General features: G+C 56.7%; 53 protein-coding genes and 4 pseudogenes (1 of these 57 only partly in view). 42 read left to right on the forward strand and 15 right to left on the reverse strand.

Annotation, left to right across the window (positions count from 1 at the left end):
* Nucleotides 1–114, forward strand: partial view of a hypothetical protein gene (locus tag EJ576_RS08745; protein WP_126570046.1) — the 3' end only. It extends 504 nt beyond the left edge of the window; 114 of the gene's 618 nt are visible here — the last part of the coding sequence; its start codon lies off the left edge, out of view; it ends in the stop codon at nucleotides 112–114.
* 27 nt (nucleotides 115–141) lie between these two features.
* Here the strand turns inward: EJ576_RS08745 and EJ576_RS08750 are convergent, their stop codons facing one another.
* Together EJ576_RS08750 and EJ576_RS08755 are read right to left on the reverse strand one after the other, a co-directional pair.
* A complete protein-coding gene (locus EJ576_RS08750) occupies nucleotides 142–411 on the reverse strand; it encodes a pyocin activator PrtN family protein (RefSeq protein WP_126570047.1) in 270 nt (89 codons plus the stop codon).
* Nucleotides 408–2,153: a DNA cytosine methyltransferase gene (locus tag EJ576_RS08755; RefSeq protein WP_126570048.1), complete on the reverse strand. Its 1,746-nt coding sequence runs from the start codon at nucleotides 2,151–2,153 to the stop codon at nucleotides 408–410. The genes EJ576_RS08750 and EJ576_RS08755 overlap by 4 nt, the downstream gene beginning before the upstream one ends.
* 71 nt (nucleotides 2,154–2,224) lie before the next feature.
* Here EJ576_RS08755 and EJ576_RS29660 point away from each other — a divergent pair, with 71 nt between their 5' ends.
* The gene (locus EJ576_RS29660) at nucleotides 2,225–2,845 is read left to right on the forward strand and encodes a hypothetical protein (RefSeq protein WP_158628945.1); all 621 of its coding nucleotides are present in this window, start codon (nucleotides 2,225–2,227) and stop codon (nucleotides 2,843–2,845) included.
* A 248-nt stretch (nucleotides 2,846–3,093) separates the two neighbouring features.
* Here the strand turns inward: EJ576_RS29660 and EJ576_RS08765 are convergent, their stop codons facing one another.
* The 8 genes from EJ576_RS08765 to EJ576_RS29755 are packed head-to-tail and all read right to left on the reverse strand — an operon-like array spanning nucleotide 3,094 to nucleotide 5,832.
* Nucleotides 3,094–3,636, reverse strand: a complete 543-nt coding sequence (locus tag EJ576_RS08765; protein WP_126570049.1) for a phosphohydrolase — start codon at nucleotides 3,634–3,636, stop codon at nucleotides 3,094–3,096.
* On the reverse strand, nucleotides 3,633–3,854 hold the full coding sequence (locus tag EJ576_RS08770; RefSeq protein WP_126570050.1) for a hypothetical protein: 222 nt from the start codon (nucleotides 3,852–3,854) through the stop codon (nucleotides 3,633–3,635). The genes EJ576_RS08765 and EJ576_RS08770 overlap by 4 nt, the downstream gene beginning before the upstream one ends.
* On the reverse strand, nucleotides 3,851–4,252 hold the full coding sequence (locus EJ576_RS08775) for a hypothetical protein (protein ID WP_126570051.1): 402 nt from the start codon (nucleotides 4,250–4,252) through the stop codon (nucleotides 3,851–3,853). Before EJ576_RS08775 ends, EJ576_RS08770 begins: the two co-directional genes overlap by 4 nt.
* A 49-nt stretch (nucleotides 4,253–4,301) precedes the next feature.
* Nucleotides 4,302–4,628, reverse strand: coding sequence for a pyocin activator PrtN family protein (locus EJ576_RS08780; protein ID WP_126570052.1), 327 nt, complete (start codon nucleotides 4,626–4,628; stop codon nucleotides 4,302–4,304).
* Complete coding sequence (locus EJ576_RS08785; protein WP_126570053.1) at nucleotides 4,579–4,797, reverse strand: hypothetical protein; 219 nt, start codon at nucleotides 4,795–4,797, stop codon at nucleotides 4,579–4,581. The genes EJ576_RS08780 and EJ576_RS08785 overlap by 50 nt, the downstream gene beginning before the upstream one ends.
* On the reverse strand, nucleotides 4,784–5,068 hold the full coding sequence (locus tag EJ576_RS08790) for a phage antirepressor KilAC domain-containing protein (protein ID WP_126570054.1): 285 nt from the start codon (nucleotides 5,066–5,068) through the stop codon (nucleotides 4,784–4,786). The genes EJ576_RS08785 and EJ576_RS08790 overlap by 14 nt, the downstream gene beginning before the upstream one ends.
* A 9-nt stretch (nucleotides 5,069–5,077) precedes the next feature.
* Nucleotides 5,078–5,659, reverse strand: a complete 582-nt coding sequence (locus EJ576_RS08795; protein ID WP_126570055.1) for a hypothetical protein — start codon at nucleotides 5,657–5,659, stop codon at nucleotides 5,078–5,080.
* A complete protein-coding gene (locus EJ576_RS29755; protein WP_178083526.1) occupies nucleotides 5,656–5,832 on the reverse strand; it encodes a hypothetical protein in 177 nt (58 codons plus the stop codon). The genes EJ576_RS08795 and EJ576_RS29755 overlap by 4 nt, the downstream gene beginning before the upstream one ends.
* A 159-nt stretch (nucleotides 5,833–5,991) precedes the next feature.
* Between EJ576_RS29755 and EJ576_RS08800 the strand changes: the two genes are divergently transcribed.
* Nucleotides 5,992–7,434, forward strand: coding sequence for a HEPN domain-containing protein (locus tag EJ576_RS08800; protein ID WP_126570056.1), 1,443 nt, complete (start codon nucleotides 5,992–5,994; stop codon nucleotides 7,432–7,434).
* 7 nt (nucleotides 7,435–7,441) lie between these two features.
* On the opposite strand, the gene EJ576_RS08805 is transcribed toward EJ576_RS08800, so the two are convergent.
* A complete protein-coding gene (locus EJ576_RS08805) occupies nucleotides 7,442–8,167 on the reverse strand; it encodes a LexA family transcriptional regulator (protein ID WP_126570057.1) in 726 nt (241 codons plus the stop codon).
* 78 nt (nucleotides 8,168–8,245) lie between these two features.
* On the opposite strand from EJ576_RS08805, the gene EJ576_RS08810 reads away from it, so the two are divergent.
* The 9 genes from EJ576_RS08810 (at nucleotide 8,246) to EJ576_RS08850 (ending at nucleotide 16,287) form a co-directional block, all read left to right on the forward strand.
* Nucleotides 8,246–8,506, forward strand: coding sequence for a hypothetical protein (locus tag EJ576_RS08810; RefSeq protein WP_068932952.1), 261 nt, complete (start codon nucleotides 8,246–8,248; stop codon nucleotides 8,504–8,506).
* A gap of 329 nt (nucleotides 8,507–8,835) precedes the next feature.
* Nucleotides 8,836–9,354: a phage regulatory CII family protein gene (locus tag EJ576_RS08815; protein WP_178083527.1), complete on the forward strand. Its 519-nt coding sequence runs from the start codon at nucleotides 8,836–8,838 to the stop codon at nucleotides 9,352–9,354.
* Nucleotides 9,347–9,574 (forward strand): TraR/DksA family transcriptional regulator, encoded by a 228-nt coding sequence (locus tag EJ576_RS08820; protein ID WP_126570059.1) that lies wholly within the window; start codon nucleotides 9,347–9,349, stop codon nucleotides 9,572–9,574. The genes EJ576_RS08815 and EJ576_RS08820 overlap by 8 nt, the downstream gene beginning before the upstream one ends.
* The gene (locus tag EJ576_RS08825; RefSeq protein WP_126570060.1) at nucleotides 9,564–11,783 is read left to right on the forward strand and encodes a VapE domain-containing protein; all 2,220 of its coding nucleotides are present in this window, start codon (nucleotides 9,564–9,566) and stop codon (nucleotides 11,781–11,783) included. The genes EJ576_RS08820 and EJ576_RS08825 overlap by 11 nt, the downstream gene beginning before the upstream one ends.
* A complete protein-coding gene (locus tag EJ576_RS08830; RefSeq protein ID WP_126570061.1) occupies nucleotides 11,776–12,141 on the forward strand; it encodes a hypothetical protein in 366 nt (121 codons plus the stop codon). The genes EJ576_RS08825 and EJ576_RS08830 overlap by 8 nt, the downstream gene beginning before the upstream one ends.
* Before the next feature lie 527 nt (nucleotides 12,142–12,668).
* The gene (locus EJ576_RS08835) at nucleotides 12,669–13,013 is read left to right on the forward strand and encodes a phage holin family protein (protein WP_069673282.1); all 345 of its coding nucleotides are present in this window, start codon (nucleotides 12,669–12,671) and stop codon (nucleotides 13,011–13,013) included.
* A 272-nt stretch (nucleotides 13,014–13,285) separates the two neighbouring features.
* Nucleotides 13,286–13,591 (forward strand): hypothetical protein, encoded by a 306-nt coding sequence (locus EJ576_RS08840; RefSeq protein WP_126570062.1) that lies wholly within the window; start codon nucleotides 13,286–13,288, stop codon nucleotides 13,589–13,591.
* Between the two features lie 74 nt (nucleotides 13,592–13,665).
* Nucleotides 13,666–14,259, forward strand: coding sequence for a terminase small subunit (locus EJ576_RS08845; RefSeq protein WP_126570063.1), 594 nt, complete (start codon nucleotides 13,666–13,668; stop codon nucleotides 14,257–14,259).
* A 3-nt stretch (nucleotides 14,260–14,262) separates the two neighbouring features.
* The gene (locus EJ576_RS08850) at nucleotides 14,263–16,287 is read left to right on the forward strand and encodes a phage terminase large subunit family protein (protein WP_126570064.1); all 2,025 of its coding nucleotides are present in this window, start codon (nucleotides 14,263–14,265) and stop codon (nucleotides 16,285–16,287) included.
* Between the two features lie 4 nt (nucleotides 16,288–16,291).
* Here EJ576_RS08850 and EJ576_RS08855 read toward each other — a convergent pair whose 3' ends face one another.
* On the reverse strand, nucleotides 16,292–16,729 hold the full coding sequence (locus EJ576_RS08855; RefSeq protein ID WP_126570065.1) for a hypothetical protein: 438 nt from the start codon (nucleotides 16,727–16,729) through the stop codon (nucleotides 16,292–16,294).
* A gap of 292 nt (nucleotides 16,730–17,021) precedes the next feature.
* Here EJ576_RS08855 and EJ576_RS08860 point away from each other — a divergent pair, with 292 nt between their 5' ends.
* The 29 genes and pseudogenes from EJ576_RS08860 to EJ576_RS08995 all read left to right on the forward strand — a co-directional run.
* Entirely contained in the window at nucleotides 17,022–17,228 is a 207-nt protein-coding gene (locus EJ576_RS08860) for a phage head-tail joining protein (RefSeq protein WP_126570066.1), read from the forward strand.
* On the forward strand, nucleotides 17,228–18,709 hold the full coding sequence (locus tag EJ576_RS08865; protein WP_126570067.1) for a phage portal protein: 1,482 nt from the start codon (nucleotides 17,228–17,230) through the stop codon (nucleotides 18,707–18,709). The genes EJ576_RS08860 and EJ576_RS08865 overlap by 1 nt, the downstream gene beginning before the upstream one ends.
* Nucleotides 18,706–19,848, forward strand: a complete 1,143-nt coding sequence (locus EJ576_RS08870; protein ID WP_126570068.1) for a head maturation protease, ClpP-related — start codon at nucleotides 18,706–18,708, stop codon at nucleotides 19,846–19,848. The genes EJ576_RS08865 and EJ576_RS08870 overlap by 4 nt, the downstream gene beginning before the upstream one ends.
* Nucleotides 19,845–20,183 (forward strand): head decoration protein, encoded by a 339-nt coding sequence (locus EJ576_RS08875; protein WP_126570069.1) that lies wholly within the window; start codon nucleotides 19,845–19,847, stop codon nucleotides 20,181–20,183. The genes EJ576_RS08870 and EJ576_RS08875 overlap by 4 nt, the downstream gene beginning before the upstream one ends.
* Nucleotides 20,184–20,245: 62 nt before the next feature.
* Nucleotides 20,246–21,241: a major capsid protein gene (locus EJ576_RS08880; protein WP_126570070.1), complete on the forward strand. Its 996-nt coding sequence runs from the start codon at nucleotides 20,246–20,248 to the stop codon at nucleotides 21,239–21,241.
* A 2-nt stretch (nucleotides 21,242–21,243) separates the two neighbouring features.
* Nucleotides 21,244–21,564 carry a hypothetical protein gene (locus tag EJ576_RS08885; protein ID WP_068932978.1) on the forward strand — a complete coding sequence of 107 codons (321 nt, stop codon included), beginning with the start codon at nucleotides 21,244–21,246 and terminating at the stop codon, nucleotides 21,562–21,564.
* Nucleotides 21,561–22,217: a hypothetical protein gene (locus EJ576_RS08890; protein ID WP_126570071.1), complete on the forward strand. Its 657-nt coding sequence runs from the start codon at nucleotides 21,561–21,563 to the stop codon at nucleotides 22,215–22,217. The genes EJ576_RS08885 and EJ576_RS08890 overlap by 4 nt, the downstream gene beginning before the upstream one ends.
* Nucleotides 22,210–22,728 carry a hypothetical protein gene (locus tag EJ576_RS08895; protein ID WP_126570072.1) on the forward strand — a complete coding sequence of 173 codons (519 nt, stop codon included), beginning with the start codon at nucleotides 22,210–22,212 and terminating at the stop codon, nucleotides 22,726–22,728. The genes EJ576_RS08890 and EJ576_RS08895 overlap by 8 nt, the downstream gene beginning before the upstream one ends.
* A complete protein-coding gene (locus EJ576_RS08900; protein ID WP_126570073.1) occupies nucleotides 22,725–23,300 on the forward strand; it encodes a phage baseplate assembly protein V in 576 nt (191 codons plus the stop codon). Before EJ576_RS08895 ends, EJ576_RS08900 begins: the two co-directional genes overlap by 4 nt.
* A 46-nt stretch (nucleotides 23,301–23,346) precedes the next feature.
* Nucleotides 23,347–23,538, forward strand: a complete 192-nt coding sequence (locus tag EJ576_RS08905; RefSeq protein WP_126570074.1) for a hypothetical protein — start codon at nucleotides 23,347–23,349, stop codon at nucleotides 23,536–23,538.
* A 5-nt stretch (nucleotides 23,539–23,543) separates the two neighbouring features.
* Nucleotides 23,544–23,870 carry a GPW/gp25 family protein gene (locus tag EJ576_RS08910; RefSeq protein ID WP_044286800.1) on the forward strand — a complete coding sequence of 109 codons (327 nt, stop codon included), beginning with the start codon at nucleotides 23,544–23,546 and terminating at the stop codon, nucleotides 23,868–23,870.
* The gene (locus EJ576_RS08915) at nucleotides 23,867–24,754 is read left to right on the forward strand and encodes a baseplate J/gp47 family protein (RefSeq protein WP_126570076.1); all 888 of its coding nucleotides are present in this window, start codon (nucleotides 23,867–23,869) and stop codon (nucleotides 24,752–24,754) included. Before EJ576_RS08910 ends, EJ576_RS08915 begins: the two co-directional genes overlap by 4 nt.
* Nucleotides 24,751–25,356, forward strand: a complete 606-nt coding sequence (locus EJ576_RS08920; protein ID WP_126570078.1) for a phage tail protein I — start codon at nucleotides 24,751–24,753, stop codon at nucleotides 25,354–25,356. Before EJ576_RS08915 ends, EJ576_RS08920 begins: the two co-directional genes overlap by 4 nt.
* Complete coding sequence (locus EJ576_RS29760) at nucleotides 25,353–27,215, forward strand: phage tail protein (RefSeq protein WP_178083528.1); 1,863 nt, start codon at nucleotides 25,353–25,355, stop codon at nucleotides 27,213–27,215. Before EJ576_RS08920 ends, EJ576_RS29760 begins: the two co-directional genes overlap by 4 nt.
* Nucleotides 27,216–27,218: 3 nt before the next feature.
* Entirely contained in the window at nucleotides 27,219–27,890 is a 672-nt protein-coding gene (locus EJ576_RS29935) for a phage tail assembly chaperone (protein ID WP_256656591.1), read from the forward strand.
* Between the two features lie 98 nt (nucleotides 27,891–27,988).
* Nucleotides 27,989–29,161, forward strand: coding sequence for a phage tail sheath family protein (locus tag EJ576_RS08935; protein ID WP_126570081.1), 1,173 nt, complete (start codon nucleotides 27,989–27,991; stop codon nucleotides 29,159–29,161).
* Nucleotides 29,162–29,174: 13 nt separating this feature from the next.
* The gene (locus EJ576_RS08940) at nucleotides 29,175–29,678 is read left to right on the forward strand and encodes a phage major tail tube protein (protein WP_068932994.1); all 504 of its coding nucleotides are present in this window, start codon (nucleotides 29,175–29,177) and stop codon (nucleotides 29,676–29,678) included.
* 14 nt (nucleotides 29,679–29,692) lie between these two features.
* Nucleotides 29,693–29,965 (forward strand): annotated as a pseudogene (locus EJ576_RS29940) (phage tail assembly protein); the annotation flags it as partial.
* 24 nt (nucleotides 29,966–29,989) lie between these two features.
* The gene (locus tag EJ576_RS29945) at nucleotides 29,990–30,295 is read left to right on the forward strand and encodes a phage tail assembly protein (RefSeq protein WP_256656592.1); all 306 of its coding nucleotides are present in this window, start codon (nucleotides 29,990–29,992) and stop codon (nucleotides 30,293–30,295) included.
* A 140-nt stretch (nucleotides 30,296–30,435) separates the two neighbouring features.
* Nucleotides 30,436–32,916 (forward strand): phage tail tape measure protein, encoded by a 2,481-nt coding sequence (locus tag EJ576_RS08950; protein ID WP_126570085.1) that lies wholly within the window; start codon nucleotides 30,436–30,438, stop codon nucleotides 32,914–32,916.
* 9 nt (nucleotides 32,917–32,925) lie between these two features.
* A pseudogene (locus EJ576_RS08955) lies at nucleotides 32,926–33,771 on the forward strand (phage tail protein).
* The gene (locus tag EJ576_RS08960) at nucleotides 33,746–33,952 is read left to right on the forward strand and encodes a tail protein X (RefSeq protein ID WP_069673263.1); all 207 of its coding nucleotides are present in this window, start codon (nucleotides 33,746–33,748) and stop codon (nucleotides 33,950–33,952) included. Before EJ576_RS08955 ends, EJ576_RS08960 begins: the two are co-directional and overlap by 26 nt.
* A 16-nt stretch (nucleotides 33,953–33,968) precedes the next feature.
* Nucleotides 33,969–35,012 carry a phage late control D family protein gene (locus EJ576_RS08965; protein ID WP_126570087.1) on the forward strand — a complete coding sequence of 348 codons (1,044 nt, stop codon included), beginning with the start codon at nucleotides 33,969–33,971 and terminating at the stop codon, nucleotides 35,010–35,012.
* A gap of 63 nt (nucleotides 35,013–35,075) precedes the next feature.
* Nucleotides 35,076–35,639: a glycoside hydrolase family 19 protein gene (locus EJ576_RS08970; RefSeq protein WP_069673320.1), complete on the forward strand. Its 564-nt coding sequence runs from the start codon at nucleotides 35,076–35,078 to the stop codon at nucleotides 35,637–35,639.
* Nucleotides 35,621–36,163: a lysis system i-spanin subunit Rz gene (locus tag EJ576_RS08975; RefSeq protein ID WP_126570089.1), complete on the forward strand. Its 543-nt coding sequence runs from the start codon at nucleotides 35,621–35,623 to the stop codon at nucleotides 36,161–36,163. The genes EJ576_RS08970 and EJ576_RS08975 overlap by 19 nt, the downstream gene beginning before the upstream one ends.
* 149 nt (nucleotides 36,164–36,312) lie before the next feature.
* Nucleotides 36,313–37,107, forward strand: coding sequence for a DNA adenine methylase (locus tag EJ576_RS08980; protein ID WP_126570091.1), 795 nt, complete (start codon nucleotides 36,313–36,315; stop codon nucleotides 37,105–37,107).
* A 170-nt stretch (nucleotides 37,108–37,277) separates the two neighbouring features.
* Nucleotides 37,278–38,291, forward strand: a complete 1,014-nt coding sequence (locus tag EJ576_RS08985; protein ID WP_126570094.1) for a ParA family protein — start codon at nucleotides 37,278–37,280, stop codon at nucleotides 38,289–38,291.
* Nucleotides 38,291–39,169, forward strand: coding sequence for an SIR2 family protein (locus EJ576_RS08990; RefSeq protein WP_126570096.1), 879 nt, complete (start codon nucleotides 38,291–38,293; stop codon nucleotides 39,167–39,169). Before EJ576_RS08985 ends, EJ576_RS08990 begins: the two co-directional genes overlap by 1 nt.
* 158 nt (nucleotides 39,170–39,327) lie before the next feature.
* Nucleotides 39,328–39,432, forward strand: a pseudogene (locus tag EJ576_RS08995) (DUF4113 domain-containing protein); the annotation flags it as partial.
* 66 nt (nucleotides 39,433–39,498) lie between these two features.
* On the opposite strand, the gene EJ576_RS09000 reads toward EJ576_RS08995, so the two are convergent.
* Nucleotides 39,499–41,052, reverse strand: a complete 1,554-nt coding sequence (locus tag EJ576_RS09000; RefSeq protein WP_126570100.1) for a hypothetical protein — start codon at nucleotides 41,050–41,052, stop codon at nucleotides 39,499–39,501.
* A 568-nt stretch (nucleotides 41,053–41,620) separates the two neighbouring features.
* Between EJ576_RS09000 and EJ576_RS09005 the strand changes: the two genes are divergently transcribed.
* Nucleotides 41,621–42,226, forward strand: a complete 606-nt coding sequence (locus EJ576_RS09005; protein ID WP_126570101.1) for a DUF4145 domain-containing protein — start codon at nucleotides 41,621–41,623, stop codon at nucleotides 42,224–42,226.
* Between the two features lie 105 nt (nucleotides 42,227–42,331).
* On the opposite strand, the pseudogene EJ576_RS09010 reads toward EJ576_RS09005, so the two are convergent.
* Nucleotides 42,332–42,472, reverse strand: a pseudogene (locus EJ576_RS09010) (transposase domain-containing protein); the annotation flags it as partial.
* Nucleotides 42,473–42,571: 99 nt separating this feature from the next.
* Nucleotides 42,572–42,784, reverse strand: a complete 213-nt coding sequence (locus tag EJ576_RS09015) for a hypothetical protein (protein WP_126570103.1) — start codon at nucleotides 42,782–42,784, stop codon at nucleotides 42,572–42,574.
* Between the last annotated feature and the right edge of the window lie 269 nt (nucleotides 42,785–43,053).

Below are 43,053 nucleotides of genomic sequence, written 5' to 3' on the forward strand. Positions count from 1 at the left end.
GCTAAGTTTTCTCAAATATATACGTTGGTGAAGGCTAATCTTTTGCTTGGTAAGTATGGGGATTTCATAGAGCAAAATAAGCCGCAGCGCCGTTGGTATGGTTGTGGAAGATAAACTAAGGGGCTTTCGCCCCTTGTTTTTCTACGCTGCACGCCCCATAAGTTGGTTTTGCTCTTTGGCAGCTTTTTCTCTTTGTCGGTCTATGTAGTCAGCAAGGTCTTTAAGGTGAATTCCTAGCGCTGCTTTTTGGGAGTTGGCCCCTAATCTAATAATTGGAATATCAATCTCGCCATCTAGGCGTTTTCGTTTAAATTTTTCAACAGTTAGATTCATGTAGTCTGCACAGACTATATCTATTGGGACAACAGCCCGACCATCATATTGCGCCATTAGGAGAAACAGGGTGTTCATGCTGCTTCTCCCGCATATGTGCTTTGTTCAGGGTCTTTATTGGCGCTGAGCAGCGCCATCATGGGCCATGGTGACACTGAGTTGCCCACCATAAGCACCTGTGTCTTGTTGCTGAACCTGCGGCCATCGTGCCCGCGGTCGATCACATAGTTGTCGGGGAAGCCCTGTGCACGATAAAGCTCACGAGGGGTGAGCATGCGCATTCCGATGTCGACGATCACGTATGGGGCGCCCTTGATAGTCACTTTGACGAGTGCAAGGCGGTCCCGTGTAGTGATGGTTGCAGCCGGGTCACGCAGGTCGTAGGTGTTGTCGCTTCCGTAATAGCCCATCAGGAATGCAGCGACACGCATGGCACTGGCCTCGACCTCTGGAGCGAGCTTGTACTCGACTAGTGCGTGGTGCTCCGCACCGGCAGTGATGGTCGGTACCAGTTCATCCATGCCCCGGCCGATGCAATTCCTCCGGAGCGTCGTTAGGTGTGCGGTGACTATCTGTTGCTGGCTGCCCGTAGTGGTAATCGCCGTCAGCGGTTTCTCGGGGTGGTGCCCGGGCGTTTCGTTGTACCCGCCGTTGTGCTGGGCGACGTAGGCCACGGCCAGTGCGAAGTGCCCGCCCTTGACGCCGCTGCAGATGGTTCGCAAAGGATCATCACCCGGCATATTGCGCTGGCTGCTGCCATTGGCATGTTCGGTGATGAAGGGCGCGAGCTGGGGCGTGACAAGTGCAAATCCCTGCGCGGCGGTGATTGTCTTCGCGGGATCTTCCACGGATTGGCAGCGCGCCAGGTCGTTGCCACTGTGATTAACACTGACAATGAATGGGTTCTTGTGCTCAAGGACGTAGCGCTTTGCGCCTTTGCGCAGGCGCTCCATGGTGTTGTTCACCAGCGGTCGTTTGACGCCTGCAGCGCGGCCTTCTTCCTTGGAGAGGAAAATGCTCGGGCATGGGATCGACCAATCGATGCAACTGGCGGCAGTCCGGTAGGCTGACTGTCCCTTGGCTGGGTTCTTGAAGTGTGTCGGTTCCGGCCAGTGCAGTGGCTGGCCGTCACGCCGTGCAATAAGGAACAAGCGCTCGCGGGTGGTTGCTGCGCCAAAGTCGCAGGCCTTGAGTTTGCCGTACATCAGGTCATAACCCATGGACCGCAAAATGCTTTCGAAGCGGCGCCAGGTTCGTCCTTTGCGCTTAGGGTCGGGCACCAGGTATTGATCTTGTACTGGCACTCGCTCGCCGGTAGCTGCGACGGTCATGTCGCGGCGGACCACTCGGCCAGTCTTGCGGCAGCGTTTCGCGATCAGTGGCCCCCACTGGAGGATCTGTACGACGTTTTCCATGGTGATCATGCGAGGGCTGGCCTGGCCGCCCCATTTAAGGATGACCCACGATTGCGAACGGCTGGTAGTGCTGCGCGCCTGGCCGCCGGCCGCGAGGCTGTGGTGGGTGCATTCAGGGCTGGCGTGCAGGTGGGCAACTGGACGGCCGCGAGTCGCCACACGCGGGCACACGTCGTAGACATCGGTGATGTAGTGCTCGGCGCTTGGGTGGTTGCGCTTGTGCATGCTGATGGCGTCAGGGTTGTGGTTGATGGCGATATCGACTGGCATGCCGGTGCCCATCTCCTGACCCATGGTTGCGCCACCACCGCCGGCGAAGAGGTCTACGCGGATTTCGCCGGCGAAATCCAAGCCGAACTGGGTTTTTACGGCCGATCTGATAGGGGAGGGATCGAAGGAAGTCACTTTCCACCCCCGTGGACTTGAAATGGGAAAGTGTTCAAGCTAAGTGATTGAAATATGGCAAGGAGCCATTGATGTTTCCTGATTTGGTCAGCTTTAAGATCAGCACGGTTTACAAAGCTGCGGTCTCTCCTCCTGGTGCACTGCTCATCGGTGCGGCCGCAGTCTTGGTTTTTAGGCAATGGCCTACCGATACAGCCGCTGCTTGGGTCCAAGCGATTGGATCGATTGGGGCTATTCTTGGTGCGTTTGCGGTCGCGAATCGTACCCATAAAATAGAACGCGAGGCGGAGCGTCAGAAGCAGCTTGAGCAAGAATGTAGTGCTGCTTATATCGCAGAAACAATTGCTTGGCAGTTTGGCGAGGTGGCTAAGGGGTTTTATGGGGCGGCATTGGAGTACGAGTCCGTTCATTCTCACTTGCGAAATTTGGAAACTATTCGAAGTGACTTTTCGACCTTCATCTCTGTATCTACGCCCTTGCAAGTAATTCGCGAGGTCCTCCAGCTCAAAGGGTATCTGGATAAGTTCTGCACCTCGTTCGAAGCGGCTCTTCGGTTCAAAAGCGGCGTACTTTGGTCGGACATTCAAGATTTTTCGGGATATCGAAAGAAGATCGAGCAACATCGGAGAAACATTGAAAATATTGCGTGTGGCCTCGCGGCAGACGCTGGTCTTGAGCAAACCAGACGTTAGCGCAATCTTACTCTTTCGCTTATACACCGCGACAGGCTGCGCGAGCGGGCGCTCCTGAGCGTTTAGCGTTGCATCAGCGAGCGCTGCCCCGCGCAGCTTTTCGTGGGGTATAAGTGCCTCGGCAGTGGCGCTGGAAGGAGCAATAATGCCTGCTGCTGCGCAGCAGAGGCTGTTTGTTTCTAGCGTGTCGACGCTACCTGCCGTGCTGAGCAAAGCGGGCAGGGCGCTGATGTTGTCCTGGTGGTTCTTCATGCCGCTTTCCTCCGGTGTTCGATTGCGAGTTGGTCCATCAGCCGCTGGTGGTAGGTGAGCCGGGCTTCGGCGGCAGGCCATGGGCGGATGGTTTCAACCATGGGTTCGATGCCGACCAAGCAATCCCAGATAGCCGGATCGGTTGGCATGAGGTCGCGGCGTTCGGTTGCCAGTGCAATCAAATCGGCCTGGTGTACGCAGGCGGGAAGATCAAGAGCCAGGTCAAAGCGTTCGCAAACACGCTCCCAGATAACATCCTCGAAGTGCCGGTAGGCAGAGATCCACTGCTTGAGCGGGCGGGTCATGTCACCCAGGTACGTCTCGGTCGCGTCGTGGAGCAATGCCGCAAGCTTGTGCTCTTCCGGCACCAGCTCGGCGACGATGCAACTGTGCTGGGCCACGCTGTAGAACTCGCGGGTGTGGCCGTTAAATCGGCACAGGTGGGCCAGCGCGTGCGAGATGTCCCGTGGGTCGATCATGTCGGCATCAGGCTCGAACAAGTCGAAGCGCTTGCCGGTGGAGGTAAGGATCCAGTTCATGCGGCTTCCCTCACCAGGTCGGCCAGCAGCAACGCGTTGTCGGTCGCCTTGTGCAATTGGCTCAGAGCTTCGTAACCGATCAGGGCTTTCAACTGGCGGTCAAACTCTTTGCTGTAGCGGGTCAGTGCGCGCAGTTCCTTGGTGGTGTTGGCGTATTGCTGCTGCAGCGTACCGGCGGCTTGGGGTGTCAGGCGCAGCATGGGGATGGCTTGGCTCATACGGCGTCCCCCTTCAGCTCGAAACGGTCCATCAGGGCGGCCATATTCCGTGCCTTGTCACATAGGGCAAGTGCCTGCACTGCTTGGCTTTCGGATCTGACGGCGCGGAAGGTGTCTGCGGCGAGCTTCAGCTTCTCGGCAATGGCGAGAAGGGTGTAACGGTCTTGCGGTTCCCGGCTCAATAGGAGTTCGGTGCGCATGCATTGATCTGACATCTTATTGAGAGAGGTTGCGTATGCGGCTGAAGCTTCTTCACGGCCCAATGCGTACCCGTCGGAATGGCCTTCGTCGTAGCCATCATTTTTGCCATCTGTGAGGCCGCCTCGATAGCCGATCCAGTAGAGGATGCCGGCGGCGATTACGATGCTGATCAATGCGCAGATTTGAATTGCAGTCATGTGGTGTGCTCCTGGTAGTTACGTTGGCTGGTGGTGGCAGCCGTTGGGGTTACTGGTCTAGCTCGGTTAAATCGTTTTGCGGGCGCGGCATTTCCTCGTCTGCTCTGTAGGCGCGGATATCGATCAGTGCCGCGACGTGCTTGATGTGCGCGTACCGCAACGCCTTCACACTGTGATCCAGCGTGGTCACCGGCAGCTGAATCCGGCCGCTGTTGATCGCCTCGGTAAAGGTCTTTTCGTTGAGGTTCTTGAAGTAATGCACGCGCAGCTTTTCCAGGGGGATAAGCACGTCGCCGAATAGTTGGTGCAGCATCTCGACGGTTGCGCTATCCGGTGCGGGTTGCAGTCGTAGCGGTGTTTGACCGGTGTTGCTCATGGGCGGCGGCCTCCTTGCGGTTCAGTCGTGAAGGGTGGTTCCAGGCATTCAGGCAATGGCGCTTGGTCAGCTCCCGCAGATGCTCCGGCACTTCGAGAAGCGCAGCGTTGCGCTCCTCGCGTGTGCCCATGGCGACGATCTGGCGGGCGTACTCCCTAGGCCACCTCACGGTTATCTTCCGGGACGGCTGGCAGTTCGAGGCCGAGCTGATTCGCCAGCCAGGGCATGCCGGCTTGTCGGACCTTGGTTGACTGGCTGTACTGCATGCCGGCTTTCTCGTGGTACCAGTTGCTGTCCTTGACCCGCAGGTATTCGCGATCACGGACGGGGAAGGCCGGTAAGTTGCTGTCGTTGAGCAAGCCCTTTTCACGCATGAGCGCGATCAGCTTGGGGCGGGTGAGACCGAAGTACTTGGCGGCTTTTTCCAGGCTACGTTCCATCGCGGCCTCCTAGGCTGCATGCGCGGCGGGTGTCGCCACGGCAGCCAGGTGGGTGATGGATTCGGCCACCATGGAGTAGATCTCCACGTCACTGCCATACACCGTGAAGCACTTGGTGCGAGGCTTCCTGACGCCGATGCTCATGATGGTGGTAATGCCGGCGCGGGTTTTGCTACGGTGGATTGCCAAGTTGATCGGTTGCTCGAAGCCCATATCGAGGCTAATGGCGCCGCCGGTTTGCACCAGGTCGAATACCTGCTGCTTGTGTTCGGTCTCGAACACGCCGTAGCGGCGCTCTGCGTGCGGCAGAGAGAATGGATCGGTTGGGTTGGTTGGCCCGTTGACGATCTCCTCAATGAAGTCCGCAAGCTTGAGGTGCATCTTCTTGGTATTGGTCAGGGTCAGCGTGTGGCGTTCGCTGCCCAGCTCAACGGTGAAGTGCGTGTCGACTTTGCGGCGCTCGACATTCAGGCGGAACGCCAAGGCCTCACGCTGCGTTTCGGCTCGTAGGAGGTGGTTGAAGGTTTGGGTCAGGCTGACCTGGGCCTTGAGCAGGGTCAGGGTACGGTTGTCGAGTGTGAACTTTTTCATGCCGCGTGCCCTCCGCCGTTTGGATCGAAGGGGGCGGGTGCGTAGCGCTGTTTCAACTTGGGTTTGGACGCGATGAAGGCGCAGCCGCAGTCTTGCGCCAGGCGGCGGACCTCGAAGATGCGGGAGGGATTGGCTGCGGCCGGATGGACGTGCAGGGTGGCTGTGGTGTGCATGGTGTTGCCTCGCTCTGTGGTGGAAGAGTGAGACAAATATCAACCAGTGGTTGTTTTGTGTCAACAACTACTGGTTGATATTTTTTTCGGACCCATTCCTCCGGGAAGACACCCACGGATGAGGCTGATAAGATTTATAAAATTAGGGAGTTTGAAATTATGGATAACGTTCAGGAAAATATAGCTTCTAAACCCGTTGTTAAATTTGCTAACTATGCGTTCAAGGTTCTTAGGAAAATTGAAGCTCAAATAGTTAGATTTAACAGGATGTCTTTCGAGGAGCTTAAGAAGTATCAGGCCGCTAACAGGTATAGTAGTTTTTATCATCTGACTTCTCCTAGCGGTAAGTATTTGCCCTATGGAGAGATTGGTAATGACTGCTTTAATGAGTTGTGCGAACTGATCTTGAAATATGATGCCGGATTGAAGGGGAAGTTTTCATTTGATTTGACTAAGAAAACATTGCAGTCAATATTTGTTGATTTTTTTGTCAAGGATTTGAAGGCGGTCGAAAGGGAAAGTTGTGAGCCATATTTTATAAAAGTAATATGTGCGATGGTTTCAACGGCGCGAGAGTTTGAGCATCATGTGCCTTGCAATTTTTTTGTGTTTGATAGTCCAGATACTTTTTGGATTGGTCCTGTAAAATTTACTAAGACTGAAGTTTTTCTGCAGGTATTTAAAAATTCGCTGAATGAAGATTCTCAGGGGGAAACACTTAGTACTTTGGATTATTACGAAGGGCGCTCTATGGAGTATTATAGAGAATTTCCTTGGGTTGCCAGTGTCAAAGTGGGTCAGTGTGATTTTGAGACGTCATATGAATGGGCTCTATTTCATTGCAATACAGCGTTAAATGTCACTCGGGTTTTGTTTGGTGCTAATAGCACAAAGTGGGTTCGGCTTGGCTATGATTTAGGAAGTCCTTTAAGCTCTGCAAAGATCTGGTCCGAAGATAGTAAAATAAAATGTTCTATCGCTTCTAGAGTTCGTGCCCCAACTGGACCCACGAATTGGTATGATTTCCTGAATAATGAAGCCCTTGAGATTAAGCATATCTTAGGTTCGGTCATAAGCCATACAAGCAAATTTGGACAATATTCAGAGCTTAGTAATCGTCTATTGGATGCTGTGAATTGGTTTGGCGACGCGGCTAAAGAGTCGTCTCCAGCCGCCTCAGTGTTGAAATATGTTACTGCAATCGAAAGGCTTTACTTCGGCTCATTTTCATCAAGTTTCAAGAAGAGATTTGTATCTCGAGTGTCAAAGGTGTTAGTAGATTTTGAATGTCATTGCGCTTCTGGATCCGATTCAGTCTTAAATGAAGTGTATGAGGCTCGTTCAACTTTGGTCCATGGCGCTGTATCGCCATCACTTGGTGATGTGATGTGGCCTAATTGGAAGGCAGAAGAAATAGCCAGCCAATGTATTTTTTGTGCTATACAGTTGTATGGTTTGTTTAGTGAGACGCTTTATCCGCAGTCGTCACAAGAGCTTGAAGAATGCTTCTTGCAATATGAAGAAAAAGGTATTGAATGGTTTATGTTGGAAGTGGAAAGAAAAAGACATGATGCGAAATTTAGTCGGGAGGCGGAATGCTAATTTCCGATTATTCCGGTATAAACGACCCGACTACTTTCCCGCAGATGTGGGTTTCTTCAGTAATATCTATTATAGGGTATTGCGGATTGATAGGTTTTAAAAACTGTCGACCTGCATCCTCAACCAAAACTTTAAAAGTCGCTTCATTTGTGCGTGGAACACGCGCTATAACCCGATCACCCGTCATAGCTTCGGCTTCAGGATCAACAAAGATTATACATCCAGTTGGATAGCTGCGCCCCGGCCCTGGGTTAGTCATAGAGTCTCCTTGCACCTTGAGGGCATATCCGGCTTCACTGATGGGAACAGGGCAGGATAACCAGCTTTCACCGTCGTGTTGCTCGAAGTTAGCCTCACACCACGCTCCCGCCTGAACCCAAGAAATGAGTGGTACTTTTCCGAAACGGCGTGTTACTTCCCTTACATTGCTTTCACTTCCTTTAGCAATCAAATGAACATTGCTGGCTCCGATTTGCTCTTTCGGTAGAACCCCGTATTCAAGCCATTCGCGGCGAACCCTCAGCCACGAACACAGCACAGCCATGCTGTCAGCCTCAGGAATAGATTCTCCATTCAGCCATTTACTAATAGCTTGAGTACTTTTTTCAGCCCCAACCTTGAGCAAATGCTTATGAATATCCACCCCACGTCCCCGGGTGCGTACACCGGCATCGTCGAGTGCTTCGTGAAGGCGCGCCGTGAAAGCTGCCCGTAGCTCGTTCTTATCAACCATGAGTTGATACTCTCACAGGGGTTGCGCAATAGTCAGTTGATGTTAATATCAACCGCGAGTTGATAAATGGAGGTTGCCATGTTGGACCCCGCAGATTTTCCGAACGCCATCGCGTTCGCATTTGAAGCAGTAGGCGGCATTGGTGCCGCCGCCAAGGTGTGTGAAAGGAGCTATCAGGCGCTCAACAAATGGCGCTTGGCTGCCAGTCTTCCCCGCACCGATTACACCGGTGAAACCCACTACGCAAAACTTTTGGCGACCGCTGCAGAGCAGAAGGGCAACGCGTTTGATGCTGCCTGGTTGCTCAATGCATCGGCTCCGCAGAAAGCTGCAGTGTAGATAGAAAAAAGGCGACCCAAGGGCCGCCCAGTTCCTCCCGGCACACACCACCACAGTGCTGTCGGGTCGCGACGAAGGTAGGAGGGCACACCACATGCAAACCACCTCCCTTTATCGCGCTGCCAAGACACGGATGTCTTGGGTTGCTGCCTTTTCCACCACAGATTAGGCAGCTGTTGCGCCAGAGGTGAGCAACGGATTGTTCGCCTCGGCACGGTGCCGGTTTCGATCCCTAAGATCTGGCCGGCGTTTGGGCCCTTTCAAGCCACGCGGCAAATGTATCACCACTGCATGTCGCGGGGCACTGGCAACTTCGTAGGATTAATGCCATGAGCCGAGTAGCTTTAAGCTGTGTTGACCGAGCGCAAAGGGAAGTTCTGACGCTCGAATTAGCCCTGTACCACGCCGCACGGGACTATCCCGGTGGTGCCGCTGCAATCGCAGCCACCACCGGTCGAAATGCCACCACGCTGCAGCACAAGTTGTCTCCCACTCATCCTTCACACACCGTCAACGTCCAAGAGTTCGGCGAGATCCTCGAACTGACCAAGGATCGCCGCATTCTCGATGCGGTGCATGCTTTGGTCGGTGATACGACTTGGCAGGAACTGGCAGAAACCTACACCAGCGACATGCCCGAAACGCTGACCACCGGGATGGCCTCGTACTTCCGGCAGGTGGCCGATCTGGCCGACACCTGGGCCAAGAGCATTGGCGACGGCGTTGTGAGTGATCAGGAACTGGCCGAGATTCGCCTGCAGGTGTTTCGCGGCATCCAGGGGCTGCTGGGGATGTTCAACCGAGCAAAATACGTCAACCAGACGACTCGGGGTACGGACCGTGGCTGATATCGCTGATTTTGCAAATGACCTGGTGCAGGAGCGGATTGATCAAGCCGTTGCCGCACGCTTGGCCCTCATGCCCAAAACCGTCCTGCATTCCCTGATGTTCTGTGATGAATGCGATAACGCAATCCCGGAAGCCCGCCGCTTGGCCCAGCCTGGTTGCACGCTCTGCGTTGTGTGCCAGGCCGCTGATGATATGAGGGCTGCTCGTTATGCTCGATGAAGTTCTCAACCAGTTCGCAGACTACGGCCTTGAACCCGCCCAACCCCTGGTCTTCGGCAAGCTCACCCGCTGCAAAACCACCCAGGACAAAGGCAAGGAAAAGAACGGCTGGTACGTCATCCATGAACACCGCACCGAAAAAGACGAGACGCTGATCTTCGGCAGCTTCGGTGACTGGCGCTCCGGCGAGACCCAGAAGATCAAGGTCAAAGCCGGACGCATGAGCCCCGAGGAGCGCGAAGTCATGCGCGCTCGCCAGGAGGACGCTAAGCGCAAGGCCGCCGAGATCGCGGCCAACGCGTCACGTCGAGCGGCCAACCGCGCTGCCGGACTGTTCAAGCGTATGCCGGAAAAGGGCAAGAGCGCCTACTTGGATCGAAAGCAGATCGTCGGCTTCAAGGTTCGCTATGCGCCACGTACCGGCGCTTTTTTGGTGCCCATGTGCAACGTGCGCGACCAGATCGTTGGCCTGCAGGTGATCTTCCCCGCGAAGCAAGAGGACACCGGGCGTGATAAAGCCTACTGGCCCTACGGTATGTCGAAGGAAGGCGCATTCCACCTGATCGGCCCACACCCTGAACCCGGCGAGCCGGTGCTGGTGTGTGAGGGCTACGCCACGGGCGCAAGCCTGCACATGGCGACTTCGCTCACAGTCGCCATCGCATTCGACGCGGGTAACCTGCTGCCGGTCTCCAAGGCCATGCGCGAACGTTTCCCCGGCTGCCCGTTGATCATCTGCCGAGACGATGACTGGAAGACCAAACGCCCCAACGGTGACGCCTGGAACCCAGGCGAAGAAAAGGCCGCCAACGCCGCGCTGGTCGTCGGCGGTCAAGTGGTGGCGCCGGTGTTCTCCAGCGAGCGCGAGATCAAGTGGACCGACTTCAACGACCTGCACGTCGCCGAAGGTTTGGAGGCCGTCCGCCGACAGGTGCTGGCGGTGGTCAAGCCTCCTGCAGCGGGTGGTTGGAAGGACCAGCTCGCCCGCACCGAAAACGGCTCCATGATCGCGCACATGCAAAACGTCGAGCTGATCCTGAGCAACGACGAGCGCTGGGCCGGTGTCATCGGTTACAGCGTCTTCAGCTCCAAGATCGTCAAACTGCGGTCTGCGCCTTTCGGCGGCGGTGCCGGCGATTGGGCCGATATCGACGACATGCGCGTCATGAAATGGCTCGCGCAGCAATACAACCTGCGGGTCAAAGCCTCCCATGTGATCGAGGCGGTCAGCGTGGTAGCCCACGACCATGCCTTCCACCCGGTGCGCGAGTACCTCGGGAAGCTGGAGTGGGACCGTGTACCCCGTATCGAAACCTGGCTGACCGACGTGCTGGGCGTTCATGCCAGCGAGTACTCGGCGAAGGTCGGCAAGCGCTGGCTGATCTCTGCGGTCGCTCGGGTAATGCGCCCAGGCTGCAAGGCTGACTCGGTGATGATCCTCGAAGGCGGGCAGGGCGCTGGTAAGTCCACGGCCATGGGCGTCCTCGGCGGCGAGTGGTTCATGGACACACCTTTTGCACTCGGCGACAAGGACAGCTTCCAGGCGATTCGCGGCAAGTGGATCGTTGAGCTGGGCGAGCTGGACAGCTTCAACAAGGCCGAAAGCACCAAGGCCAAGCAGTTCTTCTCCGCGTCCACCGACACCTACCGCGAAAGCTACGGCCGCAGAACGAATGACGTGCCACGCCAGTGTGTTTTCGTGGGCACCACCAACCAAGAGGAATACCTCAAGGACGCCACGGGCAACCGCCGCTATTGGCCGGTGTTCTGCAACAAGGTCGACCTGGAGAAACTGCGCGAGATCCGCGACCAGCTGTGGGCAGAAGCGCTGTTTTGCTTTGAGGCCGGCGACATCTGGTGGGTGAACAAGGACGAATCGAAGATGTTCGCCGAGGCTCAAGACGAGCGCTTTGTGGTGGATGAATGGGAAGGGCCGATCCTGGCTTGGATGGAAGAGTCGCAGATCGGCGAAACCGCCACCGGCAACGAGATCCTCACTCAGGCGCTCAAGCTGGACTTCGGCCACTGGGGCAAGCCCGAGCAGATGCGGGTCGGGGCGATCATGCATCGGTTGGGTTGGCGCAAGCGGCGCATGCCGGCATTGCCCAAGAGCGGGGTGCGGCCATGGGCCTATGAAAAGCCTGCGGGCTGGGGGCGTGCGTCTGCGTTGCAGCAGTCGGTGATCGAGGAGCCATGCTTCGATGATTAAGCGAATCGACGAGATGCTCAAACTATGGGCGCAGGATCTGCACTCACCCATGCCGGAAAACATGGGAGGGCCGAGTGGCGGCAACATGATCGCCATGCTGATGGAGTGCAAGGGTGAGCTGATACGCGGCACACGCGGCAGTCGGGTGCTGCTGGATGAATCGGCCGACATCGAGCTGATCGTCAACAAGCACTTGCCGCCGCACCTGTCTGTCGTCGTGCGTGAGCACTACTGCAACCACGAAAGCTTCCTCTCGCAGAAGATGCTGCATTGCGGTTGCAGTGCGCCGACCTATTACCGGCGCCTTCACGAAGCCCACGTCTCCATCGACGGCATGCTGATGGGGAAGGCTGCATGACCCTCGGCGTCACTGCGCGTGCCTCTGTCCTACTGTCCGCCCTTGTCCGACTGCCATTTAGCGCAGTTGGACAGGCGCAGGCCGCGCCGTTGTTGACCTGTCCTACTGTCCAACCTCCACCCGCCCCACGCACACATGAGCATAGCGGGCACGTGATCGCGCCCATGGCGCGCACGCGTGCTTTTAGCTTTCTCTCTATACACAAGAGAAAAGTAAAAAAGGTAGGACAGTAGGGCAGAGCCCCGTATTCAGGCGCCTGTAGCTGTCCTACTTCGATCCAGAATAGTGGGACAGGTCAGACAAGGCACCAGAAGCGATAGCCGATTGAATGCGTTGTCCCTCCGTTGCACCTGCGTCATACCCATGTCGCACCCGTATTGCTCCATGGCATTAAAACCCGCTTGCTGCCATGATAATCCACCTGTAAAAAGTACCCATCTTTGATAGGTGCGACCGCAAGCAGCGGGACACACCACCACACTGAACCCGGCCATTGCGCCGGGTTTTTGCATTTATGGGGTAGGGCGATGACGAACGAGCAGCAAGCGCTTATTGAGATGCCGGTCTGGATGGTGATCCTACTGTCCCTGGTCGGCGGGATTTCCGGCGAGGCATGGCGGGCCGACAAGGCGGGGGTGAGCGGTTGGTCTTTGGTTCGCCGCTTGCTGCTCCGCTCCGGGGCCTGCGTGGTCTGCGGGCTTTCCACCATGATGTTGTTGCACGCCTCGGGCATGTCGGTGCTGGCGGCGGGGAGTATTGGATGCCTTACCGCGATGGCTGGCGCCGATGTCGCCATCGGGTTGTACGAACGCTGGGCCGCCAAGCGTTTGGGTGTGTGCGATGTGCCGCCCTCGGGCAGCGGTCAGGCATGATGTGCTGGAGGCCACGGGATACGTGGTCTGCACCAAAATGAAGCGCCGAAAAGTCGCCGGGGACCCTGGGGACATTCGAGGGACACGGGGCATGAAACCCGCGGGAAAGCGTTAGCCGGTGGGCTGCCAGCTTACTGAAATTCAATGATTTGAAATTGAAGTGGCCGTGTTGAAATTTTGAATTTCAATGAGGATTTTGGTGGTGGCTTTTGGCTATTCATGGTCGCTAGGAATGTGTTTCCATGTGTTTTTCATAAGCAAGAGGTGAACACATGGCAATTGGTGAGCAGATGATGATGGCGGCGACGGAGGCTGTCAGTGTTTTTACCGAACTTTATGACGGAGCATCGGTGTCTTGTGGACCTTTGTATATTCGAGACGGCCATTCTGCTGTGCTCGACTGCACTGCCACTAAGAACCGAATCATCGTTATGACGATGGAAAGCAAGCCAGGTGAATTCGCTATCGCGGTGGCGAACAAGGAAGCTGATGAGGATGTTAAGCATGAGGTGCTTCCCGAGAGTCAGCTGACTACCTCGACATTGCTGACATACATGGAAGCCCACTTCGCCAAGTAGTTCCAACTCCCAGAACGAATCGGAGGGGGAATGTCCGTAAATCCCCTTTCCATTCTTCTCTGGATCTCCTTCAAATGTTGCCTCTCTACCTCTCAAAAAGCGCCTTCGCCGCTCGCATCGGCAGGACACCGAGTTACATCACCTGGCTGAAAGACAACAACCGCCTGGTGTTGTCGCCGGATGGCAAGAGGGTCGACGTGCTGGCAACCGAAGCGCTGATTCTTGAAACCGCCGACCCCAGCAAGGCCGCCGTCGCGGCTCGACACCAGCAGGACCGGATCCAGCGTGACGTTTACAGTCAACTGTCCCCTCTGGTCGAGCCGACTAACACGGCTGCGCCGCAGCAGCCCATTACCGCCAAGAGCCATGACTTCCAGAAGGCCCGCGCCATGCGCGAACACAACCTGGCGCAACTGGCTGAGATCGAACTGCACAAGGCACAGAGCTCGCTGGTTTCCAGGGATGCCGTGGAGCTTGGGGCGTACAACGCGGGGCGCCATCTGCGTGACCAGTTGTTCGGCCTGTTGCCCCAGTTGTCCCACAAGCTGGCAGCGATGACCGACCCCTGGGACATCGAAAAGCACCTGACGGCGACACTCCGTAAATCACTGGAAGAGGCTGAGCGCATGTCCTCGTCCGACCTTGAACGAGCGATGACAACGAGCTGACCTATGACCACGGAATTCCCTGACGGTGACCGTGCGTACCGTGAGGCGTATTTCCGTGGGCTACGTCCTGACCCAGACCTGTGGATCGACGAGTGGGCCGACGAGTACATGCGCATCCCACGGGATACCGGCGCGCCTGAGCCCGGCCAGTACCGCACGGACCGGACGCCCTACGCTCGCGAACCCATGCGCTGCCTGTCGCCGGCCCACCCGTGCCGGCGAGTCGTCACCATGGTGGCCTCGCAGCTGATGAAAACGCAGATCGCCTTGAACTGGATGGGTGGCCTGATCCACATGGCGCCGTCCAACATCCTGGCGCTGTTGCCGAGTCTGAGCCTGTCCAAGCGGGTCTCCGGGCGGATCAGCAAGACGATCAAGGCCACGCCGGAACTGGCGAAGCGTGTAGCTGCCAGCCGCTCACGGGATGCCCGCAACACCATGGACACCAAGGAGTTCGAGGGCGGCGCCCTGTACGTCACCACGGCGGGCTCTGCGGCCAACCTGTCGGAGCTGTCTGCGCGCTACATCTACGGCGACGAGGTCGACCGTTGGGAAAACGATGTGGGCCAGGAAGGTGACCCCATCGTGCTGGCGGAAACACGGGCCACCAACTTTGGCCGCAACGCGAAGATCTACTTCTCCAGCTCACCGACGATCAAGGGCGCCTCCCGGATCGCCGACTTGTTCGAGTCCAGCGACCAGCGTTACTACTACGTGCCATGCCCCTCCTGCGGGCATATGCAGGTGCTGGAGTGGGAGCGTCTGCTCTACAGCAAGGACTACAAAACGGTTCACTACCAGTGCGCCGCGCCTGAATGTGATGTGTTGATCGAGGAGCACCACAAGACCGACATGCTCGCCCGAGGCGAATGGCGCGCCCATGGCAACGGCGATGGCAAGACGGTGGGCTTCCACCTCAACGCGCTGTATTCACCGATTGGCTGGAAGGACTGGCCCTCGCTGGCCGAGGAATTCGAAGACGCCAAGACGGCGCAGGCCAAGGGGGATATGGGCCTGATGCAGGTGTTCTACAACACCCGTCTCGCCAAGGTTTGGGACAGCGCGCAAGAGCAGACCAAGGCCGAAGTGCTGATTGCAAGGGCGCGGCTGGAGATCTACACCCTCGGCAGCATGCCGGTGGGCGTGATGATGCTGACGGGCTCTGTCGACGTCCAAGCCAACCGCCTGGAGCTGATGGTGATGGGCTTCGGCGTTGGCATGGAGCGTTGGGTGATCGACCACCAGGTGATCTGGGGCGACCCTGCTGACGAGCGCACCTGGGCGGTGTTGGACGAGAAGCTCAAGGCCCGATACCGGCACCCTTGCGGTGTCGCGTTGGCGATCCTGGCGACAGGCGTTGACTCAGGCGGTCACCACACCGATGAGGTGTATCAGTTCTGCCGTGTGCGTCGCTGGCGCAACGTGTTCGCACTCAAGGGCGCGAGCAAGCCCGGCAAGCCGGTGATCGCTCAGCGTCCATCCATGGTCGACGTGACCTGGAAGGGCCAGACCGAACGGGGCGGCGCCGAGCTGTGGTTTGTTGGCACCGACACCGCAAAGGACTGGATCTACAACCGCTACGCCTTCGAGGACGGCCCCGGCTCGCTGCACTTTGCCAACGACCTGCCGGACGAGTTCTTCGCCCAATGCGTGGCCGAGCGCAAGGTCGCCCGATACGTCAAAGGCTACAAGCGCATCGAGTGGGTCAAGGGCAAGGCCGAGCGCAACGAGGCGCTCGACCTGATGGTGTACTGCCTGGCAATGGCGCATTACCTCGGTATCAACCGGTACCAGGAACACGACTGGGAGCGGGTGCGGCAGGCACTAGCGCAGTCCGGTTTGTTTGATGACGCGTTGGGCATCAAGCCGGTGCAAGGCGAGCGCGTCGACGCTGACGTAACACCGGCACCGGTTGCAGCGCGTCAGTCGCAACAGGCGCCGCAACCTGCTGCCCCGGTCGTCCAGCCACGACCCGCGGTGTCAGCACAACGGCGCAGCTCTACCAGCGGTTACTTGAAACGACGATAAGGTATCAAGGCAAACCTACGGCCGATCCGAGGAGTCTTGCACCGATCCCCATTAACTCGGACACCGAAGCGCGGAAGGTTTCTTTGCCTCCTTCCTTCGCCGCCGCAGTGATTGCTTCTCCAAACGTTGCGCCGTTATCCAGGCTTGCAGGGGATGCTTTAAGTACCTCAAGACCACTTGCCGTGAGCACAACGTCCCGGATGTAGTAGGGCGATACTTCCCGGTAGCTCAAGTAGCCGGAGGACCCTAGCCAAATCACTGTGGCGTAAAAGAACTCCGCTTCTTTGCTAGGTACGTCGGAAGCAACGTGCTCGCACCATCGGGTTGCAGGTTCGACAAAATTCCCCGCGACCAATGTTTTTGGTACGGGAAATTGTGCATACAGCTCAACTAACACCAAGCCAGTTAATTCATTGAATCGATCAATGTTGGAGACAGCCATGTCGGGAAACTCCGAAGAAAATATACAACGAGTGAAGAGTGTAAAAGCCGCCGCCGAGCTCCAACAGGAGTTACGTCGGATGGTGGCTGATCAGTTAACAGGACGAATGGACTGGGTCCGAGCTCGATCCTACTGGCATCTGCGCTTGCCAGATATTCCTGCTGACGCATTAGCCGAAGCCCTCACGCATGTTTTAGCGGGAGGGAGTTTTCGGCAGGAAATTCAGTCGCGGAATCAGAATTTCGTCTAACGGTTTTTATATCACACCTGCCCCTTTTCTCCAGAGGCGACCATGTCCTTTACCCCTAAACACCTCGAAGCCATCGAGCGCGCCATCGCACGCGGTGAAAAGACCGTGCGCTACAGCGACCGCACGGTGGAGTACCGCTCCATCGACGAACTGCTCAAGGCCCGCGACGAGATCCGCACGTCGCTGACCAACGCTGCCGGGCCGCGCTCTCGCGTGGTTCGGCTTTCCCACGGAGGCAAAGGACTCTAATGGCCCGACATTATCCGACGCTCACCTGTAATGGATTCTTGCTGCCGTCGAACATCAAGGCCAGTTACGAAGGCGCCGGGGAGGGCCGGCGTTCGGCCAGTTGGGAAGCCACCGACAACGGCATAAACAGCATCAACACCCCGGCCCTGCGTAACCTGCGGGCACGTTCGCGGGCGGCAGTACGCAACGACCCGTATGCGTTCAACGTCATCGACAAGCGCGTCAGCAACCTGATCGGCACCGGGATCACGCCCAGGCCGACAACGGATGACGCGGCCCTGCGCAAACTCAAGCAGCAGCTGTGGGATGACTGGGTGGACGAGGCCGACGCCGACGAACTGACCGACTTCTACGGCATGCAGGCCCTGGTGGCGCGCACCGTTGAAACGGCCGGTGAGTGCTTTGTGCGGTTACGGCCACGAAGCCCGAGCGAAGGGCTGGCAGTCCCGCTGCAGCTGCAGGCGCTGGCCCCTGAATTTGTCCCTCACGACAAGTTCGAGACCGCCAAAAATGGCAACGTGATCCGTGCCGGGATCGAGTTCAACCCGGCCGGCAAGCGTGTGGCGTATTGGATGTACCTGTCGCATCCACGGGATTCGTCGTCGTTGAACGCGGGTTACAACCAGTTGGTGCGCGTACCGGCGGCGCAGGTGCTGCACATCTTCGAGCCGATGGAGCCGGGACAGTTGCGCGGCGTGCCGCGTCTTGCCCCGGTGTTGAAGCGCCTGCGCAGCCTGGACAACTACGATGATGCGGTGTTGTTTCGCCAGGAAGTAGCGAATCTGTTCGCCGGCTTCATCAAGCGGCCGGCCCCGGACAGCGGGCCGCCACCCCGCGACCCTGTCACGGGCCAGTTGCTGACCACCGACCGCGATGGCTTCACGCCGATGGTTGCCCTGGAGCCCGGCACCATGCAGGAGCTGGGGCCAGGTGAAGAGGTGGAGTTCTCCAAGCCACCGGACGCCGGCAACAACTACCCGGACTTTATGCGTCAGCAGCTGATGGCTGCGGCAGCGGGATCAAGCACGCCTTACGAGATCCTCACCGGCGATATGCGGGAGGTCAACGACCGGGCGCTGCGGGTAGTGCTTAACGAGTTCCGGCGCCGGTTGGAGCAACTGCAATTCGGCGTGTATGTGCATCAGCTGTGTCGCCCTGTGCGGGCGGCCTGGATGGACATGGCGGTGTTGTCCGGCGCCCTGGTGCTGGAGGACTACGCGCAACGTCGGCGTGAATACCTGCGCACGCGTTGGGTGCCACAAGGCTGGGCCTACATCCAGCCGGTGCAGGACGTGCAGGCTCGGCGGATGGAAGTGCAGGCGGGCTTTGCCTCACGCAGCGAGATGGTGCTGCGTACCGGTTACGACGCGGAAACGGTCGACACGGAAAACGCTGCCGATCTCGTCAGGGCCACGGGCCTTGGCCTCAACTACACGACGCTTGAAGCCATCGAGACGTTTGATGACAAGGAACAACCATGAGCAAAAAGACGAAGCCCCGCGTTTATGACAAGGCGGGCAAGCAGGTCAAGGTCGCCGATAAAAGCTGGTACACGTTTCAGGCGAGCGGCGAAGCCGAACAGCACAGCATCGAGATCTTCGTCTACGGCGAGATCGGCGCCTGGGGTGTCACCGCCAATCAGTTTGTGCAGGATCTGCGTGCCATGGATGACGGCGCGTCACCGATCATCGTCGCGTTCAACAGCATCGGCGGCGATCTGTTCGATGGCCTCGCGATTCACAACGCGCTGTCGCGACTTGGCGAGCGCTGTACCGGGCGCATTGATGCCCTGGCAGCCAGCGCGGCGAGTGTCGCGGTGTGCGGCGCTCATCGAGTGGTGATCGCGGCCAACGCCATATTGATGATCCACAACCCCTACACCTTTACCGGTGGCGATGCCGAAGACTTCCGTCGTGTCGCCGATGTGCTGGACCAGACCCTGGAGGCGATTATCGCGGCTTACAAAGCCAAAGCGCCGGATATTGATGAGGCCGAGTTGCGGCGGCTGGTCAACGCCGAGACCTGGCTCACCGCCAATGAGGCGGTGGCGTTGGGTTTGGCTGATGAAGTGGGTGATGGCTTGAAGGTCAGCGCCTGCCTCGGCCAGGGCAGCGTGCTGCAGCGTTTCCAGCATGCCCCACCTGAGTTGCTCGCTCAGCTGGATGAAGAGCCGGATGTCGAACCGACAGAGCCAGTTAATCAGCCTGATCCGGCTCCTGTGCTGGACGCCGCCGGATTGGCACTACTGGTCACCAAGAGTTGCGCGGCGGCAGGCATCAGCAACCTGGTAGAGCCGCTTCTCGCTACCACCAAGCTGGAAAGCGAAGCGGTAGTCACGGCGGCGCTGACCAGGGCGAAAGCGCTTCACGGCCTTTGTGTTGCAGCACGGTTGCCTGAACTGACCGGCGAGTTTATTACGGCGGGCCTGGATGAAGCTGCGGTCAGGGCGCGCCTGTTCGACAAGCTGGTGAGCAGTGGCGGCGGCTTTGAAATCAACAACAGTCTGCCGCTGGACAATGACCCTGAACCCACGGTCAAGGCCAAGCAGGTCGACACCCAAGCAATCTGGAGCAGTCGTCAGGCAGCTCAGAACGGAACCTCGAAAGGAGCAAAAGCATGAAAACTGAATCGATGCACGCAGGCGAGTTCCTGCTGTCAGAAGGCGCTGGCAACATTTCTCGCGAAGCGATCAACGTCGCGGCTGGTGCAGCGCTGGAGCCGGGCCAGATCCTGGGCCTGATCACCGCCACCAGCGAATTTGCACCCTATAAGCCAACCGCCGAGGATGGCACGGAGAACGCCATCGCGATCCTCTACGGCCCGCTTGGCGAGTCCGATGTTCCTCGTCGCGGTCGCGCTGTCGTGCGCTTGGCAGAGGTCAGCGAAGCCCACCTGACCGGCCTCGACCCGGCCGCCGAAAAGGCCCTGGCGTCCCATTTCGTGATCATCCGTTAAGACGTTCACCTCACTTATCCATCCCGCCGCGTGCGGGATTTTTCGTTTCAGGAGAGTACCTCATGGCCGATATCGCCATTTTTGAAGACGATGCGTTCAGCGTCTCCTCGCTGACCGCTGCAATAAACGAACAAGAATACCTGCCTGGCCGCATCAGCAGCTTGGGCCTGTTTCGCGAAGAGGGCATCAGCACCCTGACCGTGCAGATCGAGAAGGACGGCGACACCCTGGCGCTGGTACCAGCCGGTGAGCGTGGTACATCGGGTCTGGTGGTTGGCGGGACCAAGCGTACGTTGATCCCGTTCAACACCGTGCACCTGCCGGAGCGCTTCACCATCAAGGCGGATGAGATCCAGGGCATTCGCGCCTTTGGCACCCGCAGCGAATTGCAGGCCGTCCAGGACGTAGTCAACAAGCGCCTGGCGAAGGCCCGTCGCCAGTTGGATGCCACCCACGAATTCCAACGCATGGGCGCGTTGAACGGCCAGGTGCTGGACGCCGATGGCAAGACCGTCCTGTTGGATATTTACAAATCCTTCGGCGTGAATCGCCAGAAGTTGCCGATGGGTTTGAACAGTCCAGATACCGAGCTGCGGGTCAAATGCGGCGAAGCGCTGGATATGCAAGAGGAAGCCCTCGGCAGCGTCACCAGCAGCGGTTCCCGCGCTCTGTGCGGCAAGAACTTCTGGAACAAGCTCATCGTTCATAAGTCGGTCAAGGAAACCTACCTCAACACCATGCAGGCCGCGTCTCTGCGTGGCGATGCCCGTGAAAGCTTCGAGTTAGGCGGGATCGTCTGGGAGCGTTATCGCGGCAAGGTTGCCGGCGTTGCGTTTGTCCACGATGACAAGGCGTTGCTGATCCCTGAGGGCGTACCGGATCTGTACATCTCGTCCTTCGCACCGGCCGACTACATGGAAACGGTCAACACCCAGGGCATTCCGTACTACAGCAAGATCGAGCCGCTGCCGTTCAACAAGGGCGTGGCCGGTGAAGCCCAGTCCAACCCGCTGCACCTGTGCACGCGGCCTCGGGCGCAGATCCTGCTGGAGATGTGACCGTGGCCTTCCGCGATCTGATCGACGACGTCGACGATGTTGTGTTCGAGACCTTGGGCGACAGCGCATTGATCGAAGGCCGCGCCGAGGCGGTGTTGGGCATGTTCTCGGCACCGTGGAAGCAACCTGCGTTCGGCAAGGTCCACTCCGCTATACGCGAGCCTCGCTTTGAGATCCGCGTGAAGGATTCGGACGGACTCAGCAAAGGCCTGCGGGTCACGGTCGACGTACCGGCATTGGATGGTGGTGGCGAATACGACCTGCTGCAGCTGGAGCCCAACGGTAATGGACTGGTGGCATTGATCTTGAGGAAACGCGCATGAGCGTCGGCAGCTACGCACATAAGACGCGGGACAGCGGGATGCTCAATATCCAGCCGTCAGCGGTGCATTCCCAGGCGTTACGCGAGTTCGGGCAGTTAGTGCCCAAGGCTGCTGCAGCGGCCCAGCGTCGAGCAATCAATAAGACGCTGGGCAGGCTGCGCACTCACATCGCCCGAGCAGTTGGTAAGCAGGAGCGGATCGCCATCGGCGCCGTCCGGCAACGCCTTCGGGCGTACCCGGTCAGCGGCGGGGCGATGCGCGGCAAGTTGTGGTTCGGGGTCAACGCAATCGAGGCCAGTCGGATCGGTAAGGCTCGGCAAACCCGTGCCGGTGTGTCAGTGGCAGGGCGACGTTACCAGGGCGCGTTCTTCAAGCAGGTGTATGGAGGCAGCCCTGATATTTGGATCCGCACGTCGAGCAAGCATTTCAACGCCACGGACTACCCCGGCAGTACGCAGGGGCGGCGCAGCTCTGGCTTCATCGCGGAAAGCGACAACCGCTTTCCGCTGGCGAAAGCCAAGGTGTCGCTTGACCAGGTGCGACCGCACTTTGATAGCTGGGTCAAACGCGCCGATGAAATCCTGCTGGAGATCCTCAAGCAAGAACTCAACTTTGAATTGCAGAAGTACCTAAAGGGGACCGCCAGTGTCTGATCAGCCTTTCAGCCTTGACCAGTTGTATGGGGCCATCGAGCAGCACCTGCAGGAACATCTACCGGGGATTCAGGGAGTGTCGTTCTGGCCGGATCTGTCGGCGGAGACCACCCTCCCAACGCCCGTGGTGCTGCTGGAAATGGCCGAGATGGAGCCGGCGCCGGACACCGGTACCGGTGAAACCTCGCTGACCTGCAAGTTCGAGGCGCGAATCATCGTTGACTCAATCAGCGCGGACCCGCAACGGCAAGCAGTGCAACTGGCGTCTCAATTGGCGGTGCTGCTGCGCGGGCAAAGCTGGGGCTTGGAGGTTGACTGCGCGCAGTTCGTACGCTCCACCCAGGACTGGACCAAGCCCGAACTGGACGGCTACTTCGTCTGGCTGGTGGAGTGGGATCAGACCGTTTACCTGGGCGTCGAGGAATGGCCGTGGCCGGATGAGCCGCCGGGGTCTCTGGTCATCGATCTGGGGCCCGGTGTTGGGCAGGTCAGGCCGGAGGATCTGCGATGAGTTACGCCACCGCCCAGCATGATCGGATGATCGCTTCCACCGTGCTGCCCTGCGTTGTCGTGGCAGTCGATCTGCCTGCCGCCATGGTGCGTGTGCAGTCGGGCGATTGGACCAGCGCCTGGGTTCGCTGGCACAGCCAGGCGGCTGGCAAGACGCGCCACTGGCGAGCGCCGAGCCTAGGCGAGCAGGGCGCGTTGATCAGCCCTAGCGGCGAGCCGGCGATGGGCACGTTCCTCCCCGGTCTGTACGGCAATGCCGGCGCGCAACCGGACAACCGTGACCATGTCGAGGTTTGGCGGTTCGACGATGGCGGCTCCCTGGTCTACGACTGGGAGGCCCACAGCTACACCATCGACCTGCCGGCCGGCACCGTCACGGTCAAGGTCGGTGGCTCGGTGCTGGAGATGACACCGGACAGCACGCGACTGGTATCGGGCGCGATCAATCTGGTGGGCCCCGTCACCATCGACGGTACAACCCAGATTAACGGCAAGTTGAATACGACCGGCGACATCAACAGTGCTGGCAAGGTCATCGATGTCGGCGGCAACACGCCGAACCATAAACACTGATCCCGACCCGCCTAGTGCGGGTTTTTCGTTTTAGGAGCATCCATTGATGAGTAGGAACAAACCCGACAGCCAGGACGAGATTGGGCCAGGCCGCGTGTTTCGCGACACGCTCTTTACCTCCCGCACATTGGTGCTGCCCGATGGCAGCACTATGGCCGTGAGCAAGGCTCGCGTGACGGCTACCACTGACGAGCAGCTCGCTTTCCTTATGACCCACCAGGAAATGGTGCAGGAGTAACCCTGATGATCGGAATGGATCGCCGCACCGGTCAACCGCTGTCCGGGCTCGACCATCTCCGGCAGTCCATCGGGGACATTCTCTCCACGCCGGTCGGCAGTCGGCGGATGCGACCTGAATACGGCAGCCAGATCCGGCGGTTTGTCGACTTGCCGGTTAACGCTGGTTGGAAGAGTGCGGTACAGGCCGAGGCGGCTCGCTCGCTGGAGCGCTGGGAGCCGCGGCTAAAGCTCGAACAGGTGCAGGTTGTCGCCATTGTCGGCGGCCGCATCGACTTCAAATTAACCGGTGAATACCAGGGCGAACGCCTGCTGCTGGAGGTGTCGGCATGAGCACAGTGGATTTATCGGCACTGCCGGCGCCGCAGGTGCTGGAGGCCTTGGACTACGAAGCGTTGTACGAAGAAGGGCTAGCTGCCTTTCGTGGGCACATGGGCGACAACTGGTCGGCTGCGCTGGAGAGCGACCCGGTGGTCAAGCTGGTGGAGCTGGGGGCGTACGGCAAGATGCAGAACCGGGCACGGGTTAACGATGCGGCCAAGGCGCTGATGTTGGCGTACGCCGAGAAGGAAGATCTCGACCAGCTTGCAGCCAACGTGAAACTCCAGCGCCTAGTGATTCAACCGGCCAACCTGCAGGCGGTGCCGCCAGTGGAGGAGGTCAGGGAATCGGACGATGCCCTGCGTGAGCGTATCCAACTGGTGTATGAAGGGCTGACCACCGCCGGCCCGCGTAACAGTTACATCTTCCATGCGCGCAACGCCTCGGCGCTGGTGGCTGATGCCACCGCAGAAAGCCCATCACCAGCCGTAGTGGTGGTGACTGTGCTGAGCCTCGCCGGCAACGGCAAAGCCGACCAGGCTCTGCTCGACCAGGTATACGCCAAGCTTAGTGATGATGACATTCGTCCGGTGGGCGACCGCCTTACGGTGCAAAGCGCACAGATCCTGGAGTACCGGATTGATGCGGTGTTGCATATGACCGGTGCCGGTCCTGAAAACGATGCCTTCTTGGCTGAGGCGATCAAGCGCCTCGCGGCCTGGATCAATCCGCGTAAACGCCTGGCTCTGGAAGTCGCCCGATCTGCTATCGACGCGCAGCTGCATGTCGGTGGCGTCGGCCGGGTCGAGCTAAAAAACTGGGTCGACCTGAAACCGACCAAGTTCCAAGCCGCCTATTGCACAGGTTTCAGCGTTGTCCTAGGGGGCTCCACATGACCAGTCTGCTCCCCTTGAACAGCATACAACTGGAGCTCGCCATTGAGGCTGCCTTAGCCGAGAAAACCGAGATCCCGCTCCGTACCCTGTACAACCCGGACACCTGTCCGGCGCATCTGCTGCCTTGGCTGGCCTGGACCTGGTCGGTCGACCGCTGGGACAACAAATGGTCGGAAGCCGTTAAGCGTTCCGCCATCCGCTCCGCGTTTTACGTGCATGCCCACAAGGGCACCATCGGCGCGTTGCGCAGGGTGGTCGAGCCGCTCGGCTACCTAATCGAAGTGCTGGAGTGGTGGCAGACCACGCCCAAGGGCATTCCCGGCACTTTCGCCTTGAAGGTCGGCGTGCTGGATACCGGCATAACCGAAGAGATGTACCTGGAGCTAGAGCGTCTGATCGACGACGCCAAACCCGTCAGTCGACCGTTGACCGGACTCGCGATTAGCCTCGAAACCCAAGGCGCCATAAACATCGGTGTCGCCCTCTACGAAGGCGACGTAATCGACGTCTACCCACCCGTGCAACGTGACATCGAAGTCACGGGCTACATCGGCGTGGTCGGGCGCGAACACAGCATAGACACTCTGGACGTTTACCCATGATTGATCGCAACTCGCAATTTATGGCGATCCTCACCAACGTGGGGGCCGCGAAGCTGGCGAATGCCAACGCCCTGGGCATTCCCTGGAACCTCACTGCGCTGGGGGTAGGGGATGCCAACGGCACTGACCCAATCCCCAGTGCAACCCAGACCAAACTGATCAACGAGCAGCGACGGGCGCCACTGAATCAACTGCGCGTCGATCCGGTTAACGCGGCGGTGATCATTGCCGAGCAGGTGATCCCGGCAGACGTCGGCGGTTGGTGGATCCGTGAGATCGGCTTGTACGATTCGGACGGCGACTTGGTCGCGGTTTCCAATTGTGCGCCGAGCTTCAAGCCGGCGCTGGACCAGGGATCAGGACGCACACAGATTGTGCGGATGAACTTCATTGTTTCAAGCATCAACAACATCGTGTTGAAGATCGACCCTGCCATCGTCCTAGCGACTCGCGAGTGGGTTGATCTAGCGATCACCGAGGCGATCAACAAGCAGGACTTCAAGCATTCGGTGTTGGTGGCCACCACGACCAACATCGTCTTGAGTGGCATTCAGACTGTCGATGATGTGTTGTTGTCAGATGCCGATCGTGTTTTGGTGAAAAATCGGACACTGGCGAAGGACAACGGGATTTACATCGTATCGGCCAGCGGTGCCTGGAAGCGTGCCCAAGATGCTGACACGAGTGTCGAGATGACACCGGGCTTGTTTGTGCACGTTGAGAAAGGTGCCGCCAACGGTGACAGCGTCTGGCAACTGGTGACGGATGCTCCGATTGTCCTGGGCACTACGCCGCTGGTGTTCGAGATGGTCGCAGGGCGTACGGGCATAGGTGCGGGGACATATCGCAGCTTGACCGTAGACAAGAACGGCCGGGTTATCGCTGGGACAAACCCAACTACGCTCGCCGGCTATCAAATCAGCGATGCGTATAAGCGCACAGACGTTGATTTTTTGCTGTCTGGCAAAGCCAACAACGCCATCACACTGGCGGGGTATGGCATTGGCGACGCATACACTAAGACTGCTATAGATGATTTCCTTACTGGAAAGGCCAATAAGGCAACAACGCTCGGTGGTTATGGGATTTCCGATGCCTACACGAAAACAGAAACCAACACGTTTCTTAATGCAAAGGTATCGATCGCTAGCAGCGGTATTTCGGGAGTTGCGCCACTGATAACCGGGCCGCTTGCCGCTGTGCCTTCAAGCCAACTATTTTCAGCGGTTAGCCCCGGCACCACGGACACACCACCTAGCTACCCGAATACTGTTGGCATGCATTTTATTTTCGCCAACACCAGTTTCGGCGCCGATATAGGAATCAGTCTTAACGACAACATAGGTAATCTTTTATTCCGCAACTTAGGCCCGAATTCAAGCGGCTGGCGGAAGGTTTTTCACGATGGAAACTTTAACCCTTCATCCAAAATAAGCGGCACTGCGTGTTCGGAAGCTGGATTTGCCAGCGGCTCCGTCAGTGCCCCATTCATGCGGCATACGGACGGCACTGTGGTCGCGTTGCAGGTCGACAGGCCGAAGGATACTGCCAACTTTTCACCAAGCGGGTTCAGCAAGAACGCTGACACTGGTGAAATTATTCAGCGGATGGAAGTGGCTATCGGCGACATCCCGTCTGGTGGGCGTACGGTCGATATAACTTGGCCGTTTGCATTCCCAAACGCGTTTGTACATGTGACTTCTATTGTTTTCCGTAGCGCGGATGCCACGGTGCGCCATGTCTCGAATGGTTACTATTCGATGGGCACGGTCAACGGCTGCCGCTTACAAATCGACGAGGCCGCACAGGTCGTTCAGCCTTCCTCGCTTACAGCGATTGTCACGGCACTCGGGAGATAAGTGATGAATATTTATTACAGCGCTAAGCAAAACTTATTTTTCAACGATGTATTCCACGGCACTCGCTTGATATCTGTTAGCGATCCTGCATGGGTTCGGCCTACCCTTAAAGCGCAGGACCCAAAGTGGACCCCGCCAGACATCGAGGTTACAAACCCCGCATGGTCTGAAGACGCCGAGGATGTTCCAGAGACTATCTTTGTGCCCGATCTTAAGGCAAAGCCACCGCTTATCGACGTTCCAGACGAGTCAGCCAACGCCCCGATAATTGAAGTGAAAAACCCAAAATGCTTATTACCCCCGGAAGACGAGTTGGTGGATGTTCCAGAGGATGAGTATCAGAGGCTGCGTGCGATTATTGCGACGAGCCCTTCGGTGATTACCAGTGACGATAAGGGGCGACCAATAGCTGTTCCTGCTCCAGGGCCTACACCGGAACAAGTGGCATACAGTGAACGCGCCTTGCGAGATAAAATGCTGTTGCTGACTGATCCACTGGTCGCACGTCACCGCGACGAACTGGAGTCCGAGCGTCCGACCACACTTACTGCTGCGCAATACAAGCAGTTGCAGGGCTACCGCCAGGATCTGCGCGACTGGCCCGAGTCGGAGCATTTCCCGGCAGTCGAGTACAGGCCTGAGCAGCCCGCCTGGCTGGCTGAGCAACTCCAATAACGCCCCGCACTGACGGGGCGTTTTCTTTTCCGCTACATGCATCACAACCAAACCCCGGCCTCGCTTATGCGGGGCTTTCTCGTTTCTGGAGTTCAACCATGAGTGCAAGTGGATTTTTTCACGGCGTCACCGTGACCAACGTCGACACCGGCACGCGGCCTATCGCAGTGCCGTCCTCGTCCATCATCGGCCTTTGCGATACCTTCACGCCTGGTCCCAATGCCAGCGCATTGCCCAATCAACTAATGCTGATCACCCGCGAGAGCGAAGCCATCGCCGCCTGGGGGCCAGATGCGGCGATCACCAAGGCGGTCAAGGCCATCTATGTTCGCTCCAAGGCCGTGATCGTCGCCTGCGGTGTGGAAAAGCTGGCCGACGCCGCCGCACAGACATCGGCCATCATTGGCGGCGTCCTGGCAAATGGCACGCGAACCGGGATGCAGGCGCTGCTCGACGGCAAAAGCCGCTTTAACGCGCAGCCTCGTTTGCTGGCCGCGCCCAAACACACTGCGACGCTGGCCGCCGCCACGGCGCTTGTGGCCCTGAGTGACAAGTTGCGTGCCCTGGCGATCATCGACGGCCCCAACACCACTGACGAAGCGGCCATGGAGTACCGTGAAAACTTTGGTAGCAAGCGCGTTTTCCTGGTCGACCCTGGCGTGCAGTACTGGGATACCGCGCTCAGTGCCACCATCGACGCACCCAGTTCTGCCTGGGTCGCCGGGCTCTTCGCCTGGACCGATTCGGAGTACGGCTTTTGGGCTTCTCCGTCGAACAAGGAGTTTGTCGGGCTCACCGGCACCGGTCGTCCAATCGAGTTCCTGGATGGCGACGAAACCTGCCGGGCGAACCTGCTCAATAACGCGCAGATCACCACCATCATCCGTGATGACGGCTACCGCCTGTGGGGCAACCGCACCTGTTCCAGCGATCCGAAGTGGGCGTTCGTTACCCGTGTTCGGACCATGGACATCGTGATGGACGCGATCCTCTACGGCCACAAATGGGCGGTCGACCGCTCGATCACCAAGACCTACGTCAGTGACGTGACCGAAGGCCTCGCGGCGTTCATGCGTGACCTGAAAAACCAGGGGGCGGTGATTAACTTCGAGGTGTTCGCCGACCCTGTACTGAACACGGCCAGCCAGTTGGAGCAGGGCAAGGTGTACTGGAACATCCGATTCACCGATGTACCGCCGGCAGAAAACCCCAACTTCCGCGTCGAGGTCACCAACCAGTGGCTGACCGAAGTTCTCGACACCAACGCATAAAGGAGAGCCGCCGATGGTTCCGCAAACGCTCTACAACATGAACGCCCATATCGATGGCGTCAGCTTTGCCGGGGATATCACCAGCGTGACCCTTCCCAAGATGACCCTGAAAACCGAGGAGCATCGCGCCGGGGGCATGGATGCTCCGGTTGAGATGGATCAGGGCATGGAGAAACTGGAGGCCAGTTTCGCCGGCAAGGGCGTACGCCCTGAGGCCATGAAGTTTTACGGCCTTGCTGATCAGACCGCCTTCAACGCGGTGTTCCGTGGCTCCTTTAAAGGTCAGAGAGGCGCGACCACTGCGGTGGTTGCCACCCTTCGCGGCATGCTCAAAGAGATTGATCCAGGCGACTGGAAAGCCGGTGAAGCCGGCGAGTTCAAGTACGCCGTGGCGGTCAGCTATTACAAGCTCGAAGTCGCCGGTCGGCTGATGTACGAGATTGATCCGGTCAACTGCGTCCGGGTCATCAACGGTGTCGATCAACTTGCCAGCGTACGTCGCGACCTGGGTCTGTAACGGAAAGGTATCTCATGAAAAAGCTGAAACAACTTCCATCCTGGCTCACGGTCACCTCCGATAGTGCAACGGTCGTCCTCACTCGTCCAGCCGATATCAACGGCGAGAGGCTCGAGCAGTTGAGCCTACGCGCACCGACTTTGCGGGAAGTACGCGCCTCGGACGCGATAGGCGGCGATGACGCGGTGTTGCGTGAAGTGACCTTGTTCGCCTCGCTGACTAACGCGGGCACCAAGGACATTGATGGGCTCACGTTGGTTGACTACGGACGGGTGCAGTCGGCCTATTCCCGCATACTTCAGGACAGTGGTATTCCTGAGAAGAAGGACGAAACACCTGGCTGGTTGGTCGTTGATCTTGAGCGGGCGCTGGTGACGTTGTCCAAACCCTGCGAGATCAAAGAGGTGAAGGTAGACCGCCTGACTCTGCGCGCACCCACGGTTCGCGACGTGCGCGCTGCAGCTTCCGCCTCCAATGGCGATGACGAACAGCGCGAGACCATCCTCCTGGCCAACCTTACTGAAACCGACATCAAGGATTTGGAGGGGCTCAAGCTGACGGACTACCAGCGGCTACAAGCCGCCTACTTTCGCCTGGTGCAGGATGACGGGGTTTAACGCCTCCCTGCAGAAGCAGGCCGCGAAACGCCTGGCTGCGGAGTTCTCCTTCGCGGCCAGCGAAATCGAGACCATGCCCTTTTCCACGATGATCTGGTGGCTCACGGACTGAGCCCCGCATCCCTGCCCGGAGTAATCCCATGGCAAATAACCTGGCGCTCGGCCTGGTCATCGGCGGCGCCGTCAGCTCCACCGTCGGCGCCGCCTTCAAGGACGTTGAAGGCCGTATCAAGAAACTTGGCGAAACCGGCACCAAGGCCCGCGTGCTGCAAAGCACCATCGGCGACACGATCCGCTTGCGAGACGAATGGAAAAAGGCCCACGACACTGGTGCGGCGTCGGCTGACGGTCTGTTACGAAAACTGGAAAACAACCTCAAAACCCTGAAAGAGCAGGGTATTGAAGTCGGCAAACTGCGCAAGGAATACCAGGCTCTCGGCCAAGTAGCGCGTGGCGCCGAACTCAAGGCGCTGGGCCACACGCAGATCCAGCAGGGCAAAGAGGGAATGAAAAACTCCCTCGGCAAAGCGGCGGCGTTGACGGCGTCGCTGGCGATTCCGACCAAGGTCTCCGGCGATTACCAGGCGCAGATCCGCCAGATGTCGTTGTGGGCCCACACCTCCGGCACCGGCGATGAGATCGAACTGGCGGCGAGCATCAGCAAGGTCGCTGCGGAGAAGGGTATGAGCCAGCAACTGCTGGCGAAATCGGTCGGCGCGTTGATCGAAAAGGGCGTGGATTGGGACGTGGCCACCGCCTATGCCGGACAGATCGCCGACCTGATCGACGGCCAAGGCATGGAGCCCGAAACCATCGCGACCCTGATCAACTCTTTCAAGGAGGCTGGAGTCAAGCAGGGCGACATGGCGGCGATGCTGGGCCAGGTAGCAGCGGCCGGTGACATCGGCGCGTTCGGTCCCAAAGAGATGGCGCGGTATCTGCCGGCCATGCTCGGCAACATCAAACGCCTGGGCATGGAAGGCCCCGAGGCGGTGCGCTTTCTCGGTGCCAGCCTGCAGTCGCAGTTCTCGCAAACCCAGGACGCTGCAGCGGCAGCCACCAACATGAACAACTTGCTCAACGCAGTGATCAGCAGCACTAGCCAGGAACGTTTCGCCAAGGAAGGCTACGACCTGGCCGGCTCGATTCTCGCCGCGACCAAAAGCGGCAAGGCAGCCAACCCGGTCGACGCTTTTATCATGCTCAGCGAGCAACTGATCAGGAAGCAGGACCCGGCCAAGGCTAAGAAGATCGAGGCGCTCAAGGCCAGGATCAAAGCGTCGGCGGACGGCAGTGCCGAAGAGGAGCAGGCTATGGTCGCTCTGACCGAAGCGGCCGGGTTGGCGAACATCGTCAGCGATCAGAGTGCCAGTGCCGGTTTGCTCGCGCAGATCAAATATGGCGACAAGATCAAAGCGGATATGTCGACCATCAAGGACACGGATGGTAAGGCCAAGATCGAGGCTGATGCGGCGAAAGCGCGAGAAACTTCCAACCGGAAGTGGGCCTCCGCGACTGCCGGCATTGAATCATCAATGACGCGTATCGGTGATGCGGTGCGGCCGCTGACGGACATTGCGGCAGACGGTCTGGCGAAAGTGGCGTATGGGCTTGGGGAGTTGGCAGGGAAGTTTCCGACCGTGATCAGCGGTACTACGGTGCTAGCCGCTGGTGTTATCAGTCTCGGTGCTGCGATCAATGCGATCAAGATCGGTAAAGGCCTGCTCAACGTTGGGCGTGGCTCGCTGATGGGCAATCCCAACGTGATCCAGCGCGTGTTCGTCACCAACCCATCCAGCGGCGCGGGCGGGGTTGATGTCGGAGATGGGAAGCGTCGCCGTGGCAAGGGTAAACGTGGTCGCGGTGGTCGAGGTCCTATCCCCGGCCCGGTACCCGCAACCCCGGTCGGAGCCGTCGCCAGTCGATTCGCGCCAAAGGCGATGATGGGCAAGGGTCTTGGGTTCGCCAAGGTCGGCGCACCTATGGCGCTGATCGAAGCTGGATTGATTGCTGCTGATACGTATCAGAATGCCGAGACCCGCGACGAAAAAGCCGAGGGTTACGGCAACGCCGCCGGTACTTTGGCTGGCACGCTGGCCGGTGCTGCAGCTGGGGCAGCGATTGGTTCGGTAGTCCCGGTGATCGGCACGGTGGTCGGTGGACTGATAGGCGGATTCCTCGGGAGTTGGGGCGGCGGTGAGCTGGGTAGCGCTGTGGGCAAGGCTGCATTTGGTGGGCCGGATGCCACTATAGAACGCTTGGCTCAACCTTCGCCGTTACTGCTGCCGAAACCAACCGGGCCGGGTATCTCCCGACTCGCGCAATTGGCGCCGACTCCTAAGACCGGCCCACTGATGGGAGATGTCGCTCGCTCGCTGGTGACGGCTCCACCAGCAGCGGCAGTGCCCGCATTGCTCAGTGCCGGTACAGCAGCAAAACCGGACCCGGCTCGCGTCGAGCAGGCCTGGACGTTCGCCCCAACCATGCCGGTGACCGTGCAGGGCGACGTCAAGGACCCACGGCAACTGGCGCAGGAAATGATGCCGTACATGCGTCAGCTGTTCGAGGAGTTCAGCCGAGAGCAGGCGCGGCGAAATCTGTTTGATGCCCCTCACGTTTAAGGAATAGCCATGGCTTACATGGAGCAACTGCAATCCGGCTTCAAATCCCTGGTCCAGGCCGGGGAGGCTGGCCGGCACAGCATCGACGGCATGATCGGGCCGGTGAACGGCGCCATTGGCGAAATCACCGGTGCGGCTGATGAGCTGTCCAGCATTCCCGGTGTGCCGCCGGGCGTTGGCGAAAAGTTGCAGCGGGTGATGCGCGGGATCGATGCGGCGCAGTCCAAGGTCGGCGCGGTCTTGTCGACCTACAGCAAAACGACCCGTGCGATATCGGCCATTGATGAACGCCTGGACACTTTGAAGGAACAAGCCGCTCGTGCTAGTACGGCAATCAACCAGATGGCCGGCAAGGTCAGCCCAAGCCTGGCGAACATCTTGCCCTCCAGTGCCTTGGCGCCGAACGCGACTCCCTTGGCGGAAGCGGTGAAGCCGTTCCCGCATCTGTTGATCCTGCAGCCGCTGCAAACCAACGCCCAGCCGTTTTACTTCAACCTGGACACGGCGGCCTTCGACGAATTGCGCCGGCTGACGGAATTTCGCTGGGCTTAGCAAGAGCGCCTCAGTCGTCGACCGGCGCAGCAGGCCGTGGGCATGGGGGAGGAAAAACTCAGCCTCAAGGGCGCGATCTTCCCCACGTTCAAAGGCGGCCTCAAGCAACTGGACACCCTCCGCTCCATCGGTGCGAAGTTACTGCCGTTGAACCTGATCACTGGCTACGGCGTAGTCCTCGGGACCTGGTGCTTGCGTAGCCTGGAGGAAGAGCAGGGCGCGTTGCTGGCTGGCGGGATCCCGCGCAAGCAAACTTTTAGTTTGGAGTTCACACGCTATGGCGATGATATGCAGAACGTCTGACGGTGACCTGCTGGATACGCTGTGCTATCAGCACTACGGGCACCTGAATGGCACTGTCGAGGCGGTGCTGGCGGCCAATCGATTGTTGGCGGATGAGCCACAGCCTTTGCGCACGGGGTTGCTGATCACCTTCCCAGATCTCCCTGAGCCTGTGGGCGAGCAGGTGCAGTTGTGGGATTGAACCTCGGAGAGAACCCATGAAACCCATCTTTCGAATTGTGGCTGATGGGGCAGACATCACTGCCCTGATCAATGATCGCCTCTTGCTGCTGCGTACGTTGGATAAGCCCGGCATGGAGTCGGATGAGTTCGAGTTGCGCATTGATGACCGCGACGGCGCCGTGTCCCTCCCCGAAAAAGGGGCAGCGATACAGATCTACATGGGGTACGACCGCAAAGCACTGACCCGCCTGGGCCGCTACACGGTCGATGACATTGAGGTTTCCGGCCCCCCTGATACCCTGGTCATTCGCGGCAAGGCCAGCGACATGCGAGGCAGCGGCAAGACCACTCGTAGTGGTAGTTGGGAGAATGTGCCGTTGTCCAATATCGTCAGCGACATTGCCGCTCGCAATGGCTGGAAGCCTGAATGCCCCGTCGCCACGCTGGTGCCTCGGGCTGATCAGTTGAACGAGTCAGACTTCAACTTCATCACCCGGCTCGCCAAGGATCACGACTGCACGGCCAAAGTCGCCGACAGCAAGCTGCTGGTGCTGCCTCGCCAAAGCGGACAGACCGCTAGTGGTAAGAACCTGCCGGCGATCACTATCCGACGCAGTGACGTCAGCCGCTGGCAATTTCGCTTCACTGATCGCACCACGCAGAAAGCCGTCAAGGCTAGGTACCAAGACAAGAAAACCGGCGAGCTGGTCAACCTGACTCTGGACAACGACGACGCCCCTGCAGGGCTGCCGCCCGTTCATACCGATCGGCATATCCATCCAAATAAATCCGCCGCTGAGCAGGCGGCCAAAGCCCGACTCGCGGCATTCAACCGCTCCACCGCCGAGGTTCGGCTGGAGATGGTTGGGCGCACTGACTTGTTTGCAGAACGGCAGATCAATGCGCAGGGCTTCAAGGACGGTTTGGACGGCGAGTTCCTCGTCGACTCAGTGGAGCAGGTGTTCACTCAGTCTGGATGGAGCACCACAGTGGAATGCAACGCAGGGAAGAAAGGTAAGGCCAAGGCGGCCGGTAAGAAAACGAAGAAGTCCAAGGAGGTCAAAGTCCTGGAGCTGTAATTGGCCGTACCTACTTCATCACCCGCCGCCTTTGAGCGGTCTTTTTTTGCCTGGGGAAAAGCGATGTCCATTACCGAGCAACAACTCCAACGCATCATGCCCAACGCCCGCCGCCAAGCGGGCGTTTTTGTATCCGCGCTAAACGCAGCCATGACCAATCGCAAGATCGATACGCCAAAGCGTCAGGCAGCATTCCTCGCCCAGGTCGGTCACGAGTCCGGCCAACTGCAGTACGTGCGTGAACTGGGGAGCGATCAATACTTCAGCAAGTACGATACCGGCCCACTGGCTGCAAAGCTGGGGAACACGCCTGCTGCTGATGGTGACGGGCAGCGTTATCGCGGCCGTGGGCTGATCCAGATTACCGGCCACGACAACTATCTGCGTTGCAGCCTGGCGCTGTTCGGCGATGAGCGATTGCTGCGCACGCCGGAGCTGCTCGAACTACCGCAATGGGCCGCCGAGTCGGCCGCGTGGTTCTGGTCTATTAACGGATTAAACGCGCTCGCGGATCAAGAGCAATTCAACACCATCACCCGGCGGATCAACGGCGGGCTCAACGGCCTGGAGGATCGGCTGCAACTCTGGGCCAGGGCGAGGGCGGTGTTATGCGTCTCTTCGACCTGATTCCCGCGCAATACCGGATTGCGGCGGTCGGCCTGCTGCTGGTGATGTTGACCGCCGGATCTGCTGCCCTGGCCTGGACCACTCAAGACTGGCGCTATGGTAAGCAGCTGGAGCACCAGGCCCGGCTCCATGCCGACACCCTCGGCGAGTTATCCCAAGCCGCTGCCGCCCTGCAGCGCAAAGAGCAGGACAAGCGATTTGCCCTGGAGCAGCGCCTGCACAACAACGACGAAACCCACCACAAGGAATTGACCGATGAGCAAACGAAGCAGGCTCGTCTGCGTGATCGCCTGGCTACTGCTGATCTGCGGCTGTCAGTCGTTCTCGCCGCCACCGAAACCACAGGCAACTGTGCAGTGCAAACCACCACCGCCACCGCCCGCGTGGTTCATGGCCCCACAAGAGCCCAACTTGACCCAGCGCATGCTCAACGAATTATCGGAATCACCGATGCCGGCGACCAAGGATTGATCGCCCTGCGGGCCTGTCAGGCCTACGCAAAAGAAGTCTCTACATCGAAGTAAAAGGAGCGGCCGGGCAGGATGCGTCAACATCCAACCCGGCCACCTTCCCCGCAGATCGACCCTGCAAGTCCAGCCAAGGCTCCTGCTTCGTGCACAAAGCGGAGCGAGCCTAGCACTGTTTATCCATACAGCAAAGGTCTTGCTTATACATGTCCACACCCATCATCCCTTGGATGGGCGGCAAACGCCGCCTGGCCGACCGCCTTATCCCGCTCTTCCCACCCCGCGAATGCTACGTCGAAGTCTTTGCCGGCGGCGCCGCGCTTTATTTCATGCGTCCTCAGGCTGCACCGGTTGAAGTCCTCAACGACATCAACGGCGACCTGGTGACGCTGTACCGCGTGGTGCAGAACCACCTGGAAGAATTTGTGCGCCAGTTCAAATGGGCGCTCAGTTCCCGCCAGGTATTCGAGTGGCAGAAGATGACCCGCCCTGAAACCCTCACCGACATCCAACGCGCCGCCCGGTTTTTCTACCTGCAGCACCATGCCTTTGCCGGCAAAGTCACTGGGCAGACGTTTGGTACCGCGACCACAGGCCCGGCCATCAACCTGCTGCGGATCGAGGAGAACCTTTCTGCAGCTTGGCAGCGGTTGTCCGGCACCTATGTGGAGAACCTGCCGTGGCTGGACTGCGCTGAGCGCTATGACCGTGCACACACTTTCCACTACATGGATCCGCCTTACTGGCAGACGGCCGGTTATGGTGTGGATTTCCCCTTTGAAAACTACGAGCGCATGGCCGACTTCATGCGACGGTGTAAAGGAAAGGTGATGGTCAGCATCAACGACCACCCGGATATCCGTCGCGTGTTTGAAGGCTTTCACTTCGAGACGTTGGAGATCCGCTACAGCAACACAAATCAACGACAGGGCAGGGCCGAGGTCAGTGGCGAGCTGGTTATCATGAACTGGACACCTTCATCTTTAGGTTCTCTGTTCTGACCCCGACACTTACGTTCAAAAGCGGGAAATCCGTTCTGGAGCACCGATCAGCAGATGATGATTCGCTTTGACCTTTCATTTCGTTTCGAGGTACAAGATTCCGAATATTCAGTTCGGCGCGTTAATGCCAAATTTTTCTTGCCCTCTATGCCGTTCACCAAGGAGCTTTCATGAAGGCGTTTTGCGTATTTAACAACAAAGGTGGCGTTGGAAAGACGACACTCCTATGTAATCTTGCAGCTTATTATGCTTTAAGAAGTAATAAGAAGGTTCTTGTTGTCGATGCGGACCCTCAATGCAACGCCACGGCATACATGTTCAAAGAGAAAGTCTTAGATGATCTTTACACCGCTTCGAAAGAAGGAGATACGATAAATCAGCTGGTTACATCATTAAAAAAATCGAAGGGTTATTCTGATATCCCCATCAGGAAGAGTGATACCTTTGGTGTTGATGTAGTGCCGGGTGATCCAAGATTTTCTTTAGCGGAAGATTTTTTAGCTAAAGACTGGGTTGATGCGACTAGCGGTCAAGAACGAGGTCTCAAAACGACTTTTCTTTTTAGAGCATTGCTGGAATGGGCTTCAAAAAAGAAGTATGACTATGTTTTTTTTGATATCGGTCCATCTCTAGGTGCGATAAATCGCACTGTTCTTCTGTCGTGTGACTATTTCATTCTTCCAATGTCCTCTGATATATTTAGCTTAAGAGGTCTTCAGAACATTGAAGTTGCTATCACGAGTTGGACGAAAGGGCTCGAGCGAGGGCTGACTAGCTATCGCGAGGATAATGAGGAGGATTTTTTGTTTGATGGTTTGCATAAAAGAAATCCTTTGGGAATTAAATTTCTCGGTTACGTAACTCAGCAATATACTGCGAAAACAGTAGCTGGAAAAAAGCAACCAGTTGATGCTTATGAAAAAATTATTAAGCGGATCGGACCTGCAATTAAGAAAAGCCTGATTGAAAAAATTAATCTCGGGCAATCGCTAAATTATAAGCTTGGGGAGATTCCTTATTTTAGTAGTTTAGTGCCAATGGCGCAGACTTCAACGAAGCCGATATTTATGCTCAAGTCCGCGGACGGTGTAGTAGGTGCTCATTTCGATAAGGTTAAGCAGTTCGAGAAGGTAATTGCGGATATCGCTGCGAATCTCAAGGTGAACATGGATGAGATTTCGTGATGTCTATTTGGCCTAAGGATTTGGTGCATTCGATTGCATGTAGACGATGCGTGCTTTTCTTTGGGGCGGGCGTTTCTATGAACTCGGTTGGGAATGATGGGGTCAGACCTCCGAGTTGGTCGGCATTTCTATTGGAAGCTGCCGGTCAGATCGGCCCTCCTGGAAAGAAGATTGTTAAGGAAATCACCGCGCTTATTAAGTCTGGTGATTTTTTGACCGCAGCGGAAGTGATACGGAATGAGATTAAGTCTGAAAATTTTCGAAACTTGGTGAAAGCCCGTTTTCATACGCCCGACTTTAAAGCTGCACCCATTCATAAGCTTTTATTTAATTTGGATTTGCGGATCGCGATTACTCCTAATTTCGATAGCATCTATGAGACCGCAGCAGGAGAGAGAGGTGCTGGTGCGCTCACAACCAAAATTTATCATGATGATGATATTGCAGATTGCTTGCGTCGGCATGAGCGAGTTCTTATAAAAAGCCATGGTACCGTGTCTTCTGCAAATAAACTTATTTTTACAAGGACCGATTATGCGAAGGCTCGAAATGAGCATGGCCAGTTTTATGAGTTGTTAGATGCACTTCTTCGAACGCATACGTTTATATTTGTGGGTTGCGGTGTTAACGATCCTGATATCAGATCTCTTTTGGAGAATTATCGCTACAGGCATCCATACGGCCAGAGCCATTATTTCGTAACTGCTTCGAAAAGCTTCGGGTCAGAAGTGAAAGCGGTGTTGAGCGAGTCTCTAAAGATAAATTTTGTTGAGTATTTGGCAACCAAGGATCACGCAAACCTGTCGAAAGAGTTGCAGGTGCTTATTGATTTGGTTGAGTTGGAGCGTATGGAACTCAGCAAAAATCAGTCATGGTGATTATAGCGTAGTTTCAAAGTAAGAATGGGCGTCGTTTTATGGGATAGTTTTTTGACTGGGTGTTAATAATGGATTAATTCACTCTGTAGGAAGAATTAGGTCAGCCCATGGTTTTTACATTGCCCACCTCTCTCATGACTTTAAACCACTCAAGTACGTCAGCTAGCGTGCCCGGCAGTCTAGGTTGGACTATGCGCCGGGAGATGATGAGTCAAAGTTACACAACTACGGTAGATCAGTTGTGGGCGGTAGAGTGCAAGTAATGGGAGGGGGATGGATGTGGTGAAGGAGATTTTTCCTATAAATATTGGAGTAGTTATAGCTTTGGTTCAGTTGTCTTTATAAGGTCTATAGTTTAGACTCTGAGCCGTGGCCATCCCTAAGGATATAATTGCCACAATCAGAGCGAAAATTGTTAGTACTTCCATCTTGCGTTGCGCTTTGATACTTTCCCGAACACTAATAATGCTTGAGAGTTGTTCAAGGTGTTCTCGCAGTGAATGATCCTCAGTTATCACCTGATTAGAAAGAGAGTTAGTATGTTCGCATAATTCTTGAGAAATCGTGCGCGGAGGATTCTCTGGGCGCCAATTTTGAGAGTAAAAAAGGGCGCAGTCGTGGACAAAGTTGCTAGAGTGTTCGGATCGATTTCGCAACTCTGCGGCAACTACAGGAGTTCCCAAAGAATTATCGAAAAATGTTTGAATCTTTTCAATCGCGAGTAAACCGTTGTCCTTACTCACCTTGTGCATTTTGAGCGAGGCTCGGCTCACCCGGAGGTTTTTCAAAGCCTCAGTTAGGAAACCTACAGCCGCAAAATTGCTAATTATGCCATCCATTAAGTCAGCACTATGTGATATAAATGCTCTGTTGGATCTTTTGCCTCGATATTTTGTCGCGTCATCAGAGACTTCTTCTTTGCATAAACAAATTATTAGATGGGCGGGGTCATCCTTTAGACCATTGCGACTAGTGAAGCTTACTCCAGTCCCGGTCGAACTATGCCAAGTATCGTATGGCGAGCATAATGCTATAATGTCCCTCCAACGATCAGATGTCGCGCGTCTTGTGTTTTCTTTGGGAAGTAGTGGGTTGGTAGCAGTTGTTATAAGTTCGGCAGTTGGTAGTCGATAGATGTCAGAGTTGCAAAAATATCCCGGGAGATGTGAGTGAAACCAATTTTGTGCTATTTTTCGAAGAGCTTGTCTAGCATTAATTATGTCGCGATTTTTAATCTCTTCTGCGGAGATTCTCAAAATACTTTTTCTCTCCATGCGTTTGTTATAGCCGACTCTGCTTTTTTGTAATTCTGATTCGTAAATTGTTGAGATGTGCTCTTTAAGTATGAATCCTATAACAATTGAAGTGAGGGCGGGTGTTAGTTGAAAGATTTTGACTATCAGGTAGTCAACATTATCTGGTAGTTTGGTTTCATTCGTAGGAAATAAATACTTATGGCTATCGTTGGGGCTCGATACGATTCCTACATTATACCATCCGCCATGGCCGTAAGAACGCTGTCGACGGACCCATTCAGAGGCATCGTCTCGTTTGCTAGACCCAGAACCAGCGGTCCAATTCAAACGTGCCAGGTTTTCGCACAGCAGCTCATTTTCAGATGGGCCATACATCTCGACGCCCCATACAATTTGTATGCGAAGTTCTTCGCTATCAGGCACCCGAGACTCTTGATTGGATCTGAGGTCATGCTCTTTAGAAAATGTTGATTCACTCTCAAAAAAATTTGAGAAAATATTAGGGAACAACCATTTTGTGCGCCATTTTATCCTGCGGATGAGTTTGCTAAAACGAGTGTCAGGCGTCGGTAAGGTAACGTCTGGACATTTTTTCTTTAGTTCTTCTGGTTCAATTAATTCCGACATTACCGCTGGTACTCTCAAAATGATGTATGCGTTAAATCATAGCTGTTGAACGAAGCCTCTGCACTGCATGAGGTGAAAACGCTGCCACTCTTGCTAAGTACACAGCCTTAACTCCAAGCCGCATGCACCTTTCCCTCACAATGTGATCCAGCCAAATGTTCGCGCTCAGCTTCTGAAAGGGCTTTAGGTGGCTTTGGTTTCTACGCGAATTAAGGCTGCCTGCCAGCAAGCACGCTTAGCGTGACCGCTAGTTCTAGTAGGCTTAGGCGAGGTTCAGCTTAGAGGATTGCTACGAAATTGCTACAGGACCAGCGCATAGAGGCGTTTAAAACCAATAAAATTAGGGAAAGCAACGATATACCTCCAATCCATCATCGGGGTCACGGAAAAGCGGCGTGGGCTGCTCAAGCAGATGTAAATTGGTCACCCTGTTATCCAACGACTGCATACGTACCTGCTATTCTCTATGCGGTGAATCCCGCCACAATGGGATTCTCTGTCAGTACTTTTTCGTGGATTCATGTTCTGAAATAAAAAAATATTTAATCTAAAAGTGCAAAGGTTAATCATGATAATTGAATGCAATCATTGTGAGTCAAAGGTAGATGGAGTAGAGAAAGGGGAGGTTTACGATAACGACCCGGATTATCCATTTCCCTGTAAAAGAGTATTGGTTCAATGCCCAGTATGTAAGTCGGCTCTGTTGGGGATTACGGAGAAGATACAAGTTGGGTACGATGATTGGGAGTGGGATAATTTACATCGGTTATGGCCACCACAAGATGCGAGTGTTGATCGTGAAATTCCTGAAATAGCAAGTGTTTCACTTGTAGAAGCAAGGCTCTGCTTCAAGGCTAAAGCGTATAGCGCATGTGCAGTAATGTGTGGGAGGACTATCGAAGGTTTGTGTATGCACCATAAAACAAAAAATAAAACGTTAGCTGGTGGGTTGAAAGAGTTAAAGGAGGCTGAAGTAATTGATACGAGGCTGTTTGAATGGGGGGAGGCATTGAGAAAGCACAGAAATATTGGCGCGCATGCTAGTAGTGAGAGGATATCCAAAGAGGATGCAAAAGATTTACTGGATTTCAGTAGTGCTATATGTGAGTACGTATTTGTATTGAATACTAAGTTCAATCGATTTGTCGAGCGCAGTGCGAAAAATAATAAATAATTGCGGTGTGGCTATTGGTTCGAATTAAAGGATGCGCATCTTCCAGCAGCTGGTGTGTGTTTCGTAAGCGCTCCATAAACCCCGCCAACTTTAATGGTGGCGTGCTCAGCTAGATGATGCGGGTGAGCAGTTCCACGGCAGCAGCGCTTCGTGATCTTTAATCGAGGTCGCCAGCGGTAGTCGCTCTAATGCGTGGCGCAGCCACGCATAGGGCTCTTGGCCGTTGGCTTTGGCAGTCTCGACCAGGCGTTTATACATCGTCATGCATGCGCGCATTACAGCCAGCAACCAAGGGCTTTGTCCCCGATATCCCCAAATACCCCTACGCAATTGGGGTGTGCTCAATCAGAGGTCTCTGGTTCGCAGTTTCGCTAAGCCTTGCTTGATGTGGCCGGGGTTTTCGCCTATCACGAATAAAGCGCCACGTACGTTATCGCCGATGTCACTCAATCCTTCCTTCTCGCTTTGGAGCGTCAACTCCATCAGAGCTGCTTCCAACGCGAGCTGATTCTCGTACATTCGTTCAAGCAAATCTGTGAGCGAGTATTCAACTGCCATCAACGCACCTCATCCAAAAAACCAAGCATAGCAGCGGGATAATCAGTGTGCGCTTGCTTAAAAATTTGCTACAGATACGCTGCCTCAACGATTTTGAGCAATTTCGTCGGGACATTAGGGAAGACTACGTCCAACCCTCTTCGAAACCCGTTTATTTCCCAAATCTACGCGAGATATGCTGTCACTCTTAGGGCCATGCCTTTCAAGGTCTTTGTTTAAGGCTGTTTATTTACCTTGGCAGCCTTGAGCACCCGATCTGTGGATACATG

The sequence above is a fragment of the Pseudomonas sp. C 49-2 genome (genome assembly GCF_003970195.1).
GTDB lineage: Bacteria > Pseudomonadota > Gammaproteobacteria > Pseudomonadales > Pseudomonadaceae > Aquipseudomonas > Aquipseudomonas canadensis.

Excerpts from the sequence above, each read along its gene's own strand:
- EJ576_RS08990 (WP_126570096.1), top strand. The coding sequence starts at position 38,291 with ATGTCTATTTGGCCTAAGGATTTGGTGCATTCGATTGCATGTAGACGA.
- EJ576_RS29935 (WP_256656591.1), top strand. The coding sequence starts at position 27,219 with ATGAATATTTATTACAGCGCTAAGCAAAACTTATTTTTCAACGATGTA.
- EJ576_RS08880 (WP_126570070.1), top strand. The coding sequence starts at position 20,246 with ATGGCCGATATCGCCATTTTTGAAGACGATGCGTTCAGCGTCTCCTCG.
- EJ576_RS08800 (WP_126570056.1), top strand. The coding sequence starts at position 5,992 with ATGGATAACGTTCAGGAAAATATAGCTTCTAAACCCGTTGTTAAATTT.
- EJ576_RS08965 (WP_126570087.1), top strand. The coding sequence starts at position 33,969 with ATGAAACCCATCTTTCGAATTGTGGCTGATGGGGCAGACATCACTGCC.
- EJ576_RS08765 (WP_126570049.1), bottom strand. The coding sequence starts at position 3,636 with ATGAACTGGATCCTTACCTCCACCGGCAAGCGCTTCGACTTGTTCGAG.
- EJ576_RS08960 (WP_069673263.1), top strand. The coding sequence starts at position 33,746 with ATGGCGATGATATGCAGAACGTCTGACGGTGACCTGCTGGATACGCTG.
- EJ576_RS08865 (WP_126570067.1), top strand. The coding sequence starts at position 17,228 with ATGGCCCGACATTATCCGACGCTCACCTGTAATGGATTCTTGCTGCCG.
- EJ576_RS29760 (WP_178083528.1), top strand. The coding sequence starts at position 25,353 with ATGATTGATCGCAACTCGCAATTTATGGCGATCCTCACCAACGTGGGG.
- EJ576_RS08940 (WP_068932994.1), top strand. The coding sequence starts at position 29,175 with ATGGTTCCGCAAACGCTCTACAACATGAACGCCCATATCGATGGCGTC.
- EJ576_RS08790 (WP_126570054.1), bottom strand. The coding sequence starts at position 5,068 with ATGGAACGTAGCCTGGAAAAAGCCGCCAAGTACTTCGGTCTCACCCGC.
- EJ576_RS08920 (WP_126570078.1), top strand. The coding sequence starts at position 24,751 with ATGACCAGTCTGCTCCCCTTGAACAGCATACAACTGGAGCTCGCCATT.
- EJ576_RS08825 (WP_126570060.1), top strand. The coding sequence starts at position 9,564 with ATGCTCGATGAAGTTCTCAACCAGTTCGCAGACTACGGCCTTGAACCC.
- EJ576_RS08850 (WP_126570064.1), top strand. The coding sequence starts at position 14,263 with ATGACCACGGAATTCCCTGACGGTGACCGTGCGTACCGTGAGGCGTAT.
- EJ576_RS09000 (WP_126570100.1), bottom strand. The coding sequence starts at position 41,052 with ATGTCGGAATTAATTGAACCAGAAGAACTAAAGAAAAAATGTCCAGAC.
- EJ576_RS08805 (WP_126570057.1), bottom strand. The coding sequence starts at position 8,167 with ATGGTTGATAAGAACGAGCTACGGGCAGCTTTCACGGCGCGCCTTCAC.
- EJ576_RS08835 (WP_069673282.1), top strand. The coding sequence starts at position 12,669 with ATGACGAACGAGCAGCAAGCGCTTATTGAGATGCCGGTCTGGATGGTG.
- EJ576_RS08810 (WP_068932952.1), top strand. The coding sequence starts at position 8,246 with ATGTTGGACCCCGCAGATTTTCCGAACGCCATCGCGTTCGCATTTGAA.
- EJ576_RS08855 (WP_126570065.1), bottom strand. The coding sequence starts at position 16,729 with ATGGCTGTCTCCAACATTGATCGATTCAATGAATTAACTGGCTTGGTG.
- EJ576_RS08915 (WP_126570076.1), top strand. The coding sequence starts at position 23,867 with ATGAGCACAGTGGATTTATCGGCACTGCCGGCGCCGCAGGTGCTGGAG.
- EJ576_RS08780 (WP_126570052.1), bottom strand. The coding sequence starts at position 4,628 with ATGAGCAACACCGGTCAAACACCGCTACGACTGCAACCCGCACCGGAT.
- EJ576_RS08975 (WP_126570089.1), top strand. The coding sequence starts at position 35,621 with ATGCGTCTCTTCGACCTGATTCCCGCGCAATACCGGATTGCGGCGGTC.
- EJ576_RS09005 (WP_126570101.1), top strand. The coding sequence starts at position 41,621 with ATGATAATTGAATGCAATCATTGTGAGTCAAAGGTAGATGGAGTAGAG.
- EJ576_RS08985 (WP_126570094.1), top strand. The coding sequence starts at position 37,278 with ATGAAGGCGTTTTGCGTATTTAACAACAAAGGTGGCGTTGGAAAGACG.
- EJ576_RS08795 (WP_126570055.1), bottom strand. The coding sequence starts at position 5,659 with ATGAAAAAGTTCACACTCGACAACCGTACCCTGACCCTGCTCAAGGCC.
- EJ576_RS08900 (WP_126570073.1), top strand. The coding sequence starts at position 22,725 with ATGAGTTACGCCACCGCCCAGCATGATCGGATGATCGCTTCCACCGTG.
- EJ576_RS08980 (WP_126570091.1), top strand. The coding sequence starts at position 36,313 with ATGTCCACACCCATCATCCCTTGGATGGGCGGCAAACGCCGCCTGGCC.
- EJ576_RS08830 (WP_126570061.1), top strand. The coding sequence starts at position 11,776 with ATGATTAAGCGAATCGACGAGATGCTCAAACTATGGGCGCAGGATCTG.
- EJ576_RS08815 (WP_178083527.1), top strand. The coding sequence starts at position 8,836 with ATGAGCCGAGTAGCTTTAAGCTGTGTTGACCGAGCGCAAAGGGAAGTT.
- EJ576_RS09015 (WP_126570103.1), bottom strand. The coding sequence starts at position 42,784 with ATGGCAGTTGAATACTCGCTCACAGATTTGCTTGAACGAATGTACGAG.
- EJ576_RS08910 (WP_044286800.1), top strand. The coding sequence starts at position 23,544 with ATGATCGGAATGGATCGCCGCACCGGTCAACCGCTGTCCGGGCTCGAC.
- EJ576_RS29755 (WP_178083526.1), bottom strand. The coding sequence starts at position 5,832 with ATGCACACCACAGCCACCCTGCACGTCCATCCGGCCGCAGCCAATCCC.
- EJ576_RS08870 (WP_126570068.1), top strand. The coding sequence starts at position 18,706 with ATGAGCAAAAAGACGAAGCCCCGCGTTTATGACAAGGCGGGCAAGCAG.
- EJ576_RS08770 (WP_126570050.1), bottom strand. The coding sequence starts at position 3,854 with ATGAGCCAAGCCATCCCCATGCTGCGCCTGACACCCCAAGCCGCCGGT.
- EJ576_RS08750 (WP_126570047.1), bottom strand. The coding sequence starts at position 411 with ATGAACACCCTGTTTCTCCTAATGGCGCAATATGATGGTCGGGCTGTT.
- EJ576_RS08935 (WP_126570081.1), top strand. The coding sequence starts at position 27,989 with ATGAGTGCAAGTGGATTTTTTCACGGCGTCACCGTGACCAACGTCGAC.
- EJ576_RS08860 (WP_126570066.1), top strand. The coding sequence starts at position 17,022 with ATGTCCTTTACCCCTAAACACCTCGAAGCCATCGAGCGCGCCATCGCA.
- EJ576_RS08970 (WP_069673320.1), top strand. The coding sequence starts at position 35,076 with ATGTCCATTACCGAGCAACAACTCCAACGCATCATGCCCAACGCCCGC.
- EJ576_RS08890 (WP_126570071.1), top strand. The coding sequence starts at position 21,561 with ATGAGCGTCGGCAGCTACGCACATAAGACGCGGGACAGCGGGATGCTC.
- EJ576_RS08845 (WP_126570063.1), top strand. The coding sequence starts at position 13,666 with ATGTTGCCTCTCTACCTCTCAAAAAGCGCCTTCGCCGCTCGCATCGGC.
- EJ576_RS08775 (WP_126570051.1), bottom strand. The coding sequence starts at position 4,252 with ATGACTGCAATTCAAATCTGCGCATTGATCAGCATCGTAATCGCCGCC.
- EJ576_RS29660 (WP_158628945.1), top strand. The coding sequence starts at position 2,225 with ATGTTTCCTGATTTGGTCAGCTTTAAGATCAGCACGGTTTACAAAGCT.
- EJ576_RS08905 (WP_126570074.1), top strand. The coding sequence starts at position 23,347 with ATGAGTAGGAACAAACCCGACAGCCAGGACGAGATTGGGCCAGGCCGC.
- EJ576_RS08840 (WP_126570062.1), top strand. The coding sequence starts at position 13,286 with ATGGCAATTGGTGAGCAGATGATGATGGCGGCGACGGAGGCTGTCAGT.
- EJ576_RS08950 (WP_126570085.1), top strand. The coding sequence starts at position 30,436 with ATGGCAAATAACCTGGCGCTCGGCCTGGTCATCGGCGGCGCCGTCAGC.
- EJ576_RS08875 (WP_126570069.1), top strand. The coding sequence starts at position 19,845 with ATGAAAACTGAATCGATGCACGCAGGCGAGTTCCTGCTGTCAGAAGGC.